The 57019-nt window shown below is 67.5% G+C and carries 50 protein-coding genes and 1 tRNA gene (2 of these 51 running past the window's edge); 33 read left to right on the top strand and 18 right to left on the bottom strand.

Going from position 1 to position 57019, the window contains the following annotated elements; translation table 11 throughout:
* From AC06E7_RS02310 to AC06E7_RS02240, 15 genes are all read left to right on the top strand, one after another.
* A protein-coding gene (locus AC06E7_RS02310; protein WP_068853759.1) for a YebC/PmpR family DNA-binding transcriptional regulator crosses the window boundary here: on the top strand, window positions 1-105 show its final stretch. The gene continues 627 nt to the left of window position 1, outside the view; only the last 105 of its 732 coding nucleotides appear in the window; its start codon lies off the left edge, out of view; its stop codon occupies window positions 103-105.
* Window positions 106-182: 77 nt separating this feature from the next.
* On the top strand, window positions 183-704 hold the full coding sequence (gene ruvC / locus AC06E7_RS02305) for a crossover junction endodeoxyribonuclease RuvC (protein WP_478062792.1): 522 nt from the start codon (window positions 183-185) through the stop codon (window positions 702-704).
* 10 nt (window positions 705-714) lie between these two features.
* A complete protein-coding gene (gene ruvA / locus AC06E7_RS02300; protein WP_068853757.1) occupies window positions 715-1305 on the top strand; it encodes a Holliday junction branch migration protein RuvA in 591 nt (196 codons plus the stop codon).
* Window positions 1306-1351: 46 nt separating this feature from the next.
* Window positions 1352-3271, top strand: a complete 1920-nt coding sequence (locus AC06E7_RS02295; protein ID WP_068853756.1) for a potassium transporter Kup — start codon at window positions 1352-1354, stop codon at window positions 3269-3271.
* A 199-nt stretch (window positions 3272-3470) separates the two neighbouring features.
* A complete protein-coding gene (gene ruvB / locus AC06E7_RS02290) occupies window positions 3471-4511 on the top strand; it encodes a Holliday junction branch migration DNA helicase RuvB (RefSeq protein WP_184126745.1) in 1041 nt (346 codons plus the stop codon).
* Window positions 4501-4932, top strand: a complete 432-nt coding sequence (gene ybgC, locus AC06E7_RS02285) for a tol-pal system-associated acyl-CoA thioesterase (RefSeq protein ID WP_095364364.1) — start codon at window positions 4501-4503, stop codon at window positions 4930-4932. The genes ruvB and ybgC overlap by 11 nt, the downstream gene beginning before the upstream one ends.
* 10 nt (window positions 4933-4942) lie before the next feature.
* Window positions 4943-5722 (top strand): protein TolQ, encoded by a 780-nt coding sequence (gene tolQ / locus AC06E7_RS02280; RefSeq protein ID WP_068853753.1) that lies wholly within the window; start codon window positions 4943-4945, stop codon window positions 5720-5722.
* A gap of 23 nt (window positions 5723-5745) precedes the next feature.
* On the top strand, window positions 5746-6174 hold the full coding sequence (gene tolR / locus AC06E7_RS02275) for a protein TolR (RefSeq protein WP_068853752.1): 429 nt from the start codon (window positions 5746-5748) through the stop codon (window positions 6172-6174).
* The gene (gene tolA / locus AC06E7_RS02270; protein WP_478062788.1) at window positions 6164-7225 is read left to right on the top strand and encodes a cell envelope integrity protein TolA; all 1062 of its coding nucleotides are present in this window, start codon (window positions 6164-6166) and stop codon (window positions 7223-7225) included. The genes tolR and tolA overlap by 11 nt, the downstream gene beginning before the upstream one ends.
* 154 nt (window positions 7226-7379) lie before the next feature.
* Window positions 7380-8702 (top strand): Tol-Pal system beta propeller repeat protein TolB, encoded by a 1323-nt coding sequence (gene tolB, locus AC06E7_RS02265; RefSeq protein WP_068853750.1) that lies wholly within the window; start codon window positions 7380-7382, stop codon window positions 8700-8702.
* Between the two features lie 65 nt (window positions 8703-8767).
* The gene (gene pal, locus AC06E7_RS02260) at window positions 8768-9283 is read left to right on the top strand and encodes a peptidoglycan-associated lipoprotein Pal (protein ID WP_068853749.1); all 516 of its coding nucleotides are present in this window, start codon (window positions 8768-8770) and stop codon (window positions 9281-9283) included.
* A gap of 3 nt (window positions 9284-9286) precedes the next feature.
* Complete coding sequence (ybgF, locus tag AC06E7_RS02255; RefSeq protein WP_068853748.1) at window positions 9287-10105, top strand: tol-pal system protein YbgF; 819 nt, start codon at window positions 9287-9289, stop codon at window positions 10103-10105.
* Between the two features lie 116 nt (window positions 10106-10221).
* Window positions 10222-10920 carry a 7-carboxy-7-deazaguanine synthase QueE gene (gene queE / locus AC06E7_RS02250; protein WP_210130895.1) on the top strand — a complete coding sequence of 233 codons (699 nt, stop codon included), beginning with the start codon at window positions 10222-10224 and terminating at the stop codon, window positions 10918-10920.
* A gap of 75 nt (window positions 10921-10995) precedes the next feature.
* Entirely contained in the window at window positions 10996-11661 is a 666-nt protein-coding gene (gene queC, locus AC06E7_RS02245; protein ID WP_068853746.1) for a 7-cyano-7-deazaguanine synthase QueC, read from the top strand.
* A 71-nt stretch (window positions 11662-11732) separates the two neighbouring features.
* Window positions 11733-11808, top strand: a tRNA-Lys gene (locus AC06E7_RS02240).
* 102 nt (window positions 11809-11910) lie between these two features.
* On the opposite strand, the gene AC06E7_RS02235 is transcribed toward AC06E7_RS02240, so the two are convergent.
* The 7 genes from AC06E7_RS02235 to AC06E7_RS02205 all read right to left on the bottom strand — a co-directional run bounded on the left by AC06E7_RS02235 (window position 11911) and on the right by AC06E7_RS02205 (window position 17355).
* A complete protein-coding gene (locus tag AC06E7_RS02235; RefSeq protein WP_478062785.1) occupies window positions 11911-12837 on the bottom strand; it encodes a 2OG-Fe(II) oxygenase in 927 nt (308 codons plus the stop codon).
* Between the two features lie 281 nt (window positions 12838-13118).
* Window positions 13119-14294 carry a site-specific integrase gene (locus AC06E7_RS02230; RefSeq protein ID WP_478062784.1) on the bottom strand — a complete coding sequence of 392 codons (1176 nt, stop codon included), beginning with the start codon at window positions 14292-14294 and terminating at the stop codon, window positions 13119-13121.
* Complete coding sequence (locus AC06E7_RS02225) at window positions 14294-14515, bottom strand: hypothetical protein (RefSeq protein ID WP_478062782.1); 222 nt, start codon at window positions 14513-14515, stop codon at window positions 14294-14296. Before AC06E7_RS02225 ends, AC06E7_RS02230 begins: the two co-directional genes overlap by 1 nt.
* Window positions 14516-14798: 283 nt before the next feature.
* Window positions 14799-15290: a hypothetical protein gene (locus AC06E7_RS02220; protein ID WP_478062780.1), complete on the bottom strand. Its 492-nt coding sequence runs from the start codon at window positions 15288-15290 to the stop codon at window positions 14799-14801.
* A 149-nt stretch (window positions 15291-15439) separates the two neighbouring features.
* Window positions 15440-16012, bottom strand: coding sequence for a hypothetical protein (locus tag AC06E7_RS02215; RefSeq protein ID WP_478062778.1), 573 nt, complete (start codon window positions 16010-16012; stop codon window positions 15440-15442).
* On the bottom strand, window positions 16009-16239 hold the full coding sequence (locus AC06E7_RS02210; RefSeq protein WP_478062776.1) for a hypothetical protein: 231 nt from the start codon (window positions 16237-16239) through the stop codon (window positions 16009-16011). The genes AC06E7_RS02215 and AC06E7_RS02210 overlap by 4 nt, the downstream gene beginning before the upstream one ends.
* A 33-nt stretch (window positions 16240-16272) precedes the next feature.
* Window positions 16273-17355 carry an acyltransferase family protein gene (locus AC06E7_RS02205; RefSeq protein WP_478062775.1) on the bottom strand — a complete coding sequence of 361 codons (1083 nt, stop codon included), beginning with the start codon at window positions 17353-17355 and terminating at the stop codon, window positions 16273-16275.
* Between the two features lie 432 nt (window positions 17356-17787).
* On the opposite strand from AC06E7_RS02205, the gene AC06E7_RS02200 reads away from it, so the two are divergent.
* On the top strand, window positions 17788-18678 hold the full coding sequence (locus AC06E7_RS02200) for an NAD-dependent epimerase/dehydratase family protein (protein ID WP_478062773.1): 891 nt from the start codon (window positions 17788-17790) through the stop codon (window positions 18676-18678).
* A 73-nt stretch (window positions 18679-18751) separates the two neighbouring features.
* Window positions 18752-19432, top strand: a complete 681-nt coding sequence (locus AC06E7_RS02195; protein WP_478062772.1) for an MliC family protein — start codon at window positions 18752-18754, stop codon at window positions 19430-19432.
* A gap of 39 nt (window positions 19433-19471) precedes the next feature.
* Here the strand turns inward: AC06E7_RS02195 and AC06E7_RS02190 are convergent, their stop codons facing one another.
* Together AC06E7_RS02190 and AC06E7_RS02185 are read right to left on the bottom strand one after the other, a co-directional pair.
* Window positions 19472-20134, bottom strand: coding sequence for a DUF3011 domain-containing protein (locus AC06E7_RS02190; protein WP_184126755.1), 663 nt, complete (start codon window positions 20132-20134; stop codon window positions 19472-19474).
* Between the two features lie 106 nt (window positions 20135-20240).
* Complete coding sequence (locus tag AC06E7_RS02185; protein WP_478062770.1) at window positions 20241-20642, bottom strand: response regulator; 402 nt, start codon at window positions 20640-20642, stop codon at window positions 20241-20243.
* Window positions 20643-20804: 162 nt separating this feature from the next.
* On the opposite strand from AC06E7_RS02185, the gene AC06E7_RS02180 reads away from it, so the two are divergent.
* Window positions 20805-21116 (top strand): TFIIB-type zinc ribbon-containing protein, encoded by a 312-nt coding sequence (locus AC06E7_RS02180; protein ID WP_478062769.1) that lies wholly within the window; start codon window positions 20805-20807, stop codon window positions 21114-21116.
* Between the two features lie 30 nt (window positions 21117-21146).
* On the opposite strand, the gene AC06E7_RS02175 is transcribed toward AC06E7_RS02180, so the two are convergent.
* The 6 genes from AC06E7_RS02175 to AC06E7_RS02150 form a co-directional block, all read right to left on the bottom strand.
* Entirely contained in the window at window positions 21147-21659 is a 513-nt protein-coding gene (locus tag AC06E7_RS02175) for a GNAT family N-acetyltransferase (protein ID WP_217538409.1), read from the bottom strand.
* Window positions 21659-22642 (bottom strand): copper resistance protein B, encoded by a 984-nt coding sequence (locus tag AC06E7_RS02170; protein WP_478062767.1) that lies wholly within the window; start codon window positions 22640-22642, stop codon window positions 21659-21661. The genes AC06E7_RS02175 and AC06E7_RS02170 overlap by 1 nt, the downstream gene beginning before the upstream one ends.
* Window positions 22639-24414 carry a copper resistance system multicopper oxidase gene (locus AC06E7_RS02165; RefSeq protein ID WP_478062766.1) on the bottom strand — a complete coding sequence of 592 codons (1776 nt, stop codon included), beginning with the start codon at window positions 24412-24414 and terminating at the stop codon, window positions 22639-22641. The genes AC06E7_RS02170 and AC06E7_RS02165 overlap by 4 nt, the downstream gene beginning before the upstream one ends.
* A 102-nt stretch (window positions 24415-24516) precedes the next feature.
* Complete coding sequence (locus tag AC06E7_RS02160; RefSeq protein ID WP_478062765.1) at window positions 24517-24900, bottom strand: CopL family metal-binding regulatory protein; 384 nt, start codon at window positions 24898-24900, stop codon at window positions 24517-24519.
* A gap of 92 nt (window positions 24901-24992) precedes the next feature.
* Complete coding sequence (gene recQ / locus AC06E7_RS02155) at window positions 24993-26795, bottom strand: DNA helicase RecQ (protein ID WP_478062763.1); 1803 nt, start codon at window positions 26793-26795, stop codon at window positions 24993-24995.
* A gap of 209 nt (window positions 26796-27004) precedes the next feature.
* Complete coding sequence (locus AC06E7_RS02150; protein ID WP_478062761.1) at window positions 27005-27568, bottom strand: Dps family protein; 564 nt, start codon at window positions 27566-27568, stop codon at window positions 27005-27007.
* An 89-nt stretch (window positions 27569-27657) separates the two neighbouring features.
* On the opposite strand from AC06E7_RS02150, the gene hrpA reads away from it, so the two are divergent.
* Complete coding sequence (gene hrpA, locus AC06E7_RS02145) at window positions 27658-31758, top strand: ATP-dependent RNA helicase HrpA (protein WP_478062759.1); 4101 nt, start codon at window positions 27658-27660, stop codon at window positions 31756-31758.
* A gap of 42 nt (window positions 31759-31800) precedes the next feature.
* Here hrpA and AC06E7_RS02140 read toward each other — a convergent pair whose 3' ends face one another.
* The gene (locus AC06E7_RS02140) at window positions 31801-32337 is read right to left on the bottom strand and encodes a hypothetical protein (protein WP_093533767.1); all 537 of its coding nucleotides are present in this window, start codon (window positions 32335-32337) and stop codon (window positions 31801-31803) included.
* A 96-nt stretch (window positions 32338-32433) separates the two neighbouring features.
* Between AC06E7_RS02140 and AC06E7_RS02135 the strand changes: the two genes are divergently transcribed.
* From AC06E7_RS02135 to tsaB, 8 genes are all read left to right on the top strand, one after another.
* On the top strand, window positions 32434-34587 hold the full coding sequence (locus tag AC06E7_RS02135; RefSeq protein ID WP_478062757.1) for a RelA/SpoT family protein: 2154 nt from the start codon (window positions 32434-32436) through the stop codon (window positions 34585-34587).
* Between the two features lie 29 nt (window positions 34588-34616).
* Complete coding sequence (locus tag AC06E7_RS02130) at window positions 34617-36179, top strand: hypothetical protein (RefSeq protein ID WP_478062756.1); 1563 nt, start codon at window positions 34617-34619, stop codon at window positions 36177-36179.
* Between the two features lie 52 nt (window positions 36180-36231).
* Window positions 36232-37116, top strand: a complete 885-nt coding sequence (locus tag AC06E7_RS02125; RefSeq protein WP_478062754.1) for an SDR family oxidoreductase — start codon at window positions 36232-36234, stop codon at window positions 37114-37116.
* Complete coding sequence (locus tag AC06E7_RS02120) at window positions 37116-38150, top strand: glycosyltransferase family 2 protein (RefSeq protein ID WP_478062752.1); 1035 nt, start codon at window positions 37116-37118, stop codon at window positions 38148-38150. Before AC06E7_RS02125 ends, AC06E7_RS02120 begins: the two co-directional genes overlap by 1 nt.
* A gap of 89 nt (window positions 38151-38239) precedes the next feature.
* On the top strand, window positions 38240-40678 hold the full coding sequence (gene mrcB / locus AC06E7_RS02115; protein ID WP_478062751.1) for a penicillin-binding protein 1B: 2439 nt from the start codon (window positions 38240-38242) through the stop codon (window positions 40676-40678).
* A gap of 23 nt (window positions 40679-40701) precedes the next feature.
* Window positions 40702-41232 (top strand): tetratricopeptide repeat protein, encoded by a 531-nt coding sequence (locus tag AC06E7_RS02110; protein ID WP_184126766.1) that lies wholly within the window; start codon window positions 40702-40704, stop codon window positions 41230-41232.
* A gap of 37 nt (window positions 41233-41269) precedes the next feature.
* A complete protein-coding gene (locus AC06E7_RS02105) occupies window positions 41270-43306 on the top strand; it encodes a DNA repair helicase YoaA (protein ID WP_217537425.1) in 2037 nt (678 codons plus the stop codon).
* 5 nt (window positions 43307-43311) lie between these two features.
* Complete coding sequence (gene tsaB / locus AC06E7_RS02100; protein ID WP_478062749.1) at window positions 43312-44016, top strand: tRNA (adenosine(37)-N6)-threonylcarbamoyltransferase complex dimerization subunit type 1 TsaB; 705 nt, start codon at window positions 43312-43314, stop codon at window positions 44014-44016.
* Window positions 44017-44041: 25 nt separating this feature from the next.
* On the opposite strand, the gene AC06E7_RS02095 is transcribed toward tsaB, so the two are convergent.
* Together AC06E7_RS02095 and gshB are read right to left on the bottom strand one after the other, a co-directional pair.
* Window positions 44042-44929 carry an energy transducer TonB family protein gene (locus AC06E7_RS02095; protein WP_068853723.1) on the bottom strand — a complete coding sequence of 296 codons (888 nt, stop codon included), beginning with the start codon at window positions 44927-44929 and terminating at the stop codon, window positions 44042-44044.
* Entirely contained in the window at window positions 44926-45876 is a 951-nt protein-coding gene (gene gshB, locus AC06E7_RS02090) for a glutathione synthase (RefSeq protein WP_093533781.1), read from the bottom strand. Before gshB ends, AC06E7_RS02095 begins: the two co-directional genes overlap by 4 nt.
* A gap of 248 nt (window positions 45877-46124) precedes the next feature.
* On the opposite strand from gshB, the gene pilG reads away from it, so the two are divergent.
* From pilG to AC06E7_RS02060, 6 genes are all read left to right on the top strand, one after another.
* Window positions 46125-46526, top strand: coding sequence for a twitching motility response regulator PilG (gene pilG, locus AC06E7_RS02085; protein ID WP_068853721.1), 402 nt, complete (start codon window positions 46125-46127; stop codon window positions 46524-46526).
* 18 nt (window positions 46527-46544) lie between these two features.
* A complete protein-coding gene (locus AC06E7_RS02080) occupies window positions 46545-46910 on the top strand; it encodes a response regulator (protein ID WP_068853720.1) in 366 nt (121 codons plus the stop codon).
* Window positions 46910-47440 carry a chemotaxis protein CheW gene (locus AC06E7_RS02075; protein ID WP_068853719.1) on the top strand — a complete coding sequence of 177 codons (531 nt, stop codon included), beginning with the start codon at window positions 46910-46912 and terminating at the stop codon, window positions 47438-47440. Before AC06E7_RS02080 ends, AC06E7_RS02075 begins: the two co-directional genes overlap by 1 nt.
* 43 nt (window positions 47441-47483) lie before the next feature.
* The gene (locus AC06E7_RS02070; protein WP_184126770.1) at window positions 47484-49520 is read left to right on the top strand and encodes a methyl-accepting chemotaxis protein; all 2037 of its coding nucleotides are present in this window, start codon (window positions 47484-47486) and stop codon (window positions 49518-49520) included.
* A 94-nt stretch (window positions 49521-49614) separates the two neighbouring features.
* The gene (locus AC06E7_RS02065) at window positions 49615-56130 is read left to right on the top strand and encodes a hybrid sensor histidine kinase/response regulator (RefSeq protein ID WP_478062747.1); all 6516 of its coding nucleotides are present in this window, start codon (window positions 49615-49617) and stop codon (window positions 56128-56130) included.
* Window positions 56117-57019: the 5' portion of a chemotaxis protein CheB gene (locus AC06E7_RS02060; RefSeq protein ID WP_478062745.1), read on the top strand. Its footprint extends 420 nt past the window's final position; only the first 903 of its 1323 coding nucleotides appear in the window; it begins with the start codon at window positions 56117-56119; its stop codon lies off the right edge, out of view. The genes AC06E7_RS02065 and AC06E7_RS02060 overlap by 14 nt, the downstream gene beginning before the upstream one ends.

The raw sequence follows: 57019 nt of genomic DNA, 5'->3' as shown, positions 1-57019 counted from the left end.
GACACCGCCCTGCAGGTCAAGAAGCTGCTGGACATGCTGGAAGACCTGGACGATGTGCAGGACGTGTTCTCCAACGCCGACCTCGGCGCGGACGCCTACGCCTGACGTCCATGCCCCCGTCTCGCCAAGTGCGACGTCGGGGGCGGACAATGCGGACCATGATGACTCCCGACGTTCCACGCATGATCCGCATCCTCGGCATCGACCCCGGTTCGCAACGCACCGGGGTGGGCATCATTGATGTGGACCCCACCGGCAAAGTGCTGCACGTGCACCACCTGCCGCTGGTGCTGCTGGGCGCCGACGACTTCCCCAACCGCATGAAGCTGCTGGTGCTGGGGCTCAACGCGCTGGTGGAGGAATACCGCCCGCACGAAGTGGCCATCGAGAAGGTGTTCATGGCGCGCAACCCGGATTCGGCCCTGAAGCTGGGCCAGGCCCGCGGCGCGGCGATCTCGGCGGTGGTCATGCGCGACCTGCCGGTGCACGAATACGCGGCCAGCGAGATCAAACTGGCGGTGGTGGGCCGGGGCGGGGCGGAGAAGCAACAGGTCCAACACATGGTCGGGCTTATGCTCAACCTGAAAACCAGGCTGCAGGCCGACGCCGCCGATGCGTTGGCCGTGGCGATCACCCACGCCCACGTCAGGGCAACCGCGCAGCGCCTGGGCGTCAATGCCCGCCAGGCCTGGAGCCGGAAATGAGGACATCTGCATGATTGGTCGTCTGCGTGGGATCGTGGCGTACAAGGCGCCACCGTGGCTGCTGATCGACGTCAACGGCGTCGGCTACGAACTGGAGGCGCCGATGAGCACCTTCTACGACCTGCCCGAACTGGGCCGCGAGGTCACCCTGTTCACCCACTACGCGCAGAAGGAAGACAGCGTGTCGCTGTATGGCTTCCTGCGCGAGGGCGAGCGCCGGTTGTTCCGCGACGTGCAGAAGGTCAGCGGCATCGGCGCCAAGATCGCGCTGGCGGTGCTGTCCGGGGTGAGCGTGGATGAGTTCGCGAAGATGGTGCAGGCCGGTGACATCACCGCGCTGACCCGCATTCCGGGCATCGGCAAGAAGACCGCCGAGCGCATGGTGCTGGAACTGCGCGACCGCGCGGCCAATTTTGGCGGCGGCGGCGCGCCCATTGCCGGCGCAGCGCCGGCCACCGACCCGGTCTCCGAAGCCACCGTGGCCCTGCAGCAGCTGGGCTACAAGCCGACCGAGGCCGCGCGCATGGCGCGCGATGCCAACGCCGAGGGCGATGATGTCGCCACCGTGATCCGCAAGGCCCTGCAGGCCGCGCTGCGCTGAGCGCGCCGGCCTTTTTCCCTACCGACCGACGCCCTCCCGGAGTCCCATGTCCACCTCTTCCACCCAGCACGACAGCGGCCAGCACGGGCACGGCCATGCGCCGGCCGCCAGCGGCCTGGCCCTGATCGTCGGCGCCATCGGCGTGGTGTTCGGCGACATCGGCACCAGCCCGCTGTATACCCTGAAGGAAGCGTTCTCGCCGCATTACGGCCTCAACAGCGACCACGACACCGTGCTGGGCGTGCTGTCGCTTGCGTTCTGGGCGCTGAACATCGTGGTGACGCTGAAGTACGTCACCATCATCATGCGCGCCGACAACGACGGCGAGGGCGGCATCATGGCGTTGATGGCGCTGACCCAGCGCACCCTGCGCCACGGGTCGCGCTCGGCCTACGTGGTGGGCATCCTGGGCATCTTCGGTGCCTCGCTGTTCTTCGGTGACGGCGTGATCACCCCCGCCATTTCCGTGCTGGGCGCGGTCGAAGGCCTGGAAGTGGCAGCCCCCGGCCTGCATGCCTTCATCGTGCCGATCACCGTGGTGGTGCTGTTGGCGGTGTTTGCCGTGCAGCGCTTCGGCACCGAGAAGATCGGCAAGCTGTTCGGGCCGATCACCTCGATCTGGTTCATTTCGCTGGCCGCGATCGGCATCTGGAACATCGTGGATTCGCCCGAAGTGCTCAAGGCCTTCAACCCGATGTGGGCGCTGCGCTTCTTCATGGAGCACGGCTGGCACGGCATCTTCATCCTCGGTGCGGTGGTGCTGGCGGTCACCGGTGGCGAGGCGCTGTATGCGGACATGGGCCACTTCGGGGCCAAGCCGATCCGCCACGCCTGGTACTTCTTCGTGCTGCCGTGCCTGGTGCTGAACTACCTGGGGCAGGGCGCGCTGGTGCTCAACAACCCCGAGGCGGTGAAGAACCCGTTCTTCGAGGCGGTGCCGGAGTGGGCGCTGTACCCGATGATCATCCTGGCCACCATGGCCGCGGTGATCGCCTCGCAGTCGGTCATCACCGGCGCGTTCTCGGTCTCGCGCCAGGCCATGCAGCTGGGCTACATCCCGCGCATGCGCATCACCCATACCTCGCACGACACCATCGGCCAGATCTACATCCCGGGCATCAACTGGGGTATCGCGGTGATGGTGATCGGGCTGGTGCTGGCCTTCCGCAGCTCCTCCAACCTGGCGGTGGCCTACGGCATCTCGGTGTCGGCCACGATGCTCATCGATACCCTGCTGCTGGCACTGGTGGCCCGCGCGCTGTGGCCAACCTCGCGTTACTGGATCATCCCGCTGTGCGTGGTGTTCTTCATCATCGACCTGGGCTTTGTGATCGCCAACGGCGCCAAGCTGCTGCAGGGCGCCTGGTTCCCGGTGGTGCTGGGCATCGTGCTGTTCACCATGATGCGCACCTGGCGGCGTGGCCGCGAGCTGCTGCGCGATGAGATCCGCAAGGACGGCATCCGGCTGGATACCTTCCTGCCCGGGCTGATGCTGGCCCCGCCGGTACGGGTGCCGGGCACGGCGGTGTTCCTCACCGCCGACCCCTCGGTGGCCCCGCACGCGCTGATGCACAACCTCAAGCACAACAAGGTGCTGCACGAGCGCAACGTGTTCCTGCACGTGGAAACCCTGCCCATTCCGTATGCGATGGAAGGCAAGCGCCTGAAGATCGAATCGGTGGGCGATGAGTTCTACCGCGTGTTCGTGCGCTTCGGATTCATGGAAACCCCGGACGTGCCGCTGGCGCTGATGCGCTCGTGCGACCACGGCGGGATCTACTTCGACCCGATGGACACCACCTTCTTCGCCAGCCGCGAAACCATCGTGGCCACCGCCAACCGCGGCATGCCGATCTGGCGCGACAAGCTGTTCGCGCTGATGCACCGGAACGCGGCGCCGGCGACCGGGTTCTTCCGGATCCCAGGAAATCGCCTCGTAGAGCTGGGCGCGCAGGTCGAGATCTGACTGCGTCAGACCTCGACCTGCGGCCCAAGGTTTGCTTTGCAAACCTCGGGTCCCGGGGCATTCCACCTTATCCCCGCGCCGTTGGCGCGCCCCCTTCAACAACAAGGGGGCTCTCCCCCAGACACGTCGTCGGTAGCGCCGGCCGTTGGCCGGCCCGCAGGAAGCCCCGAAACATGCGTCATTGCTTCATAATCGGGCAATGACCGACGACCGCATCATCGGCGCCGGTGCCACCCGCGAGGATGACACCACCGACGCCAGCATCCGCCCCAAGCGCATGGCCGATTACCTTGGCCAGGCGCCCGTGCGCGAGCAGCTGTCGATCTACATCGAAGCGGCCAAGGCCCGCGGCGATGCGCTGGACCATGTGCTGATCTTCGGGCCGCCGGGCCTGGGCAAGACCACCCTGAGCCACGTCATCGCCAACGAGCTGGGCGTGGCGCTGCGGGTGACCTCCGGGCCGGTGATCGAAAAAGCCGGCGACCTGGCCGCGCTGCTCACCAACCTGCAGCCGCACGACGTGCTGTTCATCGATGAAATCCACCGCCTGTCGCCGGTGGTGGAAGAAGTGCTGTACCCGGCGATGGAAGATTTCCAGATCGACATCATGATCGGCGAGGGGCCTGCGGCCCGCTCGATCAAGATCGACCTGCCGCCGTTCACCCTGATCGGCGCCACCACCCGGGCCGGCCTGCTGACCGCGCCGCTGCGCGACCGCTTCGGCATCGTGCACCGGCTGGAGTTCTACACCCCCGAAGAGCTGACCAGGATCGTCCGGCGTTCGGCAGCCATCCTCGGCATCGACTGCACCGCCGATGGCGCGGCGGAAATCGCGCGGCGTTCGCGCGGCACCCCGCGTATCGCCAACCGGCTGCTGCGCCGGGTGCGCGACTACGCCCAGGTCAAGGCCGCCGGCCATATCGACCAGGACGTGGCGCAGGCCGCCATGCAGATGCTGAAAGTGGACCCGGAAGGCTTCGACGACCTCGACCGGCGCATGCTGCGCACGCTGATCGATTACTTCGACGGCGGCCCGGTAGGCGTGGAATCCATGGCCGCGGCCCTGTCCGAAGAGCGCGGCACCCTGGAAGATGTGGTCGAACCCTACCTGATCCAGCAGGGCTTCCTGGTGCGCACCGCGCGCGGCCGCATGGCTACCCAGAAGGCCTACCGCCACCTGGGCCTGAAGCCGAAGAATCCGCCGGCCGACCTGTTCGCGGAGGTGCCGGATGTCGGTTGACCTGCGGTTCAGTTGGCCGACACGCATATATTGGGAAGATACCGACGCTGGCGGGGTGGTCTACCACGCCCGCTACGTGGCCTTCATGGAGCGGGCGCGCACCGAATGGATGCGGGCCCTGGGCTACGGCCAGGAACGCACCCGCACCGAGCATGGCCTGGTGTTCGCGGTCCGGTCGATGACCATGGAGTTCCTCAAGCCGGCGCGGCTGGACGACGCGCTGGCGGTGACCGCCACGCTGGTGCAGTGCAAGCGCGCCAGCATGGTGTTCGACCAGGCGGTGTGTCGCGGCGATGAAACGCTGCTGACCGCGCAGGTGAAAATCGCGGCACTGGACGCTGCCACATTCAAGCCGCGCGGCATGGACGATGCTCTCCACGCCGCGCTGAAACCCCACGTAATTCAAATAGCCGCATATTGAGGAACAACGGATGATCGGAATGCTCCTGGCCCTGCAGGCCACGGTGGTCGAAGCGCTGCCGCAGGAGGTCACCAGCGCCGCGTCGCAGACCGTCGCCCAAGCCGCGCACGGCGGTGGCATCAATTACCTGGACCTGATGATCAAGGCCAGCCTGCCGGTGAAGATCATCGTGCTGCTGCTGCTGGCCGGCTCGTTCATCAGCTGGGTGATCATCTTCCGCAAGGCGCGCGTGTTCAACGCCGCCAACCGCGAAGCCGATGAGTTCGAAAGCCGCTTCTGGTCCGGTGCCGACCTGGGCAAGCTGTACAGCGCTGCCACCGACCGCAATCGCAAGGTGGGCGGCCTGGAGGCGATCTTCGAGGCCGGTTTCCGCGAATTCACCCGCCTGCGCGACAAGCGCCGGCTGGATGGCCGCGCCCAGCTCGAAGGCGCCCAGCGCGCCATGCGCACCACCTTCACCCGTGAAGTGGACCAGATGGAGCGCAGCCTGGAACTGCTGGCCAACATCGGTTCCACCGCCCCCTACGTGGGCCTGGTCGGCACCGTGTTCGGCATCATGGTGACCATGCACGACATGATCAACAGCGGTGAGCAGGCCGGTATCGCGTCGGTTGCGCCGGGTATTTCCGAAGCCCTGTTCGCTACCGCCATCGGCCTGTTCGTGGCCATCCCGGCGGTGTGGGCCTACAACCGCTTCACCACCCGCGTCGAGCGCCTGTCGGTCCGCTTCGAGACCTTCGCCGAAGAGTTCAGCTCGATCCTGCAGCGCCAGTCCGCGGGCGACGAGTAAGCGCCCAGCACAAGGATCACGCCATGACCGCTGCCATCGGCCGCCGCAAGCGCCGCAAGCTCAAATCCGAAATCAACGTCGTGCCGTACATCGACGTCATGCTGGTGCTGTTGATCATCTTCATGGTCACCGCGCCGCTGCTCACCCTGAGCTTTGAAGTGGACCTGCCCAGTTCGCAGGCCAAGGCGCTGGAGAGCAAGCAGGACCCGGTGATCGTCTCGGTGCGCCTGGACGGCCAGCTCAGCCTGAAGCTGCCGGAAGCCAAGGAGCCGGCGCCGATGGACGCCGGCCAGCTGCAGGCCCAGCTCGGCGCGCTCGCCGCACAGGACAAGAACCTGCGCGTGATCGTGGCCGCCGACAAGGCCGTGGCCTATGAAAAGGTGGTCGCGGCGATGGACGTGATCAAGCGCGCCAACGTGGAAAAGGTGGGCCTGGCGACCGATGCACGCTGAAGCCCTGCCATCGCAGCGCCAGCCGGAAGGCGAGTGGGGCCTGCCGATCGCCCTGGCGATCCTGGTCCACGTGCTGCTCGCGCTGGTGTTCATCGCCGCCTGGCTGTGGTCACCCCAGCGCAGCACCGAAGCGGCCGCCGGCGATCCGGCCATTGAAGCCAGCCTGCAGCTGTCGGCCTCGGAAGCCGCTGCGGCACGCCAGGCGCTGCGCGCCTCGGAAAAACTGCCTGACCTGCCCGAGCCGGTGGCCGAGCCGATTCCGGTGGAAGAAGACACCGTGCCGCCGCCGCAGCCGCTGCCCGAGCCGCGCCCGCAGGACGCGCCCACCCCGCAACAGCAGAACGCCCAGGAACGCATCGCCCAGCCCGACACGGTCGACCAGACCGCGGTCAACGCGATGTCGATCTCGGCCGAGAAGGCCAAGCAGGAGCAGGAAGCCAAGCGCCGCCAGGAGCAGATCGACCTCACCGAGCGCAAGCGCGTGGAAGAGGCCGAGCAGAAACTGCGCTTGGCCAAGCAGCAGGAAGAGGCCGCGCAGAAGAAGAAGCTGGCCGAGCAGGAGCAGAAGGCCAACGACGTCAAGGCAGAAGCCGAGCGCCAGAAGAAGATCGCCGAGATCCGCAGCCGCCGAGAGGCCGCCGAGAAGGAAGCGAAGCTTGCCGAGCAGAAGCTGCACCAGCTGGCTGCCGCGCGTGCCGCCGCAGGGCAGTCCACCGCCGGTTCCAGCGGCGCCGCCCAGCCGGCCGCCGGCGGCGGCGGTACCAGCGACGACCTGCGTGCCAAATACGCGGCAGCGATCCAGCAGAAGGTGCTGGCGGCATGGACCCGCCCGGACAACGTGCCGTTCGGCCAGCGCTGCAAGATCGTGATCGTGCAGCTGCCCGGCGGCAACGTGAACTCGGCCAAGGTCAGCCCGGATTGCCCGTTCGACGAAGCCGGCCGCCGTTCGATCGAAGCGGCCGTGCTCAACGCCCAGCCGCTGCCGTACCGCGGCTTCGAAGAGGTGTTCTCGCGCCAGCTCAACTTCACCTTTACCGCCCAGGACAACTGATCCCGGGCGGGCAGGCCGTGCCCGGTTTCGTTAATGACACGTGATTTTTCGTGGCATGACCACTCGGATTTCACACCCGGTTGGTTCATGATTGCGAAACCGTTCACCGCACTGCTGTTATCCCTCGTTCTGGTTTTCCCCCTATAGAGCGCCCATGAAGAAGATGCCTCGCTGGTTTGCCGTGTTCGCGGCTTTGTTGTTCCTGCCACTTGCCGCCGCTGCGCAGCAGAGGGGCCTGGACATCGACATCATCGGCGGCAACGCCTCCGCGCTGCCCATCACCGTGGTGCCCATGCCCTACCAGGGCTCGGCCGCCGCCCCGCAGACCGACGTGGCGCAGGTGGTCCGCGCTGACCTGGAGCGTTCCGGCCAGTTCCGCACCCTGCCCGAAGCGCAGATCGTCGAAAAGCCCACCCGTGGCGGCGAGATCCAGTTCGCCACCTGGCGCGCGCTGAAGCAGAACTACATCGTGGTCGGCCGGGTCATGGACGCCGGTGCCGGCGCCTACCGCGTCGAATACGAGCTGTATGACGTGCCCAAGGGCGAGCGCCTGCTGGGCCTGGCGATGACCGCCCGTGGCAATGCCATGCGCGACGTCGCCCACCAGATGGCCGACGCCATCTACGAAAAGATCACCGGTGTGCGCGGCGCCTTCTGGACCCGCATCGCCTATGTCACCGCCAGCGGCAAGGGCGATGCCATGCGCTACGCGCTGATGGTGGCCGATTCGGACGGCTTCAACCCGCAGACCATCGTGCGTTCGGCCGAGCCGCTGCTGTCGCCCTCGTGGAGCCCGGACGGCAACCGCCTGGCCTACGTCAGCTTCGAGCGTGGCAATTCGGCGATCTACATCCAGAACATCGCCACCGGCGCACGTGAGCTGGTCACCAGCTTCCGCGGCATCAACAGCGCCCCGTCGTTCTCCCCGGACGGTCGTCGCCTGGCCCTGTCGCTGTCGCGCAGCGGCAACCCGGAAATCTACGTGATGGACCTGGGCAGCAAGCAGCTCACCCAGCTCACCAACCACTTCGCCATCGACACCGAGCCGACCTGGAGCGCAGACGGTTCCAGCGTCTACTTCACCTCCGACCGTGGCGGCCGCCCGCAGATCTACCAGGTCTCCTCCAGCGGTGGCAGCGCCTCGCGCGTGACCTTCCAGGGCAACTACAACGCGACCCCGAGCATGTCCTACGACGGCAAGAAGCTGGTCGTGGCGCAGGGCAGCGGCAATACCTACAAGATCGCGATGATGGACAGCAGCCTGGGCTCGCCGCGCTGGAGCACGCTGTCGCCGGGTTCGCTTGACGAGTCCCCCACGTTTGCGCCCAACGCAAGCATGGTGCTGTATGCCGCCCGCGAGGGTGGTCGTGGAGTGTTGTATGCCGTGTCGGCTGATGCGCGCGTGCGCCAGCGGCTGGTACTGGCCGACGGTGATGTCCGCGAACCTTCTTGGTCGCCATACCGTACAAAGCGCTAACAGAGTGTTAAGATCCGCACGTATTCATCCCTACATCCGGCTTTAGGAGCCTCAAAGGTAACTACATGAACAAGACCACCCGCGTTTTGCTTGTCTCCCTGCTGTCCGTGGCCGCTCTGGCCGGTTGCTCCAAGAAGGTCAAGGAACAGCCTGCTGCTCCGGTCGACACCGGCAGCACCTCGCAGCCGACCGGCCCGTCGACCTCCGGCCTGTACGGCCCGGGCGACCTGGACACCGACGCCTGCCTGCGCCAGCGCGTTGTGTTCTTCGATCTGGACCAGGATGCAATCAAGCCGGAATTCCAGGCCCAGATGGCTTGCCACGCCAAGTACCTGCGTGACCGTCCGTCGGCCCGCATGACCCTGCAGGGTCACACCGACGAGCGCGGTTCGCGCGCCTACAACCAGGCCCTGGGTGAGCGTCGTGCCAACGCCGTGTCCTCGGCGCTGCAGGCCAACGGTGGTTCGGCCAGCCAGATCACCGTCGTGTCCTACGGTGAAGAGCGTCCGACCTGCACCGAGTCGAACGAAGGTTGCTGGTCGCAGAACCGTCGCGTCGAAATCGTCTACACCGCGCAGTAATCCATGCGCATCGGCATCAAAACCCTGATGCTGGTCGTTGCGGCAGCCCTTGTGGCTGCCGCACCGGCGCAGGCCCAGCGGCAGAGCCTGGCCGACCGCGTTGGCGCGCTCGAGCAGCAGGCCTACAACAACAGCTCCAACCAGGACCTGTTGAACCAGGTCAACCAGCTTCGGCAGCAGATCCAGCAGCTGCAGAGCACGGTTGAGCAGCTCCAGAACGAAAACGCCCAGCTCAAGCAGACCTCGCAGGACCAGTACCTGGACCTGGACGGGCGTCTGAACCGTATTGAAGGTGGCTCGGCCCCGATCCTTCCGGCCGCTCCGGCCGCGAACGCCCCGGCCGTTGCCCCCAAGCCCGCCGCACCGGCAGTGGCCGCCACCGAGCGGCCGCCTTCCGTGCACGGCGACCCGGGCAGCCTTGCCGCCAGTGGCGACGAGCGCACCGCGTACAACGTGGCCTTTGATTCGCTCAAGGCCGGCAAGTACGACGACTCGGCCCAGCTGTTCCTGAGCTTCCTGGAGCTCTATCCCAATGGCGTCTACACCCCCAACGCGCTGTACTGGCTGGGTGAAAGCTACTACGCCACCCGCAATTTCCCGCTCGCCGAGGCGCAGTTCCGCGACCTCATCGCGCGTTACCCGACCCACGACAAGGCCTCTGGTGGCCTGTTGAAGATCGGCCTTTCCCAGTACGGCGAAGGCAGGATCGATGAAGCCCAGGCCACCCTGGAGCAGGTCGTCAACACCTACCCCGGTTCGGACGCCGCGCGCACCGCGCAGGACCGTCTGCAGGCCATCCGCCTCGGCCAGCAGATCCGCTGAGGCCCCGACCGGCCAAGGCCGGTATAATCAAAGGTTGGCCCGACTGTTTCGGGCACCGTAGAGCCAGGCCCTGCCTGGCTGCTCTCGTTTCCGTAACCGCACACCAGACGCCCACGATGACCACCCCCCTGTCCGCCGCCGCCGCGCTCCCCAGCGAGATCGTGCAGTCGCCCCTGCCACGGCTGAAGATCACCGAGATCTTCACCTCCCTGCAGGGCGAAGCCGATACCGCCGGCTGGCCGACCGTGTTCGTGCGCCTGACCGGCTGCCCGCTGCGCTGCACCTACTGCGATACCGCCTACGCCTTCCACGGCGGCACATGGTGGGATATCGACGAGATCGTGCGCGAAGTGCTGGCCCAGGGCGTCCACCACGTGTGCGTGACCGGTGGCGAGCCGCTGGCGCAGAAGCGCTGCCTGGTGCTGCTGGAAAAGCTCTGCGAGGCCGGCCTGGACGTCTCGCTGGAAACCTCCGGCGCGCTGGATGTGAGCGGCGTGGACCCGCGGGTGTCGCGCGTGGTCGACCTCAAGACCCCCGGTTCGGGCGAAATGGCACGCAACCGCCTGGAAAACCTGCCGCTGCTGACCCGCCGCGACCAGATCAAGTTCGTGCTGTGCAGCCGCGAGGACTACGACTGGGCGCGGGGCATGGTCCGCGAGCACCGCTTGAACGAGCGCTCGATGGTGCTGTTCTCGCCCAGCAAGGGCCAGGTCAGCCCGCGCGAGCTGGCCGACTGGATCGTGGAAGATCGCCTGCCGGTCCGCTTCCAGATGCAGCTGCACAAGATTCTGTGGGACGACGAACCGGGCCGCTGAGCCCGTTCGTTGCCCCTTGATGTACCGGCGCGGGACAGCGTGCTGGCTTTCCCGCAACCCACCGGAAACACCCTCATGAAGAACGCAGTTGTCCTCCTGTCCGGCGGCATGGATTCCGCCGCCGTCGTCGCCATGGCCCGCGAGCAGGGCTTCGCCGTGCATGCGCTGAGCGTGCGCTACGGCCAGCGCCACACCTCCGAACTGGACGCCGCCGCGGCCGTGGCCAAGGCGCTGGGCGTGGTCGCGCACAAGACCGTCAACGTGGATCTGCGCAGCATCGGCGGCTCGGCGCTGACCGACGACATCGACGTGCCCGAAGCGGGCGGCGAGGGCATTCCGGTCACCTACGTGCCGGCACGCAACACCATCATGCTCTCGGTCGCGCTGGGCTGGGCCGAAGTGCTGGGCGCCAACGACATCTTCTGCGGCGTCAACGCCGTGGACTATTCCGGCTACCCGGACTGCCGCCCCGAGTTCATCAGCGCCTTCCAGACCCTGGCCAACCTGGCTACCAAGGCGGGCGTGGAAGGGGCGGGTATCCAGGTGCACGCGCCGCTGCAGTTCCTGAGCAAGGCCGACATCGTGCGTGAAGGCGTGCGCCTGGGCGTGGATTTTGGCCTGACCGTGTCCTGCTACAACGCCGACGACAGCGGCGCGGCCTGCGGCCACTGTGACGCCTGCCGCCTGCGCGCGCAGGGCTTCGCCGACGCCGGCGTGGCCGACCCGACCCGCTACGCCTGATCGCCGGGCTACGCCTGCGCCGCAAGATGGGTTAGAATGCGCACCCCCGGCGCGAAGTCGGGGCATGCAATGGGCCGTTAGCTCAGTCGGTAGAGCAGAAGACTTTTAATCTTTTGGTCGATGGTTCGAATCCATCACGGCCCACCAATTGCATCAACGACTTAGGCGCCCTATGGGCGCCTTTTTTGTGGTCGTGGAAAAATTGGCGGAAATATTGGGGTGTTTCACGCCTTCAACCTGCCGTCTGGCTCAGCGCCTTAAGCGCACGAAGGCGCGCTTGGCCAGGTACAGTAGGTTGCCCCCCAAACCGGCGTCCTGGGCCTTCCGCAGCGATGTGTTCTCGGCGTAGAGCGACATGATGTGCGCATCTCGTTGCCAGATCAGATCGCGAATCTCGGCCACGTCCGCGCCGGCAAGCGTGTGCCCTTCGACGATGCGTTCGGGCAGCTGGCGCTTCACGTACAGGGTCGTGTGGCGGTCGACGATCTCGGCCTGCGGCCTCTCCCTGGTGTAGAAGTAGAGCGCAATGGAGCGGCGCGTCTTGCCGGCATGTTCGGTGGGCAGCTGGATGGCGTTGAAGCCATGCCAGGAGCGCTCGGAGGTCTCAAACAGGACGCCACGATTGAACGTGGGCGCGATGGACAGGTCCGGGCGTGCGGAGGCATGGGGATCCCGGAACAGTTCAAAGCACCCGCCCCAGTGCGGTTCCCATGTGGGATTGAGGTAGACGAGCAGGTTCAGGCGCCGATGCCAGCGCTCGCTCGGGTGGTAGTTGAAATCTACGTGAGGGTCGAGGCTCATCCCGCTGTGGTTCTCGTGGGTGCCGCCGCCCAGATACCACGGGTCGTACAGAAGGCCTTCGATGCCGGTGATGCGCGATAGCAGCTTGAGGAACTGCGGGGTCTGGATCGCCGCATCCAGTGCGCGGAACGCCGGGCCCAAGCCGCGGATCTTTTCCATGGTGGATTTGCCACCGAGCTGGCCGTTGTCGCCCATCCGGTTCCCTTGTTCGAAGGAGGGGAACTCGACGTACAACCGATTCACGAAGTCGCGTTGAAAGAAGTCGTCGATCACCAGGTTTGGAAACGGCGGCGCGGATCTGAAGCGCGCGGCGATACGACTTGCATCGGCAAGGATCTTTGGATTCAGGATGGAACCAAGGTCATGACTATCCATACTTCACGGGTGCGGTGTTGCGCACCAGCCTCCACGAGTTGCGTTGGCCGCAATGGTACGGAGCGCTTCGCCGCGGGTCGTTTCAATGCAAATTGCCGCCCGGAAAAATTCAACAACGCGCTGAGATCATCTCGATCACGGTCGGCTTCACGACGCTAAAAGCAAACTAGGTGGATGTTGTCGCGCTTGTCGTAGCTGGCTGTGCGCGGTAGCCCAAGGCTCATCTCTTGAAGAAACCGGGCGCTCATCAAGCGCCGGTTTCCAGTTGGTGCTCGAGCGTGTCAGCGCACCTTTCGTGGTGGCTTCACAAGCGGGACTTCGTGGTCGTACCGCTGCCGCATGGCTTCGGTCCGGTGGCCGCCGGCAGCCTTGTTTTCGCTGTCGGTGATACCCCGGTGCTTGAGGCCATGGAGCGAGAACCGCTCGCTCTCGTCGATGACGCCGGCACTGATCGCTTCGGTGATGAGACGCTGCCACGCTGTGTCCAGGGCGGACTTGCGGATCGGGTTGCCGCCGCGCTCCACCAAGAGGTAGCGATCGATGGCCCGCAACGGCACCGGCCGCACGCGGCCCTTGCGGTTCCAGATGCGGTGCCGGCGTTCGACCAGGTCATTCCAGGCCTGCAGCATTTCGTCGTCCCACTCGGTGATGTTGTCGCGCGAGCCTTTACGCCGATTGCTGTGGATTCCTTCTTCCTGGCGATGAGCATCGGTCAGCGTGCACACCTCGATACCGCGCAGGCGCACGCTGTAGGCGAGGACCATCACCGGCGCCAGGTAGTCCGACACGCGACCCAGCGCATTGGTGGGCAGAGCAGCACGCTCGCGCGCAAACGCCAGTACCGCGCGGTAGGCCTCCGGCGTGGGCATGCGGAACCGGCGCTGCTCCTTGGCCTGACGCACCCCCTTCGCCGGATTGTTGCTGCAATAGCCCATGCGCACGCCCCAGGACAGGGTGAGCCGCAGATAGCGGTGCAGGTGGTTCGCCTTGGTGGGGGTTGCCGGCAGCGCTGGCTGGGTGCGGTTGGCGGGTCGACCCGCCGCGAACGTTTCCACCAGGCGCTGCCCCACAGGCGTGGTGATGCGGCTGAACTGCATCGCGCCGAGCAACGTGCCGTCTTTGCGCACGTAGTTGGCCAGCACCTCGGCGTAGCTGAGGTAGTTCTTGCGCGTGCCGGTGGCCAGCTCCTTGAAGGCGCTGGACGCGTGGTAACGGTCGAACAGGAAGCGCAGGGTGCCGCGTGCCACGCCCGATGACCGCTCTTCGACCATCGCGTGCAGATCCGATAGCCGCGCGGCTGCGTGGGCGATGGTGCGCTTCACCCTGCGGCCGCCCTCGGGGTGATCGTCATAGACAAACCAGCGCTGATCGGCCCAGTACACACCCTTTGGCAACGAGTCCTGGTCGATGTGCCCCGGGATGGCGGGATTGAACTTCCTTTTCCTGCCACGTGCCATCAAATGAGGTCCTCTTCCCTGGTGTTGTCGTGGGGTCGATCAATCAGTCCCAGCGCAGCGTTCACGGCGTCGACCGTTGTCCAGATGCCGCCATGGCGGTCGTACTTGTAGCGGATGCCCTCGCGGTCGGCCCACCGCCGCACGGTGGCGGCGCGCGGCGGAGGGCCCTCGGGCGAGCAGATACGCTGCAGGGCGGAGAAACGCACGATACGGTCGGTCACGGCTTGCAACTCCTGGGCTGCATATGTGCCCAATCGCCGAGGGACAGGCCGAGTTGAACCACATTGCGGGCTGTGCCCTGCTCGGTGGCCGGGCGTCGGGCATACAGCCGCGCCCATTCCAGGACAGCACGTTCCGAGCTGGCGTGCCGACGGGTGTGGCAGCAGCGGCACTCGACGAAGTGCCCGCCGCCAGCCTCCAGGCGCCTGCCGTCCTCCATGAGCCGGGCGTTGTGCCCGGCGTGGCAGGCCTGCAGGGGACCCGGGGATGCGATCTGGCGAATCGTCATTGCGCCCTTTTCTGGCCCTCTCCTGCTTGACGCGGTGGGCACGCAGCAAGGGCGGCCAAGGCAGCATCCACGCGATGCCCCGCAACCCTGAGGTCGCAGCCGAATACGGTAGTGGCGGAGTGCACCAGTGCGCGCTGATGCGTGACAGCAGCGACGAGGTCGCGAACGAGGGCTTCCCGCTCGCTCGCTGGCGCGGTGGATTGCAGGCGGGCGATCAGGGCAGTGGCGAGGAGCTCCCGTGCGTGATGCAGGCCAACGACCTCCTCGTAGGGAGGCAGCGTGGAAGCGTACTCAGCCCTGGAGGTGAGTTCGGATAGCAACGATGCGGGTTCGACACTCTTCGCACTTTGATAGATGTCCTGAAGCGCTGACCTGCGACGGTCCATCTCAGCGTCAGATAGTGTGGTGATAGCCTCTGTTTCGGGTCCGGTGTCGATCTCCCGCGATCGTGCGGCGGCGGCTGGGTTCAACTCAGCTTGCTGTTTCATGGCTCTCTCCGAGCTTCGTGTTGGGATGGCCCAGCTCGCAACAGTGCAGGTTGGCGAGGACTAGAGGCGGGACATGGGACACCAGTTCCGCCCTCCATCAACCGGCTTGAGATGGATACTCAGCCGGCTGTGGTTTCGCGATTCCGTCTCTACAGGAACACGTAGCCAATGAGAAAGTCCAAGGAACCGGTCGGGACATTTTCACAATTCGGATAGAACGTGTCGAAGTGGCGCAGCTTCCTGTCAAATACGTACTTGCATCGATAGATGGGCTTCGTATCAGGAAGCGGGACATCGCTGATGTACCCGATCATGCCGAAGGTGGTGAGGAACTGCCCTTCGCAGTTCGGGTCCGGTGACGTGAAGTACGCCTCGGTGTGCCCCCAGAGCGCGCAGGCGTAGAGGGGTTTTGAGTTGGAGAAGGGCGTGCCTGAAATGAAACCCAGAGAGCCTTCGGCTCGCCAGCCAAACTGGTCCCAGTTGTCCGGGAAAAAGTGAAGCGTCGCATGTCGCTCCGCCCGGCCGTTGTAAAGCCTGGTGATCTCCCTCAGGCTTGCCCCGTCAGGCAGGGAAAGGGTGCTTGCCCTAATTCCCGCAGCGGGCACGTGTAAACCCTGGTTGTTGGGAGCCTGGAGATCCTCTCCTTGACTGGCCGATGCGGTCGTAGATGTGATGCCGACACCGGCGAGCAGAGTTGCGAGCGCCAAAATGGACCTTGTCATGAATCATCCTGTTTGTTTGCGGGATCCGTTCCCGCGCCAGAATCGTAGGTAGTCGATTTCGTGCTCGGAATGACCGAGTTCGCAGATTCGTCTCGGACGTCATCAAATATGTCGCCGATGTACAAAAACGGAAGCGGGCGCACGGTGCGGAAGTGAGCTTCAACACTGTTTGGGGTGAAGCACCAGAAGCGAAATAATGCTGGTCGCGACATCTTGCGCAAGGTCATCGAACATTCTCCGGAAGCGATGCGGTCCAGGCATCAGCGGAATGTTCCAGCAGCCTTCCATCGATAGCGAAGATCGAGAAGTGGTCGCTCAATTCGTTTGTGGATCAGGTTGCCGGAGAGGCACGCAACGAAGACGGTGAAGAGCAGGAAAAAACCATGATTGAGCCAATGCGCCGAAGGTAGGAAGTGGCCCCACATTCGACCGATGGCGGATATAACGAAGATGTGGGACAGGTACAGGGAATAGGAGGCATCTCCCAACTCGATGAGCAGTCGGTTCGGGCGGTGGCCAGACGTCTCGAGCAATGCCGATCCAGCGATCAGCAATGCACTTCCCAGGCCTAGATGGATCACGCGCCGCAATGGGGCGTTGAACTCGGAATCCGATGGGGGCAACAGCGCAGCCGCCAACAACAACACGCCGAGACCGGTAATGAACAATAGAGATCCGAATCGAGGCGGAATGCGGCGCCAGTGCAGCCCCGTCAGAACACCTGCCAGGAACTCAAACGTCAGAGGGCTGAAGACGACCGATGCCGTTGGCGCTCCTTCATCAAATCCCTTCCAATAGCCGAATCCGACGAGACTTCCCCATGCCATGGTGAAGAGGCTGAGTCGTTGCCGGGTTCCATAGGCGAGCGCCAGCGCAAGCGAGAAGACCAAGTAGAAGTAGGCTTCATGGACAAGCGTCCACCCCACCGCCAGCACCGGCAGCTGTTGGTGTGGAATCAAGAGATACGAAGCAGCGATGCTCTGGTCGGCGTAGGAGCTGTTCACCATGGCGGGGGCGACCGACATCAGCAACACCACCAGGGTGGTGAACATCCAGTACAGGGGGACTACGCGCCACGCCCGCTGCGTCAGGAAGTCGCGCGCCGCGCCTGGGCCGGACCCTTTGCCCCGGGAGATGCTGGCCATCACGAATCCGGAGAGCACGAAGAAGAGATCGACGCCCGCGTCGGCGTTTCGGCCCAGCCAGTCGAGCAGCGCATGACCTTCCAGGTAGCGGAGTTCCACGAAGCGAAGATGAAAGATGAGTACTGCCACCGCGGCGATGGCACGCAACGCCTGCAGCGATTCGAAGCGCTCGCCCGCAAGGTTGACAGTTTGGCTCATTGACTTCACGTGCGTGCCTGAGCCGGTAATGAGACGCAGGCGGCGGGGCGGGCCGGTTCTGATCGGAAGCAGTTCAAAAGCATGTTCCCTGGTATCGCGTCAGCACATCGCTAGGACGCGATTTTCTGCGGTCGATTCGGACGCTGGAAACAGACCCTGACGCTTCCGACGTGGCCACGCGCTCGAAAAGCGACGGCGAGCACGTTATCGAACGTCAGTGGACGCATCTGGGAGTTATCCAGTTTAGTTGTTGCGCGACGCCGCTCTTGATTCGAATGTCGCTTCCGGTTCTGACGCTGGGGTAGGTGTGATGATGAGGTCTGCCGCCGAGGGCGGTTGGGCTGGTTGCGGCATGAATCCAGCCACGCAGGGCGTGGCTCTACTACACTGGTTGCATCCCGGTAGCTCCCGGGCGCTGACATGTGCTCTCCAGTGAAGATTCTCCTGACAGGAAGTTCAGGCCGGGTAGGTCGCGCCATCTTTGGCGCCCTGGCCGCCCGCCACGAGGTGGTGGGCATTGACCGGAGCCCCTTTGCGACCACGCGTCACGTGGCCGATTTCACCGATACCCGGATGCTGGCCAAGGTGCTGCAGGGCGTGGATGCGGTCATCCATGCCGCTGCGCTGCACGCGCCGCATGTGGGCCTTTTCAGCGACAGCGAATTCCAGCGCATCAACGTGGAAGGCACCCGCACGCTGGCGATGCTGGCGCGCGAGGCGGGCGTGCGGCGGCTGGTGTTCACCAGCACCACCGCGCTGTATGGGCACGCCATCGTGCCGGGGCGCTGCACCTGGGTGGATGAGCAGACCACGCCCCAGCCGCGCACCGTTTACCACCGCTCCAAGCTGGCCGCCGAACAGTGGCTGGAAGAGGTTGCTGGACCGGACCTGGATGTGCGCGTGATCCGGATGTCGCGCTGCTTTCCGGAGCCGCCGGAACGCATGATGCTGTACCGGTTGCATCGCGGCATCGATGTCCGCGACGTGGCGGATGCGCATGTGGCTGCGCTGACCAATCACGGCCCGGCGTTCCAGCGTTACCTGGTCAGTGGCTGGACGCCGTTCCAGCGGGAGGATTGCGAGGCGCTGGTGACGCACCCGCGTGACGTTCTGGCCCAGCGGTGCCCGCAATGGTTGGCCGAGTACGACCGTCGCGGATGGTCACTGCCGGTGGTGGATCGCATCCACGACGCGCGCGCCGCCAGTGTCGGCCTGCAATGGCGCAGCTGGCGCGGGCCGGAAACGATCCTGGAGCAGCTGGCGGTGGGCAGTATCGAAGTCCTGCCCGATACCGCCCGCGTCGATGATTGCACCGTTGAATAGCGCGCTTACACGCCGCCTGAGCGCGGCATGGCGCAGACTAGGTAAATTGAGTAGCAGGCGCTGTGGAGGTGCCATGAACCGTTTTGTCCTGATCGGCCTGGGCGCGCTGGCGCTGGCCGCCTGCAAACCCACGCCGACCGATACGGCCGCAGCTCCCCCCGCACCCGCCACGAGCGAAGCTGCGTCCGAATCGCCGAAGCCGGCACCCGCGCCAGCCGCGCTGCCGGCGGCGGGTTCCGAGGGCCCGTCGTTCGATTGCGCCAAGGCCGGCTCGGATGCGGAGAAGACCGTATGCGGTGACGCACGGTTGTCCGCATTGGATCGGGAGCTGGCCGCGCTGTACAAGGCAGCGCAGGCCGGTCCGGGTGAGCTTGACGTGGCCGCTGAACAGCGCGGCTGGATCAAGGGCCGCGATGCCTGCTGGCAGGCGGTGGACGCCAACCGCTGCCTGCTCGAGTCGTACCAGACCCGCATCGTCGAGCTCCGCCTGGCCGCGGCCACTGGGCCGGGACCGGCCGCGACGCAGTATCAATGCGATGACGCCAGCAAGCCGCTTTCGGTGGTGTTCTACAACGAGCTTGACCCGCAGGTTGCGGTCATTCGGTTGGGTCGCGACCAGGCCATCGCGTTTGCCGCACCGTCAGCCAGTGGCAGCCGCTACACCCGCGAGGGCGTGGAGTTCTGGGAGCACCAGGGTGAGGCCACACTGGAGTTCTACGGCACGCGTCTGAGTTGCAAGGTGGCAGGCAAGTAAAGTGAAGTGGGTGCCGGCACAGGCCGGCACCGACTCACCTCAGCGTACGCGGCGGTAGCGGACTTCGTTCTGACGATCGCCCACTTCGGTGGTGACAAAGCCATCGCGGCTCTGGTTGATGTCGAACACGCTGCTGCCCACGTTGAGCTGGCCGCCATTGACCCAGCCCGACAGGTTCTGTCCGCTGGCCTGGGCCGACATTCGGCCATCGGCTTCGATGCGCATGCGGATGTCGGTGTTGTACATCGGGTTGTAGCCCTCGAACTCGCCCACCATCCACTGCGGCACGTACGAGGTATGACGCGCGCCCTGGTAGTTGCCATCGTCGTAGCGCTCGTCCTGCTTGTTGGCGTTGTGCACCAGCGCGCCCAGGATTGCCGCACCGACCAGCACGCCGGCCGCCACCTTCGCATCATGGTTGTCGTCGTCGCGGTCATGGTGGCGATCATCGCCGCGCACCCGGAACGAGGCGCGGCAGCCGTCGTCGACCCACACATTGCGTCGGTCATAATCCCAGCTGCGTCCTTGGCGGCAGTCGGCACCGGACAGCTTGCGGTCCAGCGTGACATAGCCGGCGTAGGGCAATGCACAGGACTGGTAGCGGTTGTCGCGGCTTTCGCAGGTGACAAAGTCATCCGCGCGCACGTCGGTCAGCGTGGCCAGGAGTAGCAGGGGCGTGCCAAGCAGCAATCGGGTCTGCATGATCAGGATTCCGGCAAGGGAGGTTCACTTGCCGAACGATGCGCAGGGCTTGATGAAATCCTGATGAAAGCAGGGCGCGGCCAGCGCGCCCTGTCGGCTTCCGGGCTCAGGCCGCCCGATCCACATCCTGGTCGCCGAAGCAGGCGCGGATCGCATCCAGCAGCTCGGTCATCGAATAAGGCTTGGGCAGGAAATGAATGCCCGGCGCCAGTTGCGGGGTGACCCGGTCCGGCTGCAGGCCGGAGGTGACCAGTACCGGCAGGCTGGGCTGGTGGTGGCGGATGCGGTGGGCAGCTTCAATGCCGCTCAGCCCGCCGAGGCAGACGTCGGTGAATACGAGGTCGAAGCGCTCGCCGGCCTGCAGCAGGCCCAAGGCGGCTTCGGCCGAGCTGACGGCGGCCACGTCGCAGGCCTGGCTTTCCAGCGCCATGCGGCTCAGTTCACGGGTGTCTTCGGTGTCTTCGATCAACAGCACGCGCGGTGCAACATGGCGCTTGGACAACAGCATGACGCGGGTTCCCCTGCAGGGTTTGGGTGGAAAGGCGCGGCAGTATGGGCAGCAGAAGGTGAGGGCATCGTGCAAAAACCGTCAGCCGAGCGTTGTTCTGTTGTGCGCGGGTCAGGTAGGCCACGGTACAGTCGGGATCTGACCCCGAATGGAGCCAAATCGATGCAATGCCCCGTATGTACGACCCAGGCGCTGGTGATGTCCGAGCGCCAGGGCATCGAAATCGATTACTGCCCGCAATGCCGGGGCGTGTGGCTGGACCGTGGTGAGCTGGACAAGATCATCGAGCGCTCGGCCGGTGCGGCCGCGCCCGCCCCGGTGCGTGCCGCCGCGCCGCCTCCGCCGCCGCAGCAGGTCCACCCGCAGGTGCAGCACCGCGACACGCGCCACCTTGGCCAGCAGCACTATGGCGATGGCCAGGGCTACCGCAGGAAGAAGAAAGAAAACTTCCTGTCCGACCTGTTCGATTTCTGATCGCCCACGCGGTCCGCGCGCCGGTCCTGCTCAGGGCCGGCGCAGGATGAATTCCAGGTCGCGGCTTTCGCCCACCGGGAATTCATAGGTGCCTACCTGCACACAGCCGTAGCGCGCGTAGAAGCGCTGCGCGCCGAAGTTCTCCGACCACACGCCCACCCACAGCGTGCGGCGCCGGGGCTGGTCCAGCCAGTCCAGCAACGCGTCCATCAGCCGTGCGCCGTGGCCGCCACCTTGGTGGCTGGCGTGCACGTACAGCCGCTTCAGTTCGATATCGCCTTCCGTCGCCAAGGCATGGGCCAGGCTGTTCGGCCCGGCTGCAAGGTAGCCGATGGCCTGCTCGCCATCGAACAGCAGCCATGCGGCGCTGAGCGGATTTTCCAGCTCACGACGCTGGGGTGCGGGTGAGTAGTGCGCGTCGAGGAAGTCGCGCAGGTCCTGCGGCGGATACGAGTCGCCGAAGGTCTCTGTGTAGGTGGCCATGGCCAATGCAGAGAGCAGCTCTGCATCGGCAGGCGTTGCACGGCGGATCTGCAGTGCCATCAGAACCAGACCCGCACCCCGGCCACCCAGCGGGTGTCACGGGTGTGCTCGCCCGCTGCCTGGTGGTAATCGGCCGTGTCACCGAACAGGCGCTCGTGGCTGACACCGATGTACGGGGCGAAGCGGCGGCTGAACTCGTAGCGCAGGCGCAACCCGGCCTCGACCTTGTTCAGGCCCGCACCCATGCCGTGCTCGGGTTCGTCCCTGGCGGCGAGCGTGGCCTCCACCAGTGGCTGCAGGATCAGGCGGTTGGTGAGCAGCAGCTCGTACTCGACCTCCATCGTGGCAGCCAGTTGTCCGCCTTCGCCGACGTACGCCGTCGCCGAGGTTTCGAACTTGTACGGGGCCAGGCCCTGGATGCCGAACGCGGCCCAGGTGCGCGAGTCCGCCGGGCGGAAGTCCTGCTTCACGCCCACCAGCACGTCCCACCACGGTGACACGCTGCGCCCGTACAGCACTTCGAGATCGGACGACTCCGTGCGCCCGCCGCTGCGTTCGCCTTCGCTGCGTACCCACAGGCGGTTGATGTTGCCGCCGACCCAGCCGCTGGCTTCCCAGGCCTGGCCGGTGCCGTGCTGGCCATCCCAGTGTTCCAGCCGGTTGATCAGCAGCAGGCTGTGCACATTCGGTGCGTGCTCCATCGCATCATGGTTGATGGGCGGGAAGGCGGCCGCTCGGTCGGCGTCGGTGACTTCGGGAATGGGTTCGCGCGGAGCAACCGGCGCGGTGCCATGGCCCATGGCGGCGTGATCCATCGTCGAGTGATCCATCTGCGCGTGGTTGGCGCTGCCGTGATCCATGGTCGAGTGGTCCATCGTTGAATGATCCATCGTTGAATGGTCCATTTTCGAGTGGTCCATCTTCGAATGGTCGACCGCGGCCGGTGCAGCCGCGGGTGCTGCATCGGTGTGTGCGTGCGCATGCGACTGCGCCCACGCCGGCCCGGCGATGGCGCTTAGAAGGGCAACGGTGAGCATCTTCATTCTTCGATCCTCACTTCGCGCATCATCCCAGCTTCCATGTGGTACAGCAGGTGGCAGTGGTACGCCCAGCGGCCCAGCGCGTCGGCGCGCACGCGGTAGCTGCGGCGGGTGCCGGGCGGCATGTCGATGGTGTGCTTGCGTACCTGGAATTCGCCGTCTGCGTTTTCCAGGTCGCTCCACACCCCGTGCAGGTGGATGGGGTGCTGCATCATGGTGTCGTTGACCAGCACGATGCGCATGCGCTCGCCGTAGTTCAGGCGCAGCGGTTCGGCGCTGGCAAACGGAATGCCATCGAACGACCAGCTGAATTTTTCCATGTGGCCGGTGAGGTGAAGTTCGACCTCGCGCGACGGCTCGCGCCCATCGGGATCCTCGAACAGACTGCGCATCGCGCCATAGGTGAGGACCTGGCGGCCGTTGTCGCGCAGGCCGATGCCCGGGTCGTCGAGCTTGGGTCCGGTGGCCGCGCTCTGCATGTCGACCAGCGGGTTGCCGTTCTCGCTCGGTGCGTGGCGCGGTGCCTTGCCAGCGCTGCCATGGCCGGCGTGGCCCATGTTGGCGCCGCAGCCGCCTTCCATGCCCTTCATGTCGTGGCCCATGCCGCCCATGTCATGCCCCATGTCGCCCATCGTCAGCAGCGGGCGCGGGTCGCGCGCGGGAATCGGTGCCTGCAGCCCGTGGCGCACGGCCAGGGTGCCGGCGGCGTAGCCGGTACGGCCCATGTCCTGGCAGAAGATGGTGAACGCATCCTGGCCAGTGGGCTCGACGATCACATCGAACGTTTCCGCCGGCGCGATGCGGAATTCATCGATGCTCACCGGGTGGATGTACTGCCCGTCGGCGGCGACCACGGTCATCTTCAGGCCGGGAATGCGCACGTCGAAGTAGGTCATCGAACCGCCGTTGATGAAGCGCAGCAGCACCTTTTCGCCGCTGCGGAACAGCCCGGTCCAGTTGCCGGCCGGGGCGGTGCCGTTGAGCAGGTAGGTGTAGGTGTCGGCATTGATGTCGGAGATGTCGGTGGGGGTCATCCGCATCCTTCCCCACATGCCGCGGTCGGCCGTGGCCGCGCTCCAGCCATCGCGGCGCACGTCGCGCAGGAAATCGGGCAGCGTGCGCTTGTAGTAGTTGTCGTGCTCGGCGAGCTTCTTCATGCGCCGGAACAGCGCGCCGGGGTCCATGTCGGTCCAGTCCGACAGCAGGATCACGTGCTCGCGGTCGAACCGGTAAGGGGCCGGCTGCAGCGGGTCGATGATCAGCGCGCCGTACAGGCCGGCCTGTTCCTGGAACATGGAATGGCTGTGGTACCAGTAGGTGCCGGACTGCTTGAGGGTGAACCGGTACTGGTAGGCCTCGCCCGGGGCGATGCCGTTGAAGCTCAGGCCGGGCACGCCGTCCATGTTGGCCGGCAGCAGGATGCCGTGCCAGTGGATCGAGGTGGGGTGGCCCTGCAGGGCGTTGGCCACGCGCACGTTGACGGTGTCGCCTTCGCGCCAGCGCAGGATCGGCGCGGGCAGGCTGCCGTTGACGGTGATCGCCGGGCGGGTGCGGCCGGTGAAGTTGGCCAGTGATTCGCCGATGCTCAGCTGGAACTGCTGGCCGCTGAGCACCTGCGGGGCGGTGGCCACGCGGGGGGCGGCGTTGGCCAGGGCGCGCGCGGGCACGGCGCCTGCCAGGCCGGCAACCACGCCGCCGGCGGCCAGGCCCTGCACGAACAGGCGTCGCGACGGTACGGGCGGGGTTTCCGCGCCGGGGGAAGAGGGGTGTGACATTGCAACTCCGAATCGGATCCGAGGGGCACGCGCAGGTGCCGGCAGGACGCGCGTGCGTCAGCACGGCATCGCGTTACGCAGGCGTTCGTGGCGAACGCGCGCTCAGGCGATGGGAGGGCGGGTGATGCGGTCCAGCGGCGGGCTGGGCAGGGACGGGGGGACAACCTGCAGCAGCACCGGCGACGGCGGTGGCGGTACCGGGATCCAGGCGATCTGCACGGTCAGGCTGGGCTGCTGGGCGCAGTTGCGCAGGCAGTCCTTGATCCTGCAGTGCTCGCCGTCGTCCGGTGCCTGGGCCGGCGGTTCGGCCGGGGCACCGTGCATGGCGGCATGCTCCTGGCCATGGCAGGGCGGCGCGGGTGCGTCTTCGGCAGCGGCGGGCGTGGCCATCGCAAGCATCATGGGGCCGGCCATGGCCGCGTTCAGCCCGTTGAGCAACAGGCTGAGCATCAATACCACTCGCAGGAGCAGGCCACCGGCGGACATGGGCGCCACCTTAGCGCCAAAGCGCGCACCACGCACCTGTGCCTGAACGGCAGGTTCAACGTTGGACGTGGGTCTGGCTGGGCGCGCGCGCATCAGCCTTCTTCGCGGACGATCTCGACCAGCCGCTCGCCGTAGCGGGACAGCTTGGTGCCACCGATGCCGCCCACGCGGCCCAGCGCATCGATGCTGGTGGGGCGCTGTTCGGCGATGTTGCGCAGGGTGCTGTCGTGGAAGATCACGAAGGCCGGCACGTTCTGCTCGCGCGCCAGCTCGGCACGCAGGCCGCGCAGGGCGTTGAACAGGGCCAGGTCCTGCGGCAGCACAGACAGGCCGGTGCGCTGGCCGCCGCGCTCGCGTTCGCGGGTCCTGGGGCTTTCGCGGCGCATCATCACCTTGCGCTCGCCCTTGAGCACCTGGCGGCTGCCGTCGGTCAGGCGCAGGCCGCCGTAGGCGTCGCTGTCCACTTCCAGCAGGCCGGCGGCCACCAGCTGGCGGAACACGCTGCGCCAGGTGCGGGCATCAAGATCCTTGCCGATGCCGTAGGTGCTCAGTTCGGTATGGCCGAACTGGCGGATCTTGTCGTTCTCGCCGCCGCGCAGGATGTCGATCAGGTGGCCCACGCCGAACCGCTGGCCACTGCGGTACACGCAGCTCAGCGCCTTCTGCGCGGCCACGCTGGCATCCCAGGCATCGGGTGGCTGCAGGCAGTTGTCGCAGTTGCCGCACGGCTGCGGATAGGTTTCGCCGAACCCGGCCAGCAGCACCTGGCGGCGGCACTGCATGGATTCGCAGTAGCCCAGCAGGTGGTCGAGCTTGGAGCGTTCCAGCGCCTTGCGCTCTTCGCCCGCCTCGGACTGCTCGATCATCTGCTTGAGCAGCACCACGTCGCCCAGGCCGTAGCAGAGCCAGGCTTCGGCCGGTTCGCTGTCGCGGCCGGCACGGCCGGTTTCCTGGTAATAGCCTTCCATCGACTTGGGCAGGTCGGTATGCGCCACGAAGCGCACGTCGGGCTTGTCGATGCCCATGCCGAAGGCGATGGTGGCGCACATCACGATGCCGTCTTCGCGCAGGAAGCGGCGCTGGTTGGCCGCGCGCACCTCGGCCGGCAGGCCGGCGTGGTAGGGCAGGGCGTTCATGCCCTCCTTGCACAGGAACTCGGCGGTTTCCTCGACCTTGCGTCGCGACATGCAGTAGACGATGCCCGCCTCATCACGGTGGCCGCGCAGGAAATCCAGCAGCTGGCGCTTGGCGTTGTCCTTCTGCACCACGGTGTAGCGGATGTTGGGCCGGTCGAAGGAGCTGACGAAGTGCTGGGCATTGGCCAGGTCCAGCCGCTCGGCGATCTCGCGCTGGGTGGGCGGGTCGGCGGTAGCGGTCAGCGCGATGCGCGGCACGTCCGGCCAGCGCTCGTGCAGAACGGTGAGCTGGCGGTATTCAGGGCGGAAATCGTGGCCCCACTGCGAGACGCAATGGGCTTCGTCGATGGCGAACAGGGCAATGCGGCTGCGCGCCAGCAGGGACAGGAAACGGCCGGTGAGCAGCCGCTCGGGCGCGACGTACAGCAGTTCCAGCTCGCCGGCGGCCAGCTCGCGCTCTACCCGGGCGGCGGTTTCGCCATCCAGGGTCGAATTCAGGTATTCGGCGCGCACGCCCAGCTGGCGCAGGGCTTCCACCTGATCCTGCATCAGCGCGATCAGCGGTGAGATGACGATGCCGGTGCCCTCGCGCAGCAGGGAAGGCACCTGGTAGCACAGCGACTTGCCGCCGCCGGTGGGCATCAGCACAAGCGCGTCATTACCGGCCGCGACATGCTCGACGATCGCCTGCTGCGGACCGCGGAAATCGTCGTAACCAAAGATGCGGTGCAGCAGTTCGTGCGCGGGGCGGGAAGACATCGCCGTAGTTTACAGGGCTGAGCGACCCAAGGCGGGTCATCCAATTCCGGATCTGAACGTAGGCGAGAGACCATCCGGCCAAGGAGCCCCCCTTGAGTCAAGGGGGGCGCGCCGACAGGCGCGGGGGCTGTGGCCGGCGACTTGTGCAGGGTCCAAGGTTTCGCGAAGCGGAACCTTGGAAATCCCGCAGGGGCAAAGCCCCAGAGGGATTACTGCAGGAGCGAGCGGAGCATCCAGGCGTACTTCTCGTGGGTCTGCAGGCGCTGGGTCATCAGGTCTTCGGTCGGGGCATCGTCGGCGTCGTCGGCCACGTCCAGCACCTTGCGGGCGGTCCGGCACACGGCCTCGTTGGCGGCAACCAACTGGCGTACCATTTCACGCCAGTCCGCGCTGTCGGTCAGGCCCGGTTCCTCGGCGATCGAGGTCAGGGCGGCGAACTCGCGGTAGGAGCCCGGCGCGTTGAAGCCCAGGGCGCGGATGCGTTCGGCCACGTCGTCCAGGGCCGCCCACTGTTCGGTGTACTGGGTCTCGAACATCAGGTGCAGCGAGTTGAACATCGAGCCCGTCACATTCCAATGGAAGTTGTGGGTCTTCAGGTAGAGCGTGAACGCGTCTGCCTGGAAGGCCGACAGGCCCTCGGCAATCTTCTTGCGATCCGCTTCCTTGATCCCGATATCAATGTTCGGGGCCGAGGGCGCCGCTGCTGAGAGCTTCAGTTTGGCGCCCTGGGGCTTGGTGGCCTTGGGTTTGGCCGGGATCTTGGTCTTCGCCATGGGGGAAATCCTCGTGTTGGATGGGATGGCCTTCACAATAAGTCAGACTAACCTTCAGTTGTACTCATAAGTTCTAAACGATCCGATTGATGACCGCTATCAAACAACCCGATGCTTCGTCCCTGGCTTCGCAGCAGGCCGCCATTGACGGGGCCATGAGCCGTGATCGCGGTCGTCTGCTCGGCATGCTCTCGCGCTGGCGGGCCAAACCGGCCGATGCCGGCGCGGCGGCGGCATTCCAGCAGGCCCTGCACGCGTCGGTGCAGCGGCGCCAGGCGCGGGCGCTCAACCAGCCGTCGATCAGTCTGGACGACAGCCTGCCGATCGCGCGTGAAGCCGAGCGCATCACCGCGCTGATCCGCGAACACCAGGTCGTGGTCATCGCGGGCGAAACCGGCTCGGGCAAGACCACCCAGCTGCCCAAGCTGTGCCTGGCCGCCGGCCGCGGCCAGGCCGGGATGATCGGCTGCACCCAGCCGCGACGGATTGCCGCACGTGCGGTGGCCACCCGCGTGGCGCAGGAGCTGCACTCCGAGCTGGGCACTACGGTCGGCTACCAGGTGCGCTTCACTGACCGGGTCGGCGACGATACCCGCATCAAGTTCATGACCGATGGCATCCTGCTGGCTGAAATCAGCAGCGACCGCTGGCTGTCGCAGTACGACACGATCATCGTCGACGAAGCGCACGAACGCAGCCTCAACATCGATTTCCTGCTCGGCTACCTCAAGCAGCTGCTGCGCAAGCGCCCGGACCTCAAGCTGATCGTCACCTCGGCGACGATCGATACCTCGCGCTTCGCCCAGCACTTCGACGATGCGCCGGTGATCAGCGTGGAAGGCCGTACGTTCCCGGTGGAAGTACGCTACCGCCCGCTGGAAGGCGAGGGCGGTGGCGATGAGGACGGCGGCCGCGATGGCGAGCGCACCGTCAACGATGCGGTGGTGGCGGCGGTGGATGAGATCACCCGGCTCGACCCGCGCGGTGACATCCTGCTGTTCTTCCCCGGTGAACGCGAAATCCGCGACGCGCACCAGGCGCTGGAACGGCGTAAATACCGCGAAACCGAAGTGCTGCCGCTGTACGCGCGGCTGTCGGTGAAGGACCAGGACGCGGTGTTCAACCCGGGCAGCAAACGCCGCATCGTGCTGGCCACCAACGTGGCCGAAACCTCGCTCACGGTGCCGCGCATCCGCTACGTGATCGATCCGGGTTTGGCCCGGGTCAAGCGCTACAGCCCGCGCCAGAAGCTGGACCGGCTGCATATCGAGGCGGTTTCGCAGGCCAGCGCCAACCAGCGCAAGGGCCGTTGCGGTCGCGTCTCGGCAGGCATCTGCTACCGGCTGTACTCGGAAGCGGATTTCCAGTCGCGCGCCGAGTTCACCGATCCGGAAATCCGCCGCTCCAGCCTGTCCGGGGTGATCCTGCGCATGCTGCAGCTGGGCCTGGGCCGGATCGAGGATTTCCCGTTCCTGGAAGCCCCCGACGAGCGCGCCATTGCCGATGGCTGGCAGCAGCTCGGCGAGTTGGGCGCGATCGACAACGACCGCCGGCTCACCCCGATCGGCCGCCAGATGGCGCGCCTGCCGGTGGATGTGAAGCTGGCCCGCATGCTGGTCGCCGCGCAGGCGCAGGGCTGCCTGCGCCCGATGCTGGTCATTGCCTCGTTCCTGGGCATCCAGGATCCGCGCGAACGCCCACCCGAAGCGCGTGCCGCGGCTGACAACGCACACGCGCTGTTTGCCGATGGGCGCTCTGAATTCGTCGGCGTGCTGCGCCTGTGGGAAGGCTATCGCCAGGCCCACGAAGACCTGACCCAATCCAAGCTGCGCGGCTGGTGCGATCGCCATTTCCTCGGCTTCCTGCGCATGCGCGAATGGCGCGAGCTGCACCGCCAGCTGCGGGTGCTGTGCGAAGAGCTGGGCTGGAGCGAAGAGCCGGTGGACAGTGCGATGGCGCCGTTGCTGGCCGGTTCGTCGGCCCCTGCGCCCGTGCGCGATGATGCCGAGAGGGCCAAGGCCACCCGTGGCCAGCAGCATCGTGCCGCCCGCCTGGCCCGCGAGGGCAAGACCGAACCGCCGGCTGCCACGGTTGCGCCTGCCGCCCCCGCAGCGGCCGTAGAGGCCCGCAATGCCTTCAGCGAGCGTGTGCGTGCCGCGGCCTACCAGACCTTGCACCGTGCTCTGATCGCCGGTCTGCCAACCCAGATCGGCCACCGCAGCGACAAGGGCGATTTCCTGGCCCCGCGCCAGCGCCGCTTCCTGCCCTTCCCCGGCTCGGTGATGGCCAAGCGGCCGCCGCCATGGTTGCTGGCCGCCACCCTGCTGGATACGCAGAAGGTATGGGGCCTGACCAATGCGGCGATCGAACCGGACTGGGTGATCGCCGAACTGCCGCACCTGCTGCTGCGCAAGCACTTCGATCCGCACTGGTCGCGTGCGCAGGGCCAGGTGCTGGCCTCGGAGCAGATCAGCCTGTTCGGGCTGGTGCTGGCACCGAAGAAGCCGGTGCACTACGGCCGCATCGCCCCGGGCGAGGCGCACGACATCTTCGTGCGCCAGGCGCTGGTCACCGGCGAGATCAACACCCGCGCCAGCGTCATCGCCGACAACCTCAAGGTGCTGGAGCAGGCGCGCGAAGAAGAAGCCAAGCTGCGCCGCGCCGGCATCGTGGCCGATGAAGGCTGGCAGGCGCGCTGGTACCTGGACCGGATTCCGGCCGAGATCCACTCGGCCACCGGGCTGGATACCTGGTGGAAGGCGCTGGCCCCGGAGAAGAAGCGCGCGCTGGCGTGGACGCTGGCCGACCTGCTGCCGGGCGAAGGCAGCGATGCCGAGCGCTACCCGACGTACCTGCCGCTGGGCGATGCGCGGCTGGCGCTGCACTACCGCTTCGAACCCGGAAGCGACGAGGACGGCGTCAGCCTGGATGTGCCGTTGCACCTGCTCAACGCGTTGGACCCGGCACGTCTGTCGTGGCTGGCGCCGGGCTTCGTGGCCGACAAGGCTTCCGCGCTGATCCGCAGCCTGCCCAAGGCCATGCGCCGCAACTACGTGCCGGCGCCGGACTTCGGGCGTGCCTTCGCCGAGGCGTTCCCCGCGCCCAGCGCCGACGACCTGCGTGGCGAACTGGCCCGGTTCCTGTCGCGCGCGACGGGGGCGCAGGTGGCGGCCATCGATTTCGATGAAAGCGCGCTTGACCCGCACCTGCGCATGAACCTGCGCCTGCACGATGCGCAGGGCAGGTTGCTGGCCGCCTCGCGCGATCTCGAGGCGCTGCGCGCCCGCTTCGGCGCGCAGGCTGGCGATGCATTCGCCGCACGCGCTGGCCGTGCGTTGGCAGCCGAAGGACTGCGTGATTTCCCGGCGGCGCCGATTCCGCTGCAGGTACCCGGTGAAGCCGGCGTGCCGGCGTATCCGGCGCTGGTGGATGCCGGTGAGTCCGCCTCACTGCGCATTTTCGCCGACCGCAACGAAGCGTTGGAGCAGCATCCGCGTGGCGTACGCCGGCTGATGGATATCGCGCTGGCTGACAAGGCCAAGCAGGCGCGCAAGCAGCTGCCGGTGCCGCCCAAGACCGGCCTGCTGTATGCCTCGATCGAATCGCAGGAACGCCTGCGCGGTGACCTGGTGGATGCGGCGATGAATGCCGTGCTGGCCGACGGCCTGGGCGAGATCCGCGACCCGGCGGCCTTTGCCAAGCGGCGCGATGCCGCCGGCCGCGACCTGTTCGGCGAGGCGATGGCGCGGCTGAAGCTGGCGGAAAACATCCTGGCGCACGTGGCCGAACTCAAGCCGCTGCTGGAAGCACCGCTGATGGGCTGGGCGCGCGGCAACCTGGATGACCTGGAACAGCAGCTGGCGGCGCTGGTCCATCCCGGGTTCCTGCGTGAGACGCCTGCTGAAGCACTGGCGCAGTATCCGCGCTACCTGCGCGCGATGATCCTGCGCAGCGAACGGGCCAAGCGGGATCCGCCGCGTGACCAGGCGCGGATGCTGGAACTGCGTCCGTTCCTGGATGCCCTGGAAGACGCGCGGGCGCGCGGCCTGCGCGACCGCACGCAGTGGCAGGCGCTGCGCTGGGACCTGGAAGAGCTGCGGGTATCGCTGTTCGCGCAGGAACTGGGGGCCAGGACCGGCATTTCGGCCAAGAAACTGGCCCAGCGGGTGGCCGCCCTGCGCCAGGCATGAGCCTGCAACGCCCCGCGCGGCAACCGCGCGGGGCGTGCTCGATCACTTGACCCGGCGGACCTTCGCGCGGGTGTTCACGCCCTTGATCTGCAGGTACCACGCGCCGATCATGCCCGGCGCGATGGACACTTCCGGATCGGTGCGGCGCACGCCGGCCAGCGTGGTCTCGTCGGTCTGTTCCCATTCCTGCTTGTTGGCGAGCACGTAACGGCGGCCCTTGCCGAAGCCGCGGAATTCGCCCTGCAGCGTGCTCACGATCGGCTCCTTGCTGCCGAAGTCGAAGAAGCCGCGGTTCTTCACGATCACTTCCTGGCGGCCTTCCTCGCGTGCTTCTTCGCGCACCTGTTCGCGCACCTGCTCACGCACGTCAGCGCTGACCGCGGCCACCTTGCCCTGCAGCCAGCCGTTGAGGGCGGCCAGTTCGGCGGGGCTCAACTTGTCCAGGCCCGCTGCCTTGAACTCGGCCGGGGACATCTGCTGCTGCAGGTCGCCTTCGACCACGCGCTGCGCGAGGGCGGGCCCGGCCATGGCCAGCAGGACGGCCGCAGCGGCCAACACTCTAAGACGGGAAAAACGCATGGCAGCTCTCCAGGAATGCACGATGGAACCGGTTCTGATTGTCCGGCAACGATACCAGCGCTAGTGTAGGGCTCTCTATCTTGTCTGCATGATGCTGTGAACCGCGCTTCTGTCCCCGGCCTGGATGGCTTGTTGAACCGACCCTCGGCGGCCTCGCTGTCCCCCGCAGTGCGCGAGGCGCTGCTGCAGCGCTGGCAGGCCAACGATGCCGACCACGCCCAGTCCGCCCCCTGGCCGGTGCTGGCCGATACCCTGGATGCGCTGGCCCTGCTGTCGGCCGACGACAGCGCCCTGCTGGCGGCCCTGTTGTTCGACCTGCCCTGGCTGCGTGCCGGGCTGGACGTACTTCCGCTGGGGAGCCACAAAACGGCGGTGGTCGGCCTGCTCGAGGGCCTGGACGCGGCCGACCAGGTCTGGGCGCTGCACGCCGGGCGCGATGCCGGGCGCAACAGCGAAGGCCTGCGCCGGCTGCTGCTGTCGATCATCCAGGACCTGCGGGTGGTGCCGATCCTGCTGGCCCGGCAGCTGGCGCGGATGCGCGCGGCTGACCGCCTGCCCGAGGAAGAGCGTCGGGCGCTGGCCCAGCTGACCCGCGATATCCATGCGCCGCTGGCCAACCGGCTCGGCATCTGGCAGCTGAAATGGGAACTGGAAGATCTGGCGTTCCGGCACCTGGAGCCGGAGACCTACCGCCGCATTGCACGTGAAGTGGACGAAACACGGCTGGCGCGCGAACGCTATGTCGAGTCGGTCAAGAAGGTGCTGTCACGCGAGCTGCTGGCGCAGGGCATCGAGGCCGAGGTCAGCGGGCGCCCGAAGCACATCTACAGCATCTGGCGGAAGATGCAGAAGAAGCGGCTCGCGTATGAGCAGCTCTACGACATCCGTGCGGTGCGGGTGATGGTCAAGGACGTGGCGGCCTGCTACGCCGCGCTGGGCGTGGTGCACTCGCTGTGGGCACCGGTGCCGAGCGAGTTCGATGACTACATCGCCCGGCCCAAGGCCAATGACTACCGCTCCCTGCACACCGCCGTGGTGGGGCCGGAAGGGCGCACCATCGAAGTACAGATCCGCAGCCACGACATGCACGCCCAGGCCGAGCTTGGCGTGGCCGCACACTGGCGCTACAAGGAAGGCAGCAAGGGCGCGGAAAAGGCGTTCGACCGCAAGATCACCTGGATGCGCCAGCTGCTGGAGCAGTCGCAGGAAGGTCATGGCGGGGAGCTGGCAGGTGCGCTGGACGCCGAGCTGACCGAGGACCGGGTCTATGCGCTGAGTCCGAAGGACGAGGTGATGGACCTGCCGCAGGGCGCCACGCCGCTGGATTTCGCGTACCACGTGCACACCATGGTCGGCCACCGCTGCCGTGGTGCGAAGGTCAACGGGCGCATCGTGCCGCTCACCTACCGTCTTCGCAGCGGTGACCGGGTCGAGATCCTCACCGGCAAGGAAGCCGACCCGCGCCGTGACTGGCTGCTGGCCTCCAACGGTTACCTCGCAAGCAACCGTTCGCGCGAGAAGGTGCGCGGTTGGTTCCACAAGCTCGACCGGGCCCGCAACGTGCAGGCCGGGCGCGATCTGCTCGACCGCGAACTGAAGCGGCTGGGGCTGGCGCAGGCGGATCTGGCCGTGGCGGCGAAGAAGTTCCATGCCGACAGCGTCGATGACCTGTACATCCAGGTGGCGCTGGGCGACACCGGCCCGCACCAGGTCAGCCGGGCATTGCTCGAAGCCGAACGTGCCGCCACGCAGCCGGTGGTGCCCGCGCTGCCACGGCCCACCGCGCGCCGCGACAGCCTGGGCAAGTCCAAGTTCACCGTACAGGGCGTGGGCAATCTCCTGGTGCAGCTGGCGCGCTGCTGCCAGCCGGTGGCCGGCGAGCCCATCGTCGGTTACCTGACCCGTACCCGCGGAGTCACCGTGCACCGCACCGACTGCGCCGCATTGGCGCGGCTGTCCGCCGCCAGCCCGCAGCGCATCCTGCCGGTCGAATGGGGCCAGGCAGGCGGAGGCTACGAGGTGGACGTGGTGGTCGACGCGGTGGATCGCCGCTGGCTGCTCAAGGACATCACCAACCTGATCGCGCAGGAGGATGCGTACGTGCTGGACATCCACAGCGACAACGTCCGCAACAGCGGCCGTGCGCACCTGCGCCTGCGCCTGAAAGTGAGCGATTACGGACAGCTTTCGACGCTGTTGGGGAAACTGGATGCCTTGCCCGGCGTCAGCGACGCGCGGCGTCTGGGCTGACCTCACGTGACCCACGCTACGCTCACGGAATGAGCCGCCATCCCGACCATGAGGACGCCGCGCATGCCGCCCTGCGCCGCGTGCGCCGCGAAGGCCGCTGGTGGTGGGTGCAGGCCTGGCAGTCGCGGCGCATCTGGCGCTGGGCGCTGCTGGTGGCGGTGGTGGTGTTCGTACTGCTGGTCGCGTTCGGGCGCCCCCTGGCCAACTGGTTCTGGAATGAGCCGCAGGTGGAGCAGCTGCTGGACAGGGGCGACCGTGCGCTGGCGGCGGGCCGCCTGACCGCAGCCGATGGCAGCGGCGCGCGTGAGTGGTACCAGGCGGCGCTGGCGCTGGACAGCGATCGTCCGCAGGCCCGCGCCGGCCTGGCGCGCACCGCGCGCGCGGCGCTGCGGCAGGCAGGTGCGGCGCTGGATGCCGGTGACCTGGCGACCGCACAACGGGCGCTGGCCCTGGCCCGCGAACTGCAGGTGCCGCAGCGCGACTACGATGCGGTGGCGCGTCGCCTGCGCGAGCACCAGCAGGATGGCGCCGGGATCGGTGCGTTGCTGGGCCGTGCCGAATCCGCGCTGCAGGCGCAGCGCCTGGATGGCACTGATGACAGTGCGTTGCCCTTGTTCCAGCAGGTGCTGGCGCGCGCGCCCAACCACCTGCGCGCGCTGGAAGGGCGCGAGGATGCGCTTTCAGACCTGCTGCAGCAGGCGCGGGACGCGGCGGCGCGCGGCGATGTGGCCGCAGCGGCGGAACAGGTGCGCAGAGCGCGCGGCTTCGACCCCGGTCATGTCGATCTACCGGCCAGCGAAGCGGCGCTGAACGCTGCGCTTGAAGCCCGCTTGAACGAAGCACAGCGGTTGCTGCGCAGGCAGCGCTGGCAGGCGGCAGGCGAGGCGTTCCAGAGTGTGCTGGCGACGCGGCCGGACGATACCGCAGCGCAGCAGGGACAGCAGCGGGCGATCGAGGCGCTGCTGGCCTCGGCCGCCCGCTTGGCGGCGGACTTCCGCTTTGATCTGGCGGGGCAGGCGCTGGCGTCGGCAGAGGCATTGGGAGCCAATGGACGCCAACTGGACACCGCCCGCCAGGCCATCACCCAAGCCCGCCAGGCCGAACGCGCCCTGACCTCGCCCCCTGCGCCGAATGCCCGAGGCAAACGGGAGGTGGTTGCGTTGCTGCGGCGCTTTGATGAAGCCCAGGCCCGCGGCGATTTCCTCTCGCCTCCTGGGCGAAGCGCTTACGATGCATTGCGCGAAGCGCAGGCCATGGCACCGCGGGACCCGCGCGTGCGCGCTGCCGCGCAACGCCTGATCCCCGATACGGGCGCCTGTTTCGAGGACCATCTGCGCGGCAACCGGGTACAGGCCGCCAGCGCCTGCCTGGAAGCGTGGCAGACCCTGTCGCCCGGCGATGCGGCGCTGACCCCGGCACGCCAGCGGCTGGCACAGCGCTGGCTGGCGATCGGCAGTGAACGGCTGGGCCAGGGAGATGTCGAATTCGCGACGCTGGCGCTGCAGATGGCGTCACGCTGGGGCGCAGGCTCCAGCGCCGCCGAGTTCCAGTCACTGCAGGCGCGGCTGCGGGACATCGGCGTCCAGCGCTGAGAGCCGCCAACGGGCTCGGCTATAGTATTGGTCCTTCATTCCTGGGGCCGGCATGACCGTCCTTGTCTCCGGGGCGACCAGTCAGATCGGCCGCTTCCTGATTGCCCGCCTTGCACTGACCGGCGTACCGGTGGTGGCCATCAGCCGACGGCCACAACCGCCGCAGGCGGGCGTGCAATGGCGGACCGGTGACCTGAAGACCGTGCTGGCCGCAGACCTGAACGAGCGCTGGCGTGCCATCGTCAGTTTCAGTCCGATGGACGCCTGGGCGGACTGGCTGGCAGCGCAGGCGGTGGCGCCCGCACCGCGGATCATCGCCACCAGTTCAATGAGCGTGGTGACCAAGCAGGGCTCGGCGCAGAGCGACGAACAGCAGGTGGTTACCCGACTTCAGTACGGCGAGGACGAACTGGCGCGGCAGGCGGCACGGCTGGGCATGGCGTACACCCTGTTCCGGCCGACCTTGATCTACGGCGCGGGAGTGGACCGCAGCCTGTCGCCGATCGTCGCGCGCGCGCGCCGCCTGCGCCTGTTCCCGATCCCCATGGCCAACGGCATGCGCCAGCCCGTGCATGCCGACGATATCGCCCAGGCCGTGCTGGCGGCGCTGGAGAGCGACGCGGTGGACGGCAAGGTGCTGGAGATCGGCGGTGGCGAGCGGCTGGACTACATGCAGATGTTCCGCCGGGTGCATGCCAGCCTGGGCGGCGGCGCGCTGCCCCTGTACCTTCCATTGACGGCGTTGCGTCTGCTTGCCGCCTTGCTGCCGCGGGCGCGCGGCCCGGTGTCCCGGCTGCAGCAGGACCTGATCGCCGACAACCGTGCGCTGGTGTCATTGCTGGGGGTCCGCCCAAGGGCGTTCCAGCCGGACGCCAGTACGTGGACGCCGATGACGCCCGAGCAGGCCCGGGCCCGGCTCGGCGGTGGCGCACGCTGATGTCGATCGTGCCCCCCCGCATCGGTGTGGCGTTATGCACCTACAACGGCGCGCGTTACCTGCAGGCGCAGCTGGACAGCGTGCTGGCCCAGAGCATGCCGGTGGATGAAGTGGTGATTGGCGATGATGGCTCTTCCGATGCAACGCTGAGCATCGTGGCGTCATTCGCCACGCGCGCGCGGTCCATGGGAATCGGAGTCACCGTTGTCCAGCATCAGCGCAACCTCGGCTACGTACTGAATTTTTCCGACGCCATGCAGCGCTGTCGGGCAGACATCATCTTCCTCTGCGACCAGGACGACGTATGGCACCCCGACCGGGTGGAGGCGGCGGTGCGCCGGTTCCACGCAGACCCGGCGCTGCTGCTCCTGCACAGTGACGCCCGATTGGTGGATGGCCATGGCGACGCGCTGGGCGGCACCCTGCTGGAGGTGCTCCGCGTCCATCCGGCCGAGATCGCCCTGGAGCGCTCCGGCCAAGCCTTGGATGCGATTCTGCTGCGCAACTTCGTCACCGGTGCAACCTGTGCGCTGCGCCGTTCGCTGCTGGCGCAAGGGCTGCCCATCGCCGCGCGCTGGAGCCACGATGAGTGGTTGGCGGTGATTGCTTCACTGCAGGGTGGCCTGGACCTGCTACCGCGTCCGACCATCGATTATCGCCAGCACGGCAGCAATCAGATCGGGGCGTCCCGGCGTTCGTTCCTGCAACGGCTGCGCGGGCTGGATCTGCTGGATGCGGTGGCACGGCGGCGCACGGCCGAACGCCTGCAGGCCCTGCAGGCTGTGTTGGACCAGCGCGATGTGAACATCGCGCCGCCGCGCGTGCAGGGCCTGGCGGCGATCGCCTGGCGTATGGCATGGTCGCGCGTGCAGCTTTACCGCAGGCCGGATGTCGGCTGGGCCTGGATCGGTCACGACGCGCCCCGTCTGCTGGCCCGCCTGGCAAACGTCTGCCTGGCCGGCGGCGGCTGGCAGGGCGTAGCAGCCGCCTGCACAGGAGCATGGGCGGGATGGCGGCTGCGCGGCCTGACCTGATTTGAACTGGGGTGAAACGAGGACGCGGCGGTCAGCTGCGGCTGCGGTGCCTGCGTTAGACTCGACAGATTCAACTCTGCCCGATTCCCGTGCCCCCACGCTACGATTCCGACGACAACGACGCGTTCGAGGACGACACCGACAGCCGCTGGCCGCAGTGGCGTCGTCGCCTGATCACCTGGGGCATGGCCGCCGTTGCGCTTGCGCTGGGTTTCCTCATTCCCTATACGGTGTACCTGAACACCCAGGTCACCCAGCGCTTCGGCGAACTGCGCTGGCAGATTCCCACCCGCGTCTACGCACGGCCGCTGGCATTGGCGCCGGGCGTGGCCATGGATGCGCAGACGCTCAAGACCGAGCTTGCGGCATCGGCCTACCGCGATGACGGCACCGGCAAGGCGCCGGCCACCTTCAGCCAGGACGGCGGCCGCTTCGTCGTGTCCAGCCGCGGCTACAACGACGTCGACGGCAAGGTCGCGCCGCGCCGGATCGAGCTGAGTCTGTCCGGTGGCCAGATCGCCTCGCTGCGCGACGCAGACAGCCGCAAGGCGCTCAAGGCCGCGCGGCTGGACCCGGCGCGTATCGCCACCCTGTACGGCCAGAAGCAGGAAGAGCGCCGCCTGGTCCGGCTCGAAGACACCCCCGAGCTGCTGGTCACCGGCCTGCAGGCGGTGGAGGACAAGGATTTCAACCGGCACCATGGCATCGACCTGAGCGGCATCGCGCGCGCGGTCTGGGTGACCGTGCGCTCCGGCGGCCAGAGCCGCCAGGGCGCCTCCACGCTGACCCAGCAGCTGGCCCGCAGCGGCCTGCTCGGGATCGGCAAGGAACAGACCGTCACCCGCAAGTTCAACGAGGTGCTGTACGCGCTGATCATGGAGGCGCGCTACGACAAGCGCACCATCCTGGAGGCCTACCTCAACCAGGTGTACCTGGGCCAGCGCGGCAGCCAGGCGATCCACGGCATGTCCTCCGGCGCCGAATTCTGGTTCGGTCGTGACCTGTCCTCGCTCAACACCGAACACATCGCGCTGCTGATCGGGCTGGTCAAGGGGCCGTCCTACTACGACCCGCGCCGCAACCCCGAGCGCGCGCTGGACCGGCGCAACTTCGTGCTCGGCAAGCTGCGCGAAAACGGCCTGATCGACGACGCCGAGCTGCAGCGTGCGTTGAAGGCGCCGCTGGGCGTGCCGAAGAACCCCGGCCTGATCGCCGCCAACCGGTTCCCGGCCTATGTCGACCTGGTGCGCCGCCAGCTGGGCCATGATTACCCCGAAGCCGTGCTGCAGGGCGCTGGCCTGAGCGTGATGACCGGCATGGCGCCCTCGGCCCAGGCCTATGCCGAAGGTGCGGTGACCAAAACGCTGAAGTCGCTGGAAAACAAGCGCCGCCCCGAACTGCAGGCCGGCCTGGTGCTGACCGACGTGCACAACGGCGACGTGCTGGCCGTGGTCGGCAGCCGCGATGTGTCCGAACCGGGCTTCAACCGCGCCATCGAAGCGCAGCGGCAGGTCGGCTCACTGCTCAAGCCGTTCGTGTACCTGCTGGCGCTGGCCCAGCCGGACAAGTATTCGCTGGCCACCTTCGTCGATGATTCGCCGGTGACCGTGCAGCTCAGCCGCGGCAAGCGCTGGACCCCGGGCAATGCGGACAACCGCAGCCACGGCACCGTGCGCCTGGTCGATGCGCTGGCCAATTCCTACAACCAGGCCACCGTGCGGGTGGGTATGCAGGTGGGGCCGGAGCGGGTCACCCAGCTGATCCACGTGCTGGCCGGGTTGAAGGCCGAGAGCAATCCGTCGGTGATCCTGGGCGCGACCGACCAGAGCCCCTATGCGATGGCGCAGCTTTACCAGTTCCTGGCGTCCGGTGGCGAGATCCAGCCGCTGCACGCCGTGCGCGGCGTGCTCGATCCGCAGGGCAAGCTGCTCAAGCGCTATGACAAGACCCCGGCGCCGGCCCAGGAAGGCGACTCCATCGCCGCCAACCTGATCAGCATCGGCCTGCAGCAGGTGGTGTCCAGCGGCACCGCCGCGCGCCTCAACGCCGATGGCCTGTCGCGCCTGCAGGCGGCCGGCAAGACCGGTACCTCCAACGATGGTCGTGACAGCTGGTATGCCGGCTACACCGGCGACCACCTGGCGGTGGTCTGGATGGGCAACGACCAGAACGAGCAGACCGGCCTGTTCGGCGCCACCGGCGCCATGCGGGTCTGGTCGGGGATCTTCAGCCGCCTGCCGAGCGCGCCGTTGAAGGTCAGCAGCAAGGGCCTGGACTGGCAGCCGGTGGAAGCCGGCGGCACCGCCGCCACCGACGAGTCCTGCCCGGGCGCGCGCCGCTTCCCGTTCGTGGTCGGCTACGCGCCGGCCTACACTGCCTGCGTGGCCCCCACCGCATTGCCGGAAGGCGAAGGCGGCGAGGGTGGCGAAGGCGGTGGCTGGCGCAGCTGGTTCGGCCTGGACAAGAAGCCCGAACCGGCCGCCGAGCCGGCCCAGGCCGCCCCCGCGGCCACTCCCCCCGCTCGATGAAGCGCAACGCAAGGCAGCTCCGCATGACGACTTCCCGCACCGTGATCCGTACCGCTTCCGTGCTCGCGCTCGGCCTGGCGTTGGCCGCCTGCGTGTCCACCGCGCCGCCGGTGAAGCCGCCAGTCGACACCACCACGCCGGCCCAGCGCATGGCGGCCGTGGATGCCAGCGCCGGCAAGGACGACAAGGAGCTGGATGTGCAGCCGCTGCGCGATGCCGGCATCGAGGACCTGCGCGTGGTGGCCAAGGCCAAGCGCCAGGCCAACGACCTGGCCGGTGCGGCCGAAGCGCTGGACCAGGCGCTGCTGATCAACGAAGGTGATCCGTCGATCGTGCAGGAACGCGCGGAGATCGCGCTGCTGCAGGGCGACTGGGCCCGCGCCGAAACGCTGGCCCGCAAGGCGGTGGAGCTGGGCTCGAAGACCGGCCCGTTGTGCCGCCGCCACTGGGCGACCATCGAACAGGCGCGCCTGGCGCGCGGCGAGAAGGAAAACGCGGCATCGGCGCACGCCCAGCTGGAAGGCTGCACGGTGCCGGGCATCAAGCGCTATTGAAACGGTGCCGGCCAGCGGCCGGCACTACAATGACGGCATGTCCCGCCTTGCCCACGCCAGCAGTGAAGCCCTCAGCGAGGGCGGCACGCTCGCCAGCCAACTTGATGCCTTCGTCGCCCGTCCGGCGCAGCTGCGCCTGACCACGGCCATCGCCGAAGCCTTCGACCAGCGCGAGGTGCTGCTGGCCGAGGCCGGCACCGGCACCGGCAAGACCTTTGCCTACCTGGTGCCGGCGCTGCTGTCAGGCCTGAAGACCATCATTTCCACCGGTACCCGCGCGCTGCAGGACCAGTTGTACCACCGCGACCTGCCGCGCGTGCGTGCCGCGCTCGGGGTGGGGCACAGCAGCGCGCTGCTCAAGGGGCGGTCCAATTACCTGTGCCGGTACCGGCTGCAGCAGGCGCGCGGCGAGCCGCGCTTCACTTCGCCGCAGGAAGTGGCGCAGTTCCAGCGCATCCTGGCCTGGTCGGGGCGTACGAAATTCGGCGATATGGCCGAACTGGAAGCGCTGCCCGATGATTCGCCGCTGTACCCGATGGTCACCTCCACGGTGGACAACTGCCTGGGTACCGAGTGCCCGTTCTGGGATGACTGCTTCGTAGTGCAGGCGCGCCAGCGTGCACAGGCGGCCGACGTGGTGGTGGTCAACCACCACCTGCTGCTGGCCGACCTGGCGCTCAAGCAGGAGGGCTTCGGCGAAATCCTGCCCGGCGCGCAGGCGTTCGTGATCGACGAAGCGCATCAGTTGCCGGAGCTGGCCGCCAATTTCTTCGGCGAAGGATTCGGCATGCGGCCGTGGCAGGAGCTGGCGCGCGACTGCCTGGCCGAGAGCCGCAGCGTGGCCGGTGCGCAGGCCGCGCTGCACGCGCATGCCGGCGCGCTGGAGCAGACCCTGCGCGAGCTGCGCACGGCGATGGACGGCCTGCCCGCGCGCGGTACCCAGTGGCGCGCCCTGGCGGTGCCGCAGGTGCGCGATGGCTTCGATGCCGCGATGAGTGCGCTCGTGGCGCTGCGCGACGTATTGGATGGCGTGCGCGCGTCGTCGCCCGGCCTGGATGCCTGCCACGCGCGGGCGATGGAGGCGGTGTCGCGGTTGTCGCGCTGGTTGGGCGATGACGCGCCGCTGCTGGACTTCGATACCGAGCCGGAGCAGGTTCCAGCACCGGCCGAGGTGCTCTGGTATGAGCTCACCCCGCGTGGCTTCCGCTGCCAGCGCACGCCGATGGATGTGTCCGGGCCGCTGCGCGAGCACCGCCAGCGTTCGATGGCGGCGTGGATATTCACCTCGGCCACGCTGACGGTGGACGGCAGGTTCGAGCACATCGCCCAGCGGCTGGGCCTGGACGACCCGATCACGTTGCTGCAGCCCAGTCCGTTCGACTGGGCCCGGCAGGCGCTGTGCTATCTGCCGACCGACCTGCCGGATCCGGCCGCGCGTGGCTTTGGTACCGCGCTGATCCGCGCGCTGACCCCGGTGCTGGAAGCATCGGGCGGGCGCGCATTCCTGTTGTTTGCCTCGCATCGCGCATTGCGCGAAGCCGCCGAAGCGCTGCGCGACGCGCCGTGGCCGTTGTTCGTGCAGGGTGAGGCGCCGCGCGCCACGCTGCTGCAGCGCTTCCGCGAATCCGGCAACGGCGTGCTGCTGGGCTCGGCCAGCTTCCGCGAGGGCGTGGACGTGGTGGGCGATGCGTTGAGCGTGGTGGTGATCGACAAGCTGCCGTTCGCCGCGCCCGATGACCCGGTGTTCGAGGCACGGCTGGATGCCATCCGCCGCGATGGCGGCAACCCGTTCCGCGACGAGCAGCTGCCGCAGGCGGTGATCGCGCTCAAGCAGGGCGTGGGGCGGCTGATCCGCAGCGAGACCGACCGGGGCGTGCTGGTGCTGTGCGACCCGCGCCTGGTCAGCCGCAGCTACGGCCGCACCTTCCTGGATTCGCTGCCGCCGTTCCGGCGCACGCGATCGCTGGGCGATGTGCAGACCTTCTTTGCGCCACAATGGCCTGCCACTGCTGCCGACACCGGGACTGCCAGTCCCGCCGCGGTTGCCGATGCCTTTCCTACTTCCCTGTTCTGATCCCCATGAAACTGCTCGCCTTTGAAACCGCCACCGAAGCCTGTTCCGTTGCCCTGTACGTGGATGGGCAGGTGCGTGAGCGCTTCGAGATCGCCCCGCGCCGCCATGCCGAACTGAGCCTGCCCTGGGCCGAGGAACTGCTGGCCGAGGCCGGGCTGGCGCGCTCGCAGCTGGATGCGATTGCCCTGGGGAGGGGGCCGGGCGCGTTCACCGGCGTGCGGCTGGCGATTGCCATCGCACAAGGCATCGCGCTGGCGCTGGATCGCCCGTTGATCCCGGTCTCCACCCTGCAGCTGCTGGCGCTGCGCGCGCCGGCTGAAGCCACCCACGTGCTGAGCAGCATCGATGCGCGCATGGGCGAGGTCTATGCGGCGCGCCACGTGTGCGTGGATGGCCAGTGGCACCTGCAGGGCGAGGAAGTGGTGTGCGCGCCGGAGGCCGTGGAACTGCCCGATGGCAGCCGCTGGTTCGGTGTCGGTACGGGCTTCGGTGCGGCCGAGGGCGTGCTGGCCACGCGGCTTGCCGATCAGCTGGACGGTGTCGACGCGCAGGCATTGCCGCGTGCCTCCGACCTGCTGGCGCTGGCGGTACCGATGCTCGAGCGCGGCGAGGCGATGGCCCCGGAGCTGGTCGAACCGGCTTACCTGCGCAACAACGTCGCCTTGACCCTGGTCGAACAGCAGGCTGCGCGGGCGGCGAAACAGCGCTGATCAATCAGAGCGCCCGGAGCCGGCCTTACCGGTCGTCGCGCAGCTCGCCGCCGGGCAGGAACACCCAGGTCCGGGTGACCTGCAGGATATCCACGCCGTCATCGGTCTTGGGCAGCGGCGGGAACGGCTGGGCCAGGCGGATCACCCGCAGCGCGGTTTCATCCAGCAGCGGCGTGCCGCTGCTGCGCAGGATCCGGCTGCTTTCCACGCTGCCATCGCGGCGCACGCCCACGGTGATCACCACCTGGCCGCCCAGCCGGCGCTGGCGCGCCTCATCGGGGTAGTTGAGGTTGCCCACGCGTTCGGCGCGGTCCACCCACGCGCGCAGGTAATTGGCGTAGGCGTATTCGCGGGTGCTGGCCGACACGAACTTGCGGTTCGGGCGCTTGGCGTACTGCGCCGAACGCAGGTGCACCTCGGCGGCCAGCCGGGCCATTTCGGCATCGCGCTGTTCGCGCGCGGTCATCGCCGCGTCCGGCTGCGGATGCTCCGGCAGTGGCTGTGGCTGCGCTTCGGCGATCGGGTCGGGGCTGTTGCGGCTGGCCACCACCCGCGCCTGCGGCGGTGGCGGGCGCGCGGCATCCTGGCGCTGCTGCGGCACCGGCGACAGCCCGGCCTGGGGCTGCGGCACGATCCCGGTCTGGTTGTCACGCGGGCGCTGCGCCTTGTCGTGGTCGCCGCCGCCCTGCTGGTTGGCCTGGGCCAGGAAGTCGGCCTGCCTGGGGGTCAGCGGGGTCTGGGTCTGGCTGAAGATCACGTCCAGGGTCGGCACCAGCGCGGCATTGTCGCTGACCGCGAAGCCCACCCCCAGGATCAGCAGCGCATGCACCAGCGCCGACAGCGCCAGGGTCGCGCCCAGGCGCTGCGATTCGCGGGCCTGCAGGGGCACCATCGGAGCGACCGCCGTACTCATTGCGCCAAGCTGGCCTCGATCGCGTCGAACAGGGTGCCGGCGATGTTCAGCCCGAACTGCGCATCCAGTTCGCGCACGCAGGTGGGGCTGGTGACGTTGACCTCGGTGAGGTAATCACCGATCACGTCCAACCCCACGAAGCGCATGCCACGGCGCTTCATCTCCGGCCCGACCTGGGCGGCAATCCAGCGGTCGCGCTCGCTCAGCGGGCGGCCTTCGCCGCGACCACCGGCGGCCAGGTTGCCGCGGAACTCGTCGCCCTGCGGAATCCGCGCCAGGCAGTAGTCCACCGGCTCTCCGTCGACCAGCAGGATGCGCTTGTCGCCAGCGGTGATGTCGGGGATGAATTTCTGCGCCAGGGTCAGCCTGCGCTCGCCATCGGTCAGGGTTTCCAGGATCACGTTGAGGTTCGGATCACCAGTGCCGCTGCGGAAGATCGAGCGCCCGCCCATGCCGTCCAGCGGCTTGAGCACGGCCTGGCCATGTTCCAGCACGAACGCCTTCAGGTCGGCGTGGCGGCGGCTGACCAGGGTCGGCGGGCAGCACTGCGGGAAGAGCAGGGCGGCCAGCTTCTCGTTGTAGTCGCGCAGGCCCTGCGGGTCGTTCACCACCAGCGCCCCCGCCTGCTGGGCCACACCCAGCACCTGGGTGTCGTAGATGAATTCGGCATCCACCGGCGGATCCTTGCGCATCAGCACCACCTGGCCGGGGCCGAAGGTGGTCTGGCCGAATTCGCCCAGCGTGAACCAGTCATGCTTGTCGTCGCGCACCTGCAGCGGCGCGGTACGGGCCACCGCCACCCCGTCGCGCAGCGCCAGCCCGCCGGGGCTGACGTAGTGCAGGGCGTGGCCACGGCGCTGGGCTTCCAGCAGCATGGCGAAGGTGGTGTCCTTGGCGATCTTGATATGGGCGATGGCATCCATCACCACGATGACGTTCAACGGCATGGTCGCAACCTGGCGGGCAGGCGCTGATGGTAGCGGCAATGCGCCCGTATTGCCTGCCCGGAGCGGCGGAACGCAGCGTCCGGCGGTCTTCACGCTTTGCGCAGTTCCGGGCCGGGCCGGTTCGCGGGGGTCGCTCCCGGCTTGGCTTGGGAAGCACACCCTTGATGACGGCCGCGTGGTGGGATATAGATACGCTTTCGCAGCGGCGCCGGACCAAAGCAGAAGCGTCGCGCGCTCGGGGAAAGGTAATGACTGAAAACATGGCTGCGGGTGGGGAACTCGCAGGGCTCAGGGTGATGGTCATCGATGATTCGAAGACCATCCGCAGAACGGCCGAAACGCTGCTCAAGCGTGAAGGCTGCGAAGTAGTGACCGCGACCGATGGTTTCGAGGCGTTGGCGAAGATCGCCGACACACAGCCGCAGATCATCTTCGTGGACATCATGATGCCCCGTCTCGACGGGTATCAGACCTGCGCGCTGATCAAGAACAACCAGCTGTTCAAGGCCACGCCAGTGATCATGCTGTCGTCCAAGGACGGCCTGTTCGACAAGGCGCGCGGTCGCATCGTGGGCTCGGAGCAGTACCTGACCAAGCCTTTCACGCGTGAAGAACTGCTGGGTGCCATCCGCACATACGTAAACGCCTGACCAGGGGGGAAAGGCACAATGGCTCGAATCGTTCTGATCGAGGACTCACCGACCGACCGGGCGGTGTTCATCCAATGGTTGACCAAGGCCGGGCACGAAGTGCTCGAGGCCGGCAACGCCGAGGACGGGATCAAGCTCGTCCAGGAACACCAGCCGCAGCTCGTGCTGATGGACGTGGTGCTGCCGGGCATGAGCGGCTTCCAGGCGACCCGCGCGCTGAACCGCGATGAGAAGACCAAGGCCATCCCGGTGATCATCGTGAGTACCAAGGCGATGGAAACCGACAAGGCCTGGGGGCTGCGCCAGGGCGCGGCCGCCTATGTGGTCAAGCCACCGCGCGAAGAAGACCTGATCGCGCAGATCAATGAACTGCTGGTGTCCTGATGCGTTCTCCCTTCGACATCCTTGAAGCCTACGAACGGCGCAGCCTGGCCCATGCGGTGCAGCTGCCCGAGCGGCAGTTCGCCCAGGACCTGTGGCGCGGCGTCGGCTACCGGGTCGGCAAGCGCCACCTGGTCTCGGACTTCCGCGAGGTGGTCGAAATCGTGCCGATGCCGCCGATCACCCCGGTGCCTGGCGCGCAGCCGTGGCTGCTGGGCGTGGGCAACCTGCGCGGCAACCTGTTCCCGGTGGTCGACCTGAAGTACTTCATGGAAGGCGAGCGCACCGTGCAGCAGGAAGGCCAGCGGGTGCTGATCATGCGCCAGGCCGGCGGCGACGTTGCCCTGACCATCGATGAACTGTTCGGCCAGCGCAGCTTCCAGCTGGACCAGGACATCGAGAGCGGCGACCTGGCCAGCGGCCGTTACGCCCATTTCATCGACCGCGCGTTCCATGGCGACGGCCACGACTGGGGCGTGTTCTCGCTCTCGCTGTTGTCCCGTACCCCCGAATTCAGGCAGGCCGCGGCGTGAACGCTGCAGCCTGCCTCACTGCATTGAAGATCGAGGTTGAACGATGAGTACTTCTTCGGAAACCGCCAAGGCCGGCAAGCTGGGCACGGTAGGAACCAATTTCTGGCTGGGTCTGCTGGCCCTGTCGATGATCGTGTTCGGCGTCAACACCGGTGTGGCCACCTGGCAGGGCAGCCGCCTGGCCGGTGCCAGTACCGGCGCGGCCGATCTCCAGGTGCTGTCCCAGCAGTTGGCCAACCAGGGCCGTGAAGCGGTCTCGGGCAACGCCCAGGCCTTCACCGCCTTCAAGGACACCAAGGCGCGCATCGAAAGCACGGTGAGCAGCCTGCAGGGCCGCTACGGCAGCGAAGCCAACGTGTCCGGTCCGCTCAACCAGCTGACCCAGACCTGGGAGCCGCTCGGCAAGAGCGCGGCGCAGCTGGTGGCGAGTGAACCGGCGGTGCTGGCCCTGGCCGGCAACGCCAACAACTTCGTCAACGGCGTGCCTGCCCTGCAGGCCCAGCTGAATGAAGTGGTGCGCGCCATGTCGGCCAGCGGCGCCCCGGCCTCGCAGGTGTACAACGCCCTGCAGCAGGTCGTGGTGGTGGGCTCGATGGCTCGCCGGGTGACCGAAATGCGCGCCGGTGGCGGCAACGCGGCCGCTGCGGGCGATGCGCTGGCCCGCGACTCGGTGGTGTTCACCCAGGTGCTGGATGCGCTGCGCAACGGCAATGACGAACTGGGCATCGCCCCGGTCCGCAACGCCGCCGCGCTGGGCGCGCTGGAGCAGTCGCAGAAGCAGTGGGACACGATGAAGCAGGACGCCGATGCGATCCTGGCCAGCTCGCGCCAGCTGTTCTCGGCGCAGTCCTCGGCCGCGGCGCTGACCGCCGGCTCCAACAAGATGCTGGATGACAGCAAGAAGCTGTTCGAGGCGTTCTCCTCGTTCGGCTCGGTGCGCGACACGCGCCTGTTCCCGAACTTCTGGCTGGGCGTGATCTCCGGTGCACTGTCGCTGATCGCCATCATCGGCTTCGTCAGCAGCACCGTGCGCAGCCGTTCGCGCGAGCAGGAACTGCGTTACCAGACCCAGGTGGAATTCAACAGCCGCAACCAGCAGGCGATCATGCGGCTGCTGGACGAAATCAGCTCGCTGGGTGAAGGCGACCTCACCGTAAAGGCCTCGGTGACCGAGGACATGACCGGCGCCATTGCCGACGCAATCAACTACGCCGTGGACGAACTGCGCCACCTGGTGACCACCATCAACGACACGTCGGCCAAGGTCGCCGTGTCCACCCAGGAAACCCAGGCCACGGCCATGCAGCTGGCCGAAGCGGCGGGCCACCAGGCCAACCAGATCACCTCGGCATCGGACCGCATTGGCGAAATCGCGTCGAGTATTGAACAGGTGTCGCGCAACTCCGCCGAGTCGGCCGACGTGGCACAGCGCTCGGTGGTCATCGCCGCCGAAGGTGCCGGCGTGGTGCGTGAAACGATCCAGGGCATGGACCAGATCCGCGACCAGATCCAGGAAACCTCCAAGCGCATCAAGCGCCTGGGCGAGTCCTCGCAGGAAATCGGCTCGATCGTGGAACTGATCAACGACATTTCCGAGCAGACCAACATCCTGGCGTTGAACGCCGCGGTGCAGGCGGCCTCGGCCGGTGAAGCCGGCCGTGGTTTCGCGGTCGTGGCCGACGAAGTGCAGCGCCTGGCAGAACGCACCTCCGGTGCGACCCGCCGAATCGAGAACCTGGTCCAGGCCATTCAGGCCGATACCAACGAAGCGGTCAGCTCGATGGAGCAGACCACCGCCGAAGTGGTGTCCGGTGCACGCCTGGCCGAGGATGCCGGCACGGCGCTGACCGAAATCGAACGCGTGTCCAACGCGCTCAACAACCTCATCAAGAACATCTCGATCGCCGCCCAGCAGCAGTCGTCGGCCGCGTCGGACATCACCCGCACCATGGGCGTGATCCGTCAGATTACCGGCCAGACCTCGCAGGGCGCGGGACAGACCGCCGAGTCGATCGGTCATTTGGCACAGCTGGCGGCCGACCTGCGCCGCTCGGTTGCCGACTTCAAGCTGCCGGCGTGAGCCGCGGGCAGGGCGGAGAGGGAAGGAATCAGCAGATGATGCATCGCGATAAAGCACAGCACGACATGCGCGCCCACCTGCCGGGAGACCTGGCATGAGCACGCTGCGCGATGCCATGAGCCACGCCGCCCTGGGCTGGGTGAAGCCGGAGCTGGACGAGACCCTGCGCCAGGTGCGCAACGAGCTCGAGTACTACGCCGAAGACCCTGCCGATGGCAGCCGCATGCGCTTCTGCGCCGGCTACCTGCACCAGGTGCAGGGCACCCTGCGCATGGTCGAGCTGTATGCCCCGGCGATGGTGGCCGAGGAGATGGAACAGCTGGCCAATGCCATCGGTGCCGGGGAAGTGCCCGACCGCGACGAAGCCTGCGCCACCCTGATGCGCGGCAGCGTGCTGCTGCCCGATTACCTGGAGCGCCTGCAGAACGGTCACCGCGACATTCCGATCGTGCTGCTGCCGCTGCTGAATGACATCCGCCTGGCGCGCGCCGCGCCGGTGATCAATGAAAGCGTGCTGTTCGCGTTCGCGCCGGACAGTGCCAGCGCCACCGAGGCCGAACTGGACCACGCACGTGGCAGCCTGAGCGGACGCAACCGCGAGCTGCTCGACACCGTGGGCAACGCGGTCAAGGAAGAGCTGCTGCGCATCAAGGACGCACTGGACCTGCACCTGCGTACCGGCGGCGAGCCGGCCCAGCTGCAGACCCAGGTCAACGAACTGGGCGCGGTCGCCGACACCCTGGGCATGATGGGCCTGGGCGTGGCCCGCGGCGTGGTCGTGCAGCAGCGCGATGCGCTGCGTGGCGTGGTCGACGGCCAGCAGCAGATCGATGAAACCCTGCTGCTGGATATCGCCGGTGCGCTGCTGTACGTGGATGCCTCGCTGGACGACCAGGTCGCCCACCTCGGCGCCGGCGGCAGTGGTGAAGACGATCCGAGCGCGGCCGAAGGCCGGCGTACCGTTGAAGTGCTTGCCCACGAGGCGATCGCCAACTTCTCGGCCGCGCGCGAGCATTTCGTCGCGTTCATTGAAACCAACTGGAACCACGAGCAGCTGCACGAAGTGCCACGCCTGCTGGGCGAGGTCGCCGGCGCGCTGCGCATGCTCGACCTGTCCACGCCGGCCGATTACCTGCAGGGCGTGCGCCAGTACATCGCGGTCGAGCTGATCGGCCGCCAGCGCGTACCCAGCGGCCGCCAGCTGGACACCCTGGCCGACGCCATGGCCAGCCTGGAGTATTACCTCGAAGCCCTGCGCGAACGCCGCCAGGGTCGCGACGACATTCTCGACATCACCCGCACCAGCCTGGAAACGCTGCGCTACTGGCCACTGCCGGACGAAAATGCCGCCCCGGTCGATGCCAGCGCCGAGGCGCTGCCGGTTGCCCCGGAACACGTGGAGCTGACCGGATGGGATGCCCCCGTGGTGGCCCCGGTGGAAACGGCGGTCACGCCGGCCGCCCCGGCACCGGGCGACGTTCCTTCGCCGCCGCTGCCGGACTTCACCTTCGAGCCGCTGCCTGAGGTCGCTGCCGCCGCGCCCGCCGCGCCCGTCGCGCCGGCCAGCAAGCCCGCGCCGACGCTGGTGTTCGAAGCGTCGACGGCCCCGGTCGCTGCGGACGCGCCGCAGTGGACGCTGCACAGCGAACCGGTGCGTACCGATGACGCTCCCACCTTCGCCCACTTCGATCCGGTGCTGGCGGAAGAGGCCAGTGTCGGCACGTCGTGGCAGGCCGCACCGGCAACCGACATCGCACCGATCGCCCTCGATGGCGTGGACGCAACACCGTCCGACACCGGAGCACCGATCGCCACCGGGTTCGACCCGGTCGCCGCCGAACACGATGCACTGGAACTGAGCGACGAGCCGATCGAATTCACCTTCGACGAGCCGCTGCACAATGCGGGCGACGTGCTCTCGCTGCAGATCGACGACGCGCCGGCCACCGACAGCAGCGAGCTGGATGTGCAGGCACTGCCGGCGTTCCTGCAGGAGCAGGCCGAGCCGGTTGAAGACGAACCGGTTGAAGCGGTCGCCGTACCGGCCGACGACCTGATCGAGGCCCGCCAGGACGAGGCTCGCGAAGACGAAGCTGCCATCGAAGCAACGGGCGTAGGCTCCCTCGCTGGCGTGCAGGAAGCGGTGATCAGCAAGATCGAGCTGGACGACGAATCCGCGCGCTTCCTTGCCGAGCTGGATGCCGCCGCCGCGCAGTTCTCCACCGCGCCGGCTGTCGAGGCGCCTGCCGTGGTCGACGCGCCGGTTGCCGCTGACGAGCCGGGCACCATCGACGCCGGCTTCGAGGACGATGGCGAGAACATCGACCAGGACATCCGCGACGTCTTCATCGAAGAGTTCGACGAGGAACTGGTCAACCTGGGCAACCTGCTGCCGGTGTGGCGCATGGCCCCGGACAACATGGACCGCCTGCGTCCGATCCGCCGCGTGTTCCACACCCTGAAGGGCAGTGGCCGCCTGGTTGGCGCGCGCACCCTGGGCGAGTTCAGCTGGAAGATCGAAGGCATGCTCAACCGCGTGCTGGACGGCAGCCGCCCGGCATCGCCGGCGGTGGTGGCAATGGTCACCCAGGCCTATGAAGTGTTGCCGCAGCTCAACGCTGCGCTGCGCGATGGCAGCCGCGTGAGCGCGGACCTGCAGGCCATGCAGGGCATTGCCGACCGCGTTGCCGCGGGCGAGGAAACCTTCCATGTGCCGCTGCAGCGGCCGACTCCGGCCGCCGCGCCGGTGGAGCCGACCGACGTGGCCGTGGCTGACGTCGCGCAGGAAGCCGCCGACGTCGAGGCCGTCGAGGCCGTCGAGGAAACCGGCGGAACCCCGGCCAACATCGACGAGGTGCTGCGCGAAATCCTGGAGGCCGAAGTCGAGGCCCACCACGCCACGCTGCAGGCCTGGCTGGAAGAAGCTCAGGCGGCGCCGCAACCGGTCACCGATACCCTGCTGCGCGCGGTGCACACCATGAATGGTGCGTTCGCGATGACCGACGTGCCGGAAATCACCGCAGTCACCGGTAACGCCGAGAGCTTCATCAAGCGCTCGCTGGCGGCCGATGCGGTGCCGGGCACCGAAGGCGTCGAGGCACTGGCCGCTGCCGCCGTTGCGATCCGTACCACGATGGTGGCGCTGCAGGCCGACGCCCCGCGCATTCCGTCGCAGGCTGCGCTGGCCGAACGCCTGCAGGCGCTGGCCGAAACGCTGCCCGAAGCACGTTGGCCGGCACTGGTTGCCGACGATGGCATGGACCTGGACGGTGATGACGCCGACGAACGGGATGCCGTTGCCGATGCCGACAACGACGCGGAGGCCGATGCATCCCAGGCCGCGCACGATGTCACCGCGCATGAGCTGGCCGCGTTCTCCGCACAGTTCGATGAGCGCAATGGCTACGCCGTTGCCGACGACGGCACCGACGCCGGGCTGCAGCAGGCCATCGTCGAGGCCGACGCGCTGTCGCTGGTCGACGCCGGCGAAACGGCCGACGATGCCCTGGTGGTCGATGAGCTGACGGGCAGCGACGATCTTTCGGCCTACTTCAACGCCGAACTGGTGACTCCGTTCGACGCGCCGTCCAGCGCGCCGGTCGATACCACGCCGGAAACCGTGGAAGCGCCCATCGTCGAGCACGGCCTGGAAACCGTGGAGCTGACGGGTGCGGACGATCTGTCGCGCTTCTACGAGCACACCCTGCCGGACACGGTGGAGGTTGCGGACGCAGCTGCCGCGGAACCGTCGCAGCCGCTCGAGATCGTCGCCGAAGAGATCGTGGCCGAAGAGATCGTGGCCGAAGAGATCCAGGCCATCGAACTGGAGGCCGTGGAAGTCGAGGCGCTGCACGACGCGATCGAATCGGAGGCCGACGCACCGGTCACCGCTGATGACAGCGCCGGGTACAGCCTGGATGCCATCGAAGAAAACGAAGACGCTGCGGTGCTGGAAGACGTCATCCCGTCGACCCCCGCGTTCGGCGAATCGGTTGAGCTGCAGCAGGCGCTGGACGATGGCCTGACCATCGTCGACGGTCCCGATGCGGAGGCAACTGCCGACGACGCTCCGGTGCTGGGCCTGGATGCGCGCCACGAAGCTCTGGACGAGCGCGATGCATTCGCCGAGGCCGAAGCAGGCCTGTCCGACGTCGAAGCATCGTCGCCGTCGGCACCCCTGTTCGAACTGGAAGACGCCCCGCTCTCCGCCGCCATTGCGGCGGACGAAGCGGCCGCCGAAGAAGAGGAAATCGACGACGCCGGTTCGCTGGACTTCAGCGTGCTGGACCGCGAGCTGGTCGACATCTTCGTCGAGGAAGGCAAGGACCTGCTCGACCATTGCGATGGCCTGATCAGCGAACTGCGCGCCGCGCCCCAGGATCGCGAAGCGATCGCCGGGCTGCAGCGTGATCTGCACACCCTCAAGGGTGGCGCACGCATGGCCGGCATCAACGCCATCGGCGACCTGGGCCACGGCATCGAATCGCTGCTGGAGGCGGTCGCCGCCAACCGTACCGATATCGACCGCAGCGACGTCCACCTGCTGGAACGCGGCTTCGACCGCCTGCACCAGATGCTGACCCGCACCGGTCGCCACCGCGACGTGGCCATGCCGGACGACCTGATCGCCGCGTTCGAGGCGCGCACGCTCGGCCGCGTCGAGGCAGAAGACGCGCCCGCCGCGCCTGCTGCTGCGGTCGAGGTCCCGGCGGTGGTCGATACGGCCGTTGCGTCGGCACCGTTGTCCGCACCGGTGCCGCTGGAAGCGTCCACTGACGAAGACACCCTGGCGCGTCCGCAGCAGGAGCAGGTGCGCGTGCGCGCCGACCTGCTGGACCGCCTGGTCAACCACGCCGGTGAAGTGGCGATCTACCGTTCGCGCCTGGAACAGCAGCTGGGTGCCTTCCGCGGTGCCATGGGCGAACTGGACCGCACCAATGCGCGCCTGCGCGACCAGTTGCGCCGCCTGGACCTGGAAACCGAAGCCCAGATCGTGGCCCGTTACCAGCGCGAGCAGGAACAGGTCGACCACAAATTCGACCCGCTGGAACTGGACCGCTTCTCCACGCTGCAGCAGCTCAGCCGTGCGCTGAACGAATCCGCAGCCGACCTTGGCGGCCTTCAGGGCGTGCTGGACGATCTGTCGCGCCAGTACGACGTCCTGCTGCAGCAGCAGTCGCGGGTCAGCTCGGAACTGCAGGATGGCCTGATGCGCGCGCGCATGGTGCCGTTCGACGGCCTGGTGCCGCGCCTGCGCCGCGTGGTCCGCCAGGCCGGCCAGGACACCGGCAAGCAGGTCCACGTCACCCTGGACGGTACCCACGGCGAACTGGACCGCAACGTGCTCGACCGCATGGTCGCGCCGCTGGAACACATGCTGCGCAACTCCGTGGCCCATGGCCTGGAGACCCCGGAGCAGCGTCGCGCCGCCGGCAAGCCGGAGGAAGGCGAGATCGCCATCCGCCTGCGCCGCGAAGGCTCGGAAATCGTGCTGGAAGTAGCCGATGACGGCGCTGGGCTGAACCGCGAGGCGATCCGTCGCCGCGCCGAACAGCGCGGCCTGGTCGAGGCCGACGCCGTGCTCAGCGATGCCGAACTGGACGCGATGATCTTCTCGCCCGGGTTCAGCACCGCCGACCAGGTCAGCCAGCTGGCAGGCCGCGGCGTGGGCATGGACGTGGTGCACAACGAAGTGCGCCAGCTCGGCGGCTCGGTGGACATCCACTCGGTGCCGGGCAAGGGCGTCACCTTCACCCTGCGCCTGCCGCAGACCCTGGCGGTCACCCAGGCGGTGTTCGTGCAGATCGGCGAGACCACCTTCGCGGTGCCGGTCGCCTCGGTCAGCGGTATCGGCCGGATCTCGCGCGAGCGCTTCGAATCGGCCAACGGCGGTTACCACTACGGCGGCGAAGAATTCGCGCTGCACGACCTGGGTACGCTGGTCGGCCAGGGCCAGGCCCGTGCCGAAGGGCAGGACCAGGTGCCGCTGCTGCTGGTGCGCGCCGGTGAACTGCGTGCGGCCGTGGCGATCGACCAGGTGCTGGGCAACCGCGAAATCGTGGTCAAGCCGGTCGGCCTGCAGATCGCCTCGGTACCGGGCATCTACGGTGCCACCATCACCGGCGATGGCCGCGTGGTGGTGATCCTGGACGTCGCCCCGCTGGTGCGCCGTTACCAGGCCAACCCGCTCAAGCCGATCGCACCGGCCGCGCAGGCAACCGACCGCCAGGCCCCGTTGGTGATGGTGGTCGACGACTCGCTGACCATGCGCAAGGTCACCGGCCGCATCCTGGAGCGCCACAACTTCGAAGTGGCCGTCGCCCGCGACGGTATCGAAGCGCTGGAGCGCCTGGAAGAGCGGGTGCCCGACCTGATGCTGCTGGACATTGAAATGCCGCGCATGGATGGCTATGAACTGGCCACCGCCATGCGCGCCGATCCACGCTACAAGGGCGTGCCGATCGTGATGATCACCTCGCGCAGCGGCGACAAGCACCGTCAACGCGCCTTTGAAATCGGTGTCCAGCGTTACCTGGGCAAGCCGTACCAGGAGCTGGACCTGATGCGAAACGTGTATGACCTGCTGGGGATCGCCCGTGCCCGTGAATGACCTGAACCCGCTGCCGTCGGTGGCGTTGCTGGCACGGGTCGGCCCGGCGCGTGAGCGCCTGCGCGAAGCGCTGGCCCAGGCCGGTGCGACCGTGGTGCTGGAAGAGGATCCCAACAGCGTGGATCTGGAAACCCTGGGCGGCGCGGACGCCGGCGCGGTGCTGATCGCGCTGGAACCAGCCATCGAGGATGCGCTTGAACGCCTCGACCCGGTGCTGGCCTCGCCGTCGCTGACGGTCATCTTCGACGAAGCCGAACTGGCTGCGCGCCGCGAGGGCTGGGAAGCCCAGCGCTGGGCGCGCCACCTGGTGGCCAAGCTGCACGGGCACCAGGACGTGCTGCCGCCGGGCGCCGAGCAGGAAGGCCTGCTGCAGCCCGAGCCCGGCCTGCCGCAGACACCTGCCGAACTGCATGCCGACGCGCCGCTGGAATTCCATGTGCGCGAAGCGTTCGACGCCGCCGGCGACGTGCCGCCTGACGGCCTGTACCAGGCGCCGGAAGGCTACAGCGAGCCGATCTCGCTGGAGGAAGCACTGGCCGCCATGCAGGCGCCGGTCGCCGCACCGTCGGCCAGCGTGCCGCCGCCGGTCCCGGCCTCGGCCCCGCCTGTCCCGCGCGCGCCGCTGGGCGACCACAGCAGCTGGTCGCTGGTGGATGAAGACAGCGCGGTACCCGTTGCCACGCCGGCTGCGTCGGTCAGCGCGCCAATCGAATCCAACGCGTTCGACATCGAGCGCCTGTCGCTGGTCGAGCTGGAAGCTGACGCCGACCCCAGCGGCGCCGCACCCGGCGCCGTGCTGGTGCTGGCCGGCATCGGTGGCCCCGACGCGCTGCGCCGGCTGCTGGCCGCGCTGCCGGCCGGGCTGGCGGTGCCGATCCTGGTCTACATG

The organism is Stenotrophomonas sp. Steno-Z4, from assembly GCF_056393145.1.
This window is presented reverse-complemented; position numbering and strand designations above follow the sequence as displayed.

What these genes read in the sequence shown, in the direction of transcription:
- ruvC (WP_478062792.1), top strand. Translation starts at nt 183, where the DNA reads ATGATCCGCATCCTCGGCATCGACCCCGGTTCGCAACGCACCGGGGTG.
- ruvA (WP_068853757.1), top strand. Translation starts at nt 715, where the DNA reads ATGATTGGTCGTCTGCGTGGGATCGTGGCGTACAAGGCGCCACCGTGG.
- AC06E7_RS02295 (WP_068853756.1), top strand. Translation starts at nt 1,352, where the DNA reads ATGTCCACCTCTTCCACCCAGCACGACAGCGGCCAGCACGGGCACGGC.
- ruvB (WP_184126745.1), top strand. Translation starts at nt 3,471, where the DNA reads ATGACCGACGACCGCATCATCGGCGCCGGTGCCACCCGCGAGGATGAC.
- ybgC (WP_095364364.1), top strand. Translation starts at nt 4,501, where the DNA reads ATGTCGGTTGACCTGCGGTTCAGTTGGCCGACACGCATATATTGGGAA.
- tolQ (WP_068853753.1), top strand. Translation starts at nt 4,943, where the DNA reads ATGATCGGAATGCTCCTGGCCCTGCAGGCCACGGTGGTCGAAGCGCTG.
- tolR (WP_068853752.1), top strand. Translation starts at nt 5,746, where the DNA reads ATGACCGCTGCCATCGGCCGCCGCAAGCGCCGCAAGCTCAAATCCGAA.
- tolA (WP_478062788.1), top strand. Translation starts at nt 6,164, where the DNA reads ATGCACGCTGAAGCCCTGCCATCGCAGCGCCAGCCGGAAGGCGAGTGG.
- tolB (WP_068853750.1), top strand. Translation starts at nt 7,380, where the DNA reads ATGAAGAAGATGCCTCGCTGGTTTGCCGTGTTCGCGGCTTTGTTGTTC.
- pal (WP_068853749.1), top strand. Translation starts at nt 8,768, where the DNA reads ATGAACAAGACCACCCGCGTTTTGCTTGTCTCCCTGCTGTCCGTGGCC.
- ybgF (WP_068853748.1), top strand. Translation starts at nt 9,287, where the DNA reads ATGCGCATCGGCATCAAAACCCTGATGCTGGTCGTTGCGGCAGCCCTT.
- queE (WP_210130895.1), top strand. Translation starts at nt 10,222, where the DNA reads ATGACCACCCCCCTGTCCGCCGCCGCCGCGCTCCCCAGCGAGATCGTG.
- queC (WP_068853746.1), top strand. Translation starts at nt 10,996, where the DNA reads ATGAAGAACGCAGTTGTCCTCCTGTCCGGCGGCATGGATTCCGCCGCC.
- AC06E7_RS02235 (WP_478062785.1), bottom strand. Translation starts at nt 12,837, where the DNA reads ATGGATAGTCATGACCTTGGTTCCATCCTGAATCCAAAGATCCTTGCC.
- AC06E7_RS02230 (WP_478062784.1), bottom strand. Translation starts at nt 14,294, where the DNA reads ATGGCACGTGGCAGGAAAAGGAAGTTCAATCCCGCCATCCCGGGGCAC.
- AC06E7_RS02220 (WP_478062780.1), bottom strand. Translation starts at nt 15,290, where the DNA reads ATGAAACAGCAAGCTGAGTTGAACCCAGCCGCCGCCGCACGATCGCGG.
- AC06E7_RS02215 (WP_478062778.1), bottom strand. Translation starts at nt 16,012, where the DNA reads ATGACAAGGTCCATTTTGGCGCTCGCAACTCTGCTCGCCGGTGTCGGC.
- AC06E7_RS02210 (WP_478062776.1), bottom strand. Translation starts at nt 16,239, where the DNA reads ATGACCTTGCGCAAGATGTCGCGACCAGCATTATTTCGCTTCTGGTGC.
- AC06E7_RS02205 (WP_478062775.1), bottom strand. Translation starts at nt 17,355, where the DNA reads ATGAGCCAAACTGTCAACCTTGCGGGCGAGCGCTTCGAATCGCTGCAG.
- AC06E7_RS02195 (WP_478062772.1), top strand. Translation starts at nt 18,752, where the DNA reads ATGAACCGTTTTGTCCTGATCGGCCTGGGCGCGCTGGCGCTGGCCGCC.
- AC06E7_RS02190 (WP_184126755.1), bottom strand. Translation starts at nt 20,134, where the DNA reads ATGCAGACCCGATTGCTGCTTGGCACGCCCCTGCTACTCCTGGCCACG.
- AC06E7_RS02185 (WP_478062770.1), bottom strand. Translation starts at nt 20,642, where the DNA reads ATGCTGTTGTCCAAGCGCCATGTTGCACCGCGCGTGCTGTTGATCGAA.
- AC06E7_RS02180 (WP_478062769.1), top strand. Translation starts at nt 20,805, where the DNA reads ATGCAATGCCCCGTATGTACGACCCAGGCGCTGGTGATGTCCGAGCGC.
- AC06E7_RS02175 (WP_217538409.1), bottom strand. Translation starts at nt 21,659, where the DNA reads ATGGCACTGCAGATCCGCCGTGCAACGCCTGCCGATGCAGAGCTGCTC.
- AC06E7_RS02170 (WP_478062767.1), bottom strand. Translation starts at nt 22,642, where the DNA reads ATGAAGATGCTCACCGTTGCCCTTCTAAGCGCCATCGCCGGGCCGGCG.
- AC06E7_RS02165 (WP_478062766.1), bottom strand. Translation starts at nt 24,414, where the DNA reads ATGTCACACCCCTCTTCCCCCGGCGCGGAAACCCCGCCCGTACCGTCG.
- AC06E7_RS02160 (WP_478062765.1), bottom strand. Translation starts at nt 24,900, where the DNA reads ATGTCCGCCGGTGGCCTGCTCCTGCGAGTGGTATTGATGCTCAGCCTG.
- recQ (WP_478062763.1), bottom strand. Translation starts at nt 26,795, where the DNA reads ATGTCTTCCCGCCCCGCGCACGAACTGCTGCACCGCATCTTTGGTTAC.
- AC06E7_RS02150 (WP_478062761.1), bottom strand. Translation starts at nt 27,568, where the DNA reads ATGGCGAAGACCAAGATCCCGGCCAAACCCAAGGCCACCAAGCCCCAG.
- hrpA (WP_478062759.1), top strand. Translation starts at nt 27,658, where the DNA reads ATGACCGCTATCAAACAACCCGATGCTTCGTCCCTGGCTTCGCAGCAG.
- AC06E7_RS02140 (WP_093533767.1), bottom strand. Translation starts at nt 32,337, where the DNA reads ATGCGTTTTTCCCGTCTTAGAGTGTTGGCCGCTGCGGCCGTCCTGCTG.
- AC06E7_RS02130 (WP_478062756.1), top strand. Translation starts at nt 34,617, where the DNA reads ATGAGCCGCCATCCCGACCATGAGGACGCCGCGCATGCCGCCCTGCGC.
- AC06E7_RS02125 (WP_478062754.1), top strand. Translation starts at nt 36,232, where the DNA reads ATGACCGTCCTTGTCTCCGGGGCGACCAGTCAGATCGGCCGCTTCCTG.
- AC06E7_RS02120 (WP_478062752.1), top strand. Translation starts at nt 37,116, where the DNA reads ATGTCGATCGTGCCCCCCCGCATCGGTGTGGCGTTATGCACCTACAAC.
- AC06E7_RS02110 (WP_184126766.1), top strand. Translation starts at nt 40,702, where the DNA reads ATGACGACTTCCCGCACCGTGATCCGTACCGCTTCCGTGCTCGCGCTC.
- AC06E7_RS02105 (WP_217537425.1), top strand. Translation starts at nt 41,270, where the DNA reads ATGTCCCGCCTTGCCCACGCCAGCAGTGAAGCCCTCAGCGAGGGCGGC.
- tsaB (WP_478062749.1), top strand. Translation starts at nt 43,312, where the DNA reads ATGAAACTGCTCGCCTTTGAAACCGCCACCGAAGCCTGTTCCGTTGCC.
- AC06E7_RS02095 (WP_068853723.1), bottom strand. Translation starts at nt 44,929, where the DNA reads ATGAGTACGGCGGTCGCTCCGATGGTGCCCCTGCAGGCCCGCGAATCG.
- gshB (WP_093533781.1), bottom strand. Translation starts at nt 45,876, where the DNA reads ATGCCGTTGAACGTCATCGTGGTGATGGATGCCATCGCCCATATCAAG.
- pilG (WP_068853721.1), top strand. Translation starts at nt 46,125, where the DNA reads ATGACTGAAAACATGGCTGCGGGTGGGGAACTCGCAGGGCTCAGGGTG.
- AC06E7_RS02080 (WP_068853720.1), top strand. Translation starts at nt 46,545, where the DNA reads ATGGCTCGAATCGTTCTGATCGAGGACTCACCGACCGACCGGGCGGTG.
- AC06E7_RS02075 (WP_068853719.1), top strand. Translation starts at nt 46,910, where the DNA reads ATGCGTTCTCCCTTCGACATCCTTGAAGCCTACGAACGGCGCAGCCTG.
- AC06E7_RS02070 (WP_184126770.1), top strand. Translation starts at nt 47,484, where the DNA reads ATGAGTACTTCTTCGGAAACCGCCAAGGCCGGCAAGCTGGGCACGGTA.
- AC06E7_RS02065 (WP_478062747.1), top strand. Translation starts at nt 49,615, where the DNA reads ATGAGCACGCTGCGCGATGCCATGAGCCACGCCGCCCTGGGCTGGGTG.